Origin of the sequence: Microbacterium pumilum, from assembly GCF_039530225.1 — a bacterium.
Classification (GTDB): domain Bacteria; phylum Actinomycetota; class Actinomycetes; order Actinomycetales; family Microbacteriaceae; genus Microbacterium; species Microbacterium pumilum.
On record NZ_BAAAOH010000001.1, the window covers coordinates 3,833,136 to 3,887,449 of the forward strand.

The 54,314-nt window shown below is 68.7% G+C and carries 62 protein-coding genes (2 of these 62 cut by a window edge); 32 read left to right on the top strand and 30 right to left on the bottom strand.

What is annotated here, in order from left to right:
• Positions 1-641 carry the 3' portion of a hypothetical protein gene (locus ABD188_RS17265; protein WP_344065172.1) on the top strand. The gene continues 310 nt to the left of window position 1, outside the view, so only the last 641 of its 951 coding nucleotides appear in the window; its start codon lies off the left edge, out of view; the stop codon is at positions 639-641.
• A 119-nt stretch (positions 642-760) separates the two neighbouring features.
• Here ABD188_RS17265 and ABD188_RS17270 read toward each other — a convergent pair whose 3' ends face one another.
• Positions 761-1,186 carry a hypothetical protein gene (locus tag ABD188_RS17270; RefSeq protein ID WP_344065175.1) on the bottom strand — a complete coding sequence of 142 codons (426 nt, stop codon included), beginning with the start codon at positions 1,184-1,186 and terminating at the stop codon, positions 761-763.
• A 93-nt stretch (positions 1,187-1,279) separates the two neighbouring features.
• On the opposite strand from ABD188_RS17270, the gene ABD188_RS17275 reads away from it, so the two are divergent.
• Together ABD188_RS17275 and ABD188_RS17280 are read left to right on the top strand one after the other, a co-directional pair.
• Entirely contained in the window at positions 1,280-1,531 is a 252-nt protein-coding gene (locus ABD188_RS17275) for a hypothetical protein (protein WP_344065178.1), read from the top strand.
• Positions 1,528-2,004 (top strand): SRPBCC family protein, encoded by a 477-nt coding sequence (locus ABD188_RS17280; RefSeq protein WP_344065181.1) that lies wholly within the window; start codon positions 1,528-1,530, stop codon positions 2,002-2,004. The genes ABD188_RS17275 and ABD188_RS17280 overlap by 4 nt, the downstream gene beginning before the upstream one ends.
• 20 nt (positions 2,005-2,024) lie before the next feature.
• On the opposite strand, the gene ABD188_RS17285 is transcribed toward ABD188_RS17280, so the two are convergent.
• A complete protein-coding gene (locus tag ABD188_RS17285; RefSeq protein WP_344065184.1) occupies positions 2,025-2,270 on the bottom strand; it encodes a hypothetical protein in 246 nt (81 codons plus the stop codon).
• Positions 2,271-2,582: 312 nt separating this feature from the next.
• On the opposite strand from ABD188_RS17285, the gene ABD188_RS17290 reads away from it, so the two are divergent.
• Entirely contained in the window at positions 2,583-3,587 is a 1,005-nt protein-coding gene (locus ABD188_RS17290; protein WP_344065187.1) for an aggregation-promoting factor C-terminal-like domain-containing protein, read from the top strand.
• Between the two features lie 77 nt (positions 3,588-3,664).
• Here the strand turns inward: ABD188_RS17290 and ABD188_RS17295 are convergent, their stop codons facing one another.
• A complete protein-coding gene (locus tag ABD188_RS17295; RefSeq protein WP_344065190.1) occupies positions 3,665-4,393 on the bottom strand; it encodes an NUDIX hydrolase in 729 nt (242 codons plus the stop codon).
• A gap of 112 nt (positions 4,394-4,505) precedes the next feature.
• On the opposite strand from ABD188_RS17295, the gene ABD188_RS17300 reads away from it, so the two are divergent.
• On the top strand, positions 4,506-6,116 hold the full coding sequence (locus tag ABD188_RS17300; protein WP_344065193.1) for an IS1096 element passenger TnpR family protein: 1,611 nt from the start codon (positions 4,506-4,508) through the stop codon (positions 6,114-6,116).
• Between the two features lie 111 nt (positions 6,117-6,227).
• Here the strand turns inward: ABD188_RS17300 and ABD188_RS17305 are convergent, their stop codons facing one another.
• On the bottom strand, positions 6,228-6,827 hold the full coding sequence (locus ABD188_RS17305) for a M15 family metallopeptidase (RefSeq protein WP_344065196.1): 600 nt from the start codon (positions 6,825-6,827) through the stop codon (positions 6,228-6,230).
• Between the two features lie 87 nt (positions 6,828-6,914).
• Here ABD188_RS17305 and ABD188_RS17310 point away from each other — a divergent pair, with 87 nt between their 5' ends.
• Both ABD188_RS17310 and ABD188_RS17315 read left to right on the top strand, forming a co-directional pair.
• Positions 6,915-7,574, top strand: coding sequence for a response regulator transcription factor (locus ABD188_RS17310; RefSeq protein WP_344065199.1), 660 nt, complete (start codon positions 6,915-6,917; stop codon positions 7,572-7,574).
• Positions 7,571-8,668 (top strand): sensor histidine kinase, encoded by a 1,098-nt coding sequence (locus ABD188_RS17315; RefSeq protein ID WP_344065202.1) that lies wholly within the window; start codon positions 7,571-7,573, stop codon positions 8,666-8,668. Before ABD188_RS17310 ends, ABD188_RS17315 begins: the two co-directional genes overlap by 4 nt.
• On the opposite strand, the gene ABD188_RS17320 is transcribed toward ABD188_RS17315, so the two are convergent.
• Positions 8,641-9,105 (bottom strand): VanZ family protein, encoded by a 465-nt coding sequence (locus tag ABD188_RS17320; protein WP_344065205.1) that lies wholly within the window; start codon positions 9,103-9,105, stop codon positions 8,641-8,643. The two genes, ABD188_RS17315 and ABD188_RS17320, sit on opposite strands and share 28 nt — an antisense overlap.
• 95 nt (positions 9,106-9,200) lie before the next feature.
• Positions 9,201-9,941 (bottom strand): sulfurtransferase, encoded by a 741-nt coding sequence (locus tag ABD188_RS17325; protein ID WP_344065207.1) that lies wholly within the window; start codon positions 9,939-9,941, stop codon positions 9,201-9,203.
• 89 nt (positions 9,942-10,030) lie between these two features.
• On the opposite strand from ABD188_RS17325, the gene ABD188_RS17330 reads away from it, so the two are divergent.
• The 6 genes from ABD188_RS17330 (at position 10,031) to ABD188_RS17355 (ending at position 14,384) form a co-directional block, all read left to right on the top strand.
• Complete coding sequence (locus ABD188_RS17330) at positions 10,031-10,606, top strand: DUF2510 domain-containing protein (RefSeq protein ID WP_344065210.1); 576 nt, start codon at positions 10,031-10,033, stop codon at positions 10,604-10,606.
• Between the two features lie 113 nt (positions 10,607-10,719).
• Positions 10,720-11,196, top strand: coding sequence for a peptide-methionine (R)-S-oxide reductase MsrB (gene msrB / locus ABD188_RS17335; protein ID WP_344065213.1), 477 nt, complete (start codon positions 10,720-10,722; stop codon positions 11,194-11,196).
• Entirely contained in the window at positions 11,193-11,747 is a 555-nt protein-coding gene (gene msrA / locus ABD188_RS17340) for a peptide-methionine (S)-S-oxide reductase MsrA (protein ID WP_344065216.1), read from the top strand. Before msrB ends, msrA begins: the two co-directional genes overlap by 4 nt.
• A gap of 100 nt (positions 11,748-11,847) precedes the next feature.
• On the top strand, positions 11,848-12,702 hold the full coding sequence (locus ABD188_RS17345) for a helix-turn-helix transcriptional regulator (RefSeq protein ID WP_344065219.1): 855 nt from the start codon (positions 11,848-11,850) through the stop codon (positions 12,700-12,702).
• 10 nt (positions 12,703-12,712) lie between these two features.
• A complete protein-coding gene (locus ABD188_RS17350) occupies positions 12,713-13,507 on the top strand; it encodes an oxidoreductase (protein ID WP_344065221.1) in 795 nt (264 codons plus the stop codon).
• A gap of 37 nt (positions 13,508-13,544) precedes the next feature.
• Positions 13,545-14,384 (top strand): alpha/beta hydrolase, encoded by an 840-nt coding sequence (locus ABD188_RS17355; protein WP_344065223.1) that lies wholly within the window; start codon positions 13,545-13,547, stop codon positions 14,382-14,384.
• Positions 14,385-14,404: 20 nt separating this feature from the next.
• Here ABD188_RS17355 and ABD188_RS17360 read toward each other — a convergent pair whose 3' ends face one another.
• The 4 genes from ABD188_RS17360 to ABD188_RS17375 form a co-directional block, all read right to left on the bottom strand.
• Positions 14,405-16,117 (bottom strand): ABC1 kinase family protein, encoded by a 1,713-nt coding sequence (locus ABD188_RS17360; RefSeq protein ID WP_344065226.1) that lies wholly within the window; start codon positions 16,115-16,117, stop codon positions 14,405-14,407.
• Positions 16,118-16,155: 38 nt separating this feature from the next.
• Entirely contained in the window at positions 16,156-16,725 is a 570-nt protein-coding gene (locus tag ABD188_RS17365) for a PadR family transcriptional regulator (RefSeq protein WP_344065229.1), read from the bottom strand.
• A gap of 133 nt (positions 16,726-16,858) precedes the next feature.
• The gene (locus ABD188_RS17370; protein WP_344065232.1) at positions 16,859-17,077 is read right to left on the bottom strand and encodes a hypothetical protein; all 219 of its coding nucleotides are present in this window, start codon (positions 17,075-17,077) and stop codon (positions 16,859-16,861) included.
• Between the two features lie 344 nt (positions 17,078-17,421).
• On the bottom strand, positions 17,422-18,027 hold the full coding sequence (locus ABD188_RS17375; protein WP_344065235.1) for a GyrI-like domain-containing protein: 606 nt from the start codon (positions 18,025-18,027) through the stop codon (positions 17,422-17,424).
• A 136-nt stretch (positions 18,028-18,163) separates the two neighbouring features.
• Between ABD188_RS17375 and ABD188_RS17380 the strand changes: the two genes are divergently transcribed.
• The 4 genes from ABD188_RS17380 (at position 18,164) to ABD188_RS17395 (ending at position 21,378) form a co-directional block, all read left to right on the top strand.
• Entirely contained in the window at positions 18,164-18,832 is a 669-nt protein-coding gene (locus ABD188_RS17380) for a M23 family metallopeptidase (protein WP_344065237.1), read from the top strand.
• Between the two features lie 78 nt (positions 18,833-18,910).
• On the top strand, positions 18,911-20,485 hold the full coding sequence (locus ABD188_RS17385; protein WP_344065240.1) for a Na+/H+ antiporter: 1,575 nt from the start codon (positions 18,911-18,913) through the stop codon (positions 20,483-20,485).
• A gap of 108 nt (positions 20,486-20,593) precedes the next feature.
• Positions 20,594-21,067: an SRPBCC domain-containing protein gene (locus ABD188_RS17390; protein WP_344065242.1), complete on the top strand. Its 474-nt coding sequence runs from the start codon at positions 20,594-20,596 to the stop codon at positions 21,065-21,067.
• Positions 21,064-21,378 (top strand): ArsR/SmtB family transcription factor, encoded by a 315-nt coding sequence (locus ABD188_RS17395; protein WP_344065245.1) that lies wholly within the window; start codon positions 21,064-21,066, stop codon positions 21,376-21,378. The genes ABD188_RS17390 and ABD188_RS17395 overlap by 4 nt, the downstream gene beginning before the upstream one ends.
• A 2-nt stretch (positions 21,379-21,380) precedes the next feature.
• On the opposite strand, the gene ABD188_RS17400 is transcribed toward ABD188_RS17395, so the two are convergent.
• Together ABD188_RS17400 and ABD188_RS17405 are read right to left on the bottom strand one after the other, a co-directional pair.
• A complete protein-coding gene (locus ABD188_RS17400) occupies positions 21,381-22,145 on the bottom strand; it encodes a hypothetical protein (protein ID WP_344065248.1) in 765 nt (254 codons plus the stop codon).
• Positions 22,146-22,193: 48 nt separating this feature from the next.
• A complete protein-coding gene (locus ABD188_RS17405) occupies positions 22,194-22,844 on the bottom strand; it encodes a MerR family transcriptional regulator (RefSeq protein WP_344065251.1) in 651 nt (216 codons plus the stop codon).
• A 70-nt stretch (positions 22,845-22,914) separates the two neighbouring features.
• Between ABD188_RS17405 and ABD188_RS17410 the strand changes: the two genes are divergently transcribed.
• The gene (locus ABD188_RS17410) at positions 22,915-23,406 is read left to right on the top strand and encodes a DUF4188 domain-containing protein (protein ID WP_344065253.1); all 492 of its coding nucleotides are present in this window, start codon (positions 22,915-22,917) and stop codon (positions 23,404-23,406) included.
• A gap of 29 nt (positions 23,407-23,435) precedes the next feature.
• On the opposite strand, the gene ABD188_RS17415 is transcribed toward ABD188_RS17410, so the two are convergent.
• Positions 23,436-24,038, bottom strand: a complete 603-nt coding sequence (locus ABD188_RS17415; RefSeq protein ID WP_344065256.1) for an NYN domain-containing protein — start codon at positions 24,036-24,038, stop codon at positions 23,436-23,438.
• Positions 24,039-24,060: 22 nt separating this feature from the next.
• Positions 24,061-24,981 carry an aminoglycoside phosphotransferase family protein gene (locus ABD188_RS17420; RefSeq protein WP_344067202.1) on the bottom strand — a complete coding sequence of 307 codons (921 nt, stop codon included), beginning with the start codon at positions 24,979-24,981 and terminating at the stop codon, positions 24,061-24,063.
• 86 nt (positions 24,982-25,067) lie between these two features.
• Here ABD188_RS17420 and ABD188_RS17425 point away from each other — a divergent pair, with 86 nt between their 5' ends.
• Positions 25,068-25,433: a hypothetical protein gene (locus ABD188_RS17425; RefSeq protein WP_344065259.1), complete on the top strand. Its 366-nt coding sequence runs from the start codon at positions 25,068-25,070 to the stop codon at positions 25,431-25,433.
• 16 nt (positions 25,434-25,449) lie between these two features.
• On the opposite strand, the gene ABD188_RS17430 is transcribed toward ABD188_RS17425, so the two are convergent.
• The 3 genes from ABD188_RS17430 to moaA form a co-directional block, all read right to left on the bottom strand.
• Positions 25,450-26,292 carry a serine protein kinase RIO gene (locus ABD188_RS17430; protein ID WP_344065262.1) on the bottom strand — a complete coding sequence of 281 codons (843 nt, stop codon included), beginning with the start codon at positions 26,290-26,292 and terminating at the stop codon, positions 25,450-25,452.
• 244 nt (positions 26,293-26,536) lie between these two features.
• Positions 26,537-27,448: a formate dehydrogenase accessory sulfurtransferase FdhD gene (gene fdhD / locus ABD188_RS17435; protein ID WP_344065263.1), complete on the bottom strand. Its 912-nt coding sequence runs from the start codon at positions 27,446-27,448 to the stop codon at positions 26,537-26,539.
• A 2-nt stretch (positions 27,449-27,450) separates the two neighbouring features.
• Positions 27,451-28,587 carry a GTP 3',8-cyclase MoaA gene (gene moaA / locus ABD188_RS17440; RefSeq protein ID WP_344065266.1) on the bottom strand — a complete coding sequence of 379 codons (1,137 nt, stop codon included), beginning with the start codon at positions 28,585-28,587 and terminating at the stop codon, positions 27,451-27,453.
• Between the two features lie 230 nt (positions 28,588-28,817).
• Here moaA and ABD188_RS17445 point away from each other — a divergent pair, with 230 nt between their 5' ends.
• From ABD188_RS17445 to cydC, 4 genes are all read left to right on the top strand, one after another.
• Positions 28,818-30,263, top strand: coding sequence for a cytochrome ubiquinol oxidase subunit I (locus ABD188_RS17445; RefSeq protein ID WP_344065269.1), 1,446 nt, complete (start codon positions 28,818-28,820; stop codon positions 30,261-30,263).
• 12 nt (positions 30,264-30,275) lie between these two features.
• On the top strand, positions 30,276-31,310 hold the full coding sequence (gene cydB, locus ABD188_RS17450; protein ID WP_344065271.1) for a cytochrome d ubiquinol oxidase subunit II: 1,035 nt from the start codon (positions 30,276-30,278) through the stop codon (positions 31,308-31,310).
• A 107-nt stretch (positions 31,311-31,417) separates the two neighbouring features.
• Positions 31,418-33,109, top strand: a complete 1,692-nt coding sequence (gene cydD / locus ABD188_RS17455; RefSeq protein ID WP_344065274.1) for a thiol reductant ABC exporter subunit CydD — start codon at positions 31,418-31,420, stop codon at positions 33,107-33,109.
• Positions 33,106-34,806, top strand: a complete 1,701-nt coding sequence (gene cydC, locus ABD188_RS17460; RefSeq protein WP_344065277.1) for a thiol reductant ABC exporter subunit CydC — start codon at positions 33,106-33,108, stop codon at positions 34,804-34,806. Before cydD ends, cydC begins: the two co-directional genes overlap by 4 nt.
• 43 nt (positions 34,807-34,849) lie before the next feature.
• On the opposite strand, the gene ABD188_RS17465 is transcribed toward cydC, so the two are convergent.
• The 6 genes from ABD188_RS17465 to ABD188_RS17490 all read right to left on the bottom strand — a co-directional run bounded on the left by ABD188_RS17465 (position 34,850) and on the right by ABD188_RS17490 (position 40,205).
• A complete protein-coding gene (locus ABD188_RS17465; RefSeq protein WP_344065280.1) occupies positions 34,850-36,406 on the bottom strand; it encodes an SDR family oxidoreductase in 1,557 nt (518 codons plus the stop codon).
• Between the two features lie 80 nt (positions 36,407-36,486).
• Complete coding sequence (locus ABD188_RS17470) at positions 36,487-37,083, bottom strand: GNAT family N-acetyltransferase (RefSeq protein WP_344065283.1); 597 nt, start codon at positions 37,081-37,083, stop codon at positions 36,487-36,489.
• 38 nt (positions 37,084-37,121) lie between these two features.
• Positions 37,122-38,213 (bottom strand): sulfate/molybdate ABC transporter ATP-binding protein, encoded by a 1,092-nt coding sequence (locus ABD188_RS17475; RefSeq protein WP_344065286.1) that lies wholly within the window; start codon positions 38,211-38,213, stop codon positions 37,122-37,124.
• The gene (locus ABD188_RS17480; protein WP_344065289.1) at positions 38,210-39,019 is read right to left on the bottom strand and encodes an ABC transporter permease; all 810 of its coding nucleotides are present in this window, start codon (positions 39,017-39,019) and stop codon (positions 38,210-38,212) included. The genes ABD188_RS17475 and ABD188_RS17480 overlap by 4 nt, the downstream gene beginning before the upstream one ends.
• On the bottom strand, positions 39,016-39,813 hold the full coding sequence (modA, locus tag ABD188_RS17485) for a molybdate ABC transporter substrate-binding protein (protein ID WP_344065292.1): 798 nt from the start codon (positions 39,811-39,813) through the stop codon (positions 39,016-39,018). Before modA ends, ABD188_RS17480 begins: the two co-directional genes overlap by 4 nt.
• Complete coding sequence (locus ABD188_RS17490; RefSeq protein WP_344065294.1) at positions 39,813-40,205, bottom strand: TOBE domain-containing protein; 393 nt, start codon at positions 40,203-40,205, stop codon at positions 39,813-39,815. The genes modA and ABD188_RS17490 overlap by 1 nt, the downstream gene beginning before the upstream one ends.
• A 200-nt stretch (positions 40,206-40,405) precedes the next feature.
• Here ABD188_RS17490 and ABD188_RS17495 point away from each other — a divergent pair, with 200 nt between their 5' ends.
• The 7 genes from ABD188_RS17495 to ABD188_RS17525 all read left to right on the top strand — a co-directional run bounded on the left by ABD188_RS17495 (position 40,406) and on the right by ABD188_RS17525 (position 45,209).
• Positions 40,406-41,509 (top strand): ThiF family adenylyltransferase, encoded by a 1,104-nt coding sequence (locus tag ABD188_RS17495; protein WP_344065296.1) that lies wholly within the window; start codon positions 40,406-40,408, stop codon positions 41,507-41,509.
• Positions 41,506-42,762: a molybdopterin molybdotransferase MoeA gene (locus tag ABD188_RS17500; RefSeq protein ID WP_344065299.1), complete on the top strand. Its 1,257-nt coding sequence runs from the start codon at positions 41,506-41,508 to the stop codon at positions 42,760-42,762. The genes ABD188_RS17495 and ABD188_RS17500 overlap by 4 nt, the downstream gene beginning before the upstream one ends.
• A complete protein-coding gene (moaC, locus tag ABD188_RS17505) occupies positions 42,759-43,235 on the top strand; it encodes a cyclic pyranopterin monophosphate synthase MoaC (RefSeq protein ID WP_344065302.1) in 477 nt (158 codons plus the stop codon). Before ABD188_RS17500 ends, moaC begins: the two co-directional genes overlap by 4 nt.
• 5 nt (positions 43,236-43,240) lie before the next feature.
• Positions 43,241-43,861 carry a molybdenum cofactor guanylyltransferase gene (gene mobA, locus ABD188_RS17510; RefSeq protein WP_344065304.1) on the top strand — a complete coding sequence of 207 codons (621 nt, stop codon included), beginning with the start codon at positions 43,241-43,243 and terminating at the stop codon, positions 43,859-43,861.
• Between the two features lie 13 nt (positions 43,862-43,874).
• A complete protein-coding gene (locus ABD188_RS17515; RefSeq protein ID WP_344065308.1) occupies positions 43,875-44,144 on the top strand; it encodes a DUF6457 domain-containing protein in 270 nt (89 codons plus the stop codon).
• Positions 44,144-44,377: a MoaD/ThiS family protein gene (locus ABD188_RS17520; RefSeq protein ID WP_344065311.1), complete on the top strand. Its 234-nt coding sequence runs from the start codon at positions 44,144-44,146 to the stop codon at positions 44,375-44,377. The genes ABD188_RS17515 and ABD188_RS17520 overlap by 1 nt, the downstream gene beginning before the upstream one ends.
• A 433-nt stretch (positions 44,378-44,810) precedes the next feature.
• Positions 44,811-45,209, top strand: a complete 399-nt coding sequence (locus tag ABD188_RS17525) for a GIY-YIG nuclease family protein (protein WP_344067206.1) — start codon at positions 44,811-44,813, stop codon at positions 45,207-45,209.
• 60 nt (positions 45,210-45,269) lie between these two features.
• Here ABD188_RS17525 and ABD188_RS17530 read toward each other — a convergent pair whose 3' ends face one another.
• From ABD188_RS17530 to ABD188_RS17555, 6 genes are all read right to left on the bottom strand, one after another.
• The gene (locus ABD188_RS17530) at positions 45,270-45,698 is read right to left on the bottom strand and encodes a molybdenum cofactor biosynthesis protein MoaE (protein ID WP_344065314.1); all 429 of its coding nucleotides are present in this window, start codon (positions 45,696-45,698) and stop codon (positions 45,270-45,272) included.
• Positions 45,695-46,180 (bottom strand): MogA/MoaB family molybdenum cofactor biosynthesis protein, encoded by a 486-nt coding sequence (locus ABD188_RS17535; RefSeq protein ID WP_344065317.1) that lies wholly within the window; start codon positions 46,178-46,180, stop codon positions 45,695-45,697. The genes ABD188_RS17530 and ABD188_RS17535 overlap by 4 nt, the downstream gene beginning before the upstream one ends.
• 36 nt (positions 46,181-46,216) lie before the next feature.
• Positions 46,217-48,730 carry an FdhF/YdeP family oxidoreductase gene (locus tag ABD188_RS17540; protein ID WP_344065319.1) on the bottom strand — a complete coding sequence of 838 codons (2,514 nt, stop codon included), beginning with the start codon at positions 48,728-48,730 and terminating at the stop codon, positions 46,217-46,219.
• Positions 48,731-48,821: 91 nt separating this feature from the next.
• Complete coding sequence (locus ABD188_RS17545; protein ID WP_344065322.1) at positions 48,822-49,451, bottom strand: DUF305 domain-containing protein; 630 nt, start codon at positions 49,449-49,451, stop codon at positions 48,822-48,824.
• A gap of 50 nt (positions 49,452-49,501) precedes the next feature.
• Entirely contained in the window at positions 49,502-51,505 is a 2,004-nt protein-coding gene (locus tag ABD188_RS17550; protein WP_344065325.1) for a helicase HerA-like domain-containing protein, read from the bottom strand.
• Positions 51,506-51,509: 4 nt separating this feature from the next.
• Positions 51,510-52,178, bottom strand: a complete 669-nt coding sequence (locus ABD188_RS17555; RefSeq protein ID WP_344065328.1) for a phosphatase PAP2 family protein — start codon at positions 52,176-52,178, stop codon at positions 51,510-51,512.
• 66 nt (positions 52,179-52,244) lie between these two features.
• Here ABD188_RS17555 and ABD188_RS17560 point away from each other — a divergent pair, with 66 nt between their 5' ends.
• The gene (locus ABD188_RS17560; RefSeq protein WP_344065330.1) at positions 52,245-52,745 is read left to right on the top strand and encodes a nitroreductase family deazaflavin-dependent oxidoreductase; all 501 of its coding nucleotides are present in this window, start codon (positions 52,245-52,247) and stop codon (positions 52,743-52,745) included.
• A gap of 67 nt (positions 52,746-52,812) precedes the next feature.
• The gene (locus ABD188_RS17565) at positions 52,813-53,328 is read left to right on the top strand and encodes a nitroreductase family deazaflavin-dependent oxidoreductase (RefSeq protein WP_344065333.1); all 516 of its coding nucleotides are present in this window, start codon (positions 52,813-52,815) and stop codon (positions 53,326-53,328) included.
• Between the two features lie 103 nt (positions 53,329-53,431).
• Here the strand turns inward: ABD188_RS17565 and ABD188_RS17570 are convergent, their stop codons facing one another.
• Positions 53,432-54,314 carry the 3' portion of a multidrug effflux MFS transporter gene (locus ABD188_RS17570; RefSeq protein WP_344067209.1) on the bottom strand. The gene runs 347 nt beyond the window's last position, so 883 of the gene's 1,230 nt are visible here — the last part of the coding sequence; its start codon lies beyond the right edge, outside the window — the gene reads right to left on this strand; it ends in the stop codon at positions 53,432-53,434.

A 54,314-nucleotide genomic window follows, 5' to 3' on the forward strand; every position in this document is an offset into this window, starting at 1 on the left:
CGCTCCAGTTCGCGGGCGTGCTCGTGGTGCAGATCGCGGCGACGGTGCAGACAGCCGTGGTCGTGCGCTCCGGGCTGCAGGAACGACCCGAGTCCACGCTCTACCTCGCGGTGCTCGTCACGCTGTGCATCCTGTCGATCCTGGTCGGCGCGGGCGCGCTGGCCCTCATCGCTCGTGCTCCGCGGGCCGGAGCACTCATCGGCCTCACGATCGGTGCGATCGCCGTCAGCGAGTGGATCGGCGTCACGCTCCGGCCCCTGACGATGATGTCTGTCGAGTGGGCTTACAACGTGGTCGGGCTCTTCCAGTGGGTGACACCCGTGCTCGTGGGGATCGCCATCGCCTGGGCCGGCATCAACACGATCGGCAAGATCGTTGGGGCGCTCGCGAGTCTCGTTCTGATCTGGGTCGCGCCCGCTCTGATGACCGGGGTCGGAAGTGCCGCCGGCAGTTACGTGCTCGCACACGACCCGCCGGCCATGATCGAGTACGGGCTCCAGGTCTTCCAGATGGCCCTGTTCATACCCGAGCTCGCGCTTCGTCCGATCATCGCGGCGGTCGTGGTCGCGACGATCGGTTTTGTGGTGCGGTGGGTGCTGGGGCGACGCCAGCGGTCAGAGGAGCAGCACACGGGAGGCTGATGGAACACGCCTCCTCTTTGCCGCGCCCACTCAGCGCGACGCCGAGCGCCCTTCAAGCATCGGAGGCGACGTGATGACAGTCCCCGATTCGCTCGTCGACCTTGCCTCAGAAGGGTGCGTCACCGTCTGCGGTGGTTCGGAAGGTAGGGATGGATCGTTCGGGGTGGACGACGTAGCGTCTGCCGGTGGGTGAGCTCCAGCACGGCCGGGTACCGGTGCACCACCGCCTCCGCCAACCCCAACAGCTCCCCGGCAGCATGCTCGGTGACCCGCAACGCACACGCCAACTCCAACCGGATCGACCGGGCGACCACCTCCGTCAACCCCGAACCGTGACGTTCCGCATCCACCAACGCCTCCCGCCGCATCCGATCCACTCGCACCAGCCGCTCCGCCGCGAACGTCGCCATCACATCCGCGACCTCCACCACCAACCCCACCGCATCCGGCGGCGGCGACGCCGACGCATCCTCCCAGTCGAAGAAATCCGACTCGCAACGGGGCCCATCATCCGGTTCAGGGGGTGGTTCATCAGCGAACGCCATACCCAAACACTAGAACATACCTACGACACTCCGACGATCCGCGGCGGCACCAGCAAAGACTGGCGCCAGATCGCCACCTGTTACATTGTTACCATGGTAGCGATCGAGCGAACACAGACCGGGGTACGAATCGAGACGCGGATGCTCAAGGTCATGAAGGGTCTCGCCGAGTACCTCGACATGTCGCTCGGCGACCTGATCGAGGGGATCGTGCTCCACGCATTCGAAGGCCGGCTTCCGTTCGGCGATGAGACGTCCGAGAAGATCCGGCAGTTGAAATCGGTCTACGGTCTCGAACTCACCGCAGACGACTCCCACCGTCTCGACGAGAACGACGAGCCGTGACTACGACACTCCGCCGTGAGCGCGTCATCCTCACCGAATCGTTCGACCTCCCGCTTGCCCGACGCGCGGCATTCCGTCTGTTCACCGCGCGAGGGGAGCGCCTATGGGTGGCCGGATGGTCGCCGGAGTTCTTCGCGGATATCGCTGACGACCTCGCGATCGGCACCGTGTTCCGCACGTATGACGATTCCGGCCGCGCGACCACCTGGGTCGTCGTCGACTGCGAACTCGGCCATCGGCTCAGGTATGCCCGGGTGGTCGACGAGGTCAACGCGGGAACCGTCGAGGTGACGCTGGAGGACATCGAGAACGGATGCCGCATCGCGGTCACGTACGATCTCACGTCGACCGATCCCGATTCCGATGCAGCGCTGAGACTGTTCGCCGATGGGTACGGCCCCTTCATCCGGACGTGGGCTGAGATGATCCAGATCCACCTGGATGCCGGAGGCCCACTCCCCGACTCGATCTAGCGTGTGAGGCGGCCTCCGACTCACTGCAGGTTGTCAGCGATCTGGTCCTGCGTCTCGCCGTGACTCTTGATGGTGTTCGCCATGGCGTCCCGCGCTTTGCCCTCGCGGTCCATCGCATTCTGGAGACGCAGCGAGTCCACCTCGGACTGGTGGCGGAGCGCATCGCCCCGGCCATCCAGCGGATCGTGCCGGCCGTCGAGCGCGTCTCGCGCAGCGGCGATCTCGTCCGCGCCGCCGGGCTCTTCGGTTCCGTCGCGGTGGGTCATGCCGTGAACCTACTCCTCCCGCATCCGCTCGTCCCAGGAGTCCGCGACACACTGTCCGCAGAAATCCGAAACTCGGCCCGGGCATCCCCGATCACGAGAAGACAATGGTCCGTGAGGACCGGTGATTCAGCGCCGCAAAGGGCCAAAACCCTGCGCCGCACAGACGCCGATTCGCCGTCGAAACTGCAGCGCACCCAGGTAACGTTCAGATAACGCCCAGAAAAGACGGGCAGGATCTGGGTTTTGTGTCCGCTTATGCGGTCGCCATGCGTCGATCCGACGGCGCGGACTACCGATACGGAACCCGATTACATGCGCTCGAAGACATCCAGCCCCTCTGTCCGCCGCACCCGCCGAATGGTCGAACGCCGCGCTCGACGCCGTCCCGCCGTCATCGTCGCGGGTCTTGCCGTCGGACTCATCACCGCGGTGGGTTTCGCCGGCGTGGCGCCCGTGTCGTATGCCCAGGCAGACGGCGTATCGGCGAGCTTCGCCCTCGCTTCGTACACGACAACCGCTCAGCCTGACGCCGCGGTCGCCAAGACCGAGACCGACACCGCCTCTTCTAGCGCGCGCGAGGCGGTCGCCGACGCCGATGCCGCGGTCGCTGCAGCCCGAACCGTTGCCGCTGATATCAAAGCCTCAGGGTTGGACGTCGGCGTCGCCGACACGACCATCGATACCGTCGCCCTCGAAGAGACCGCGGATCGCCTCGAACTGGGCATCGACCACATGCCCGAGCCCCTGCTTCCCTGGGTCACCGACCAGGTGACGACCCTGGTCTCGTCCGTCAACAAGCGGGTCGCCGGACTCCGCGGCGGCCTCGACGCGGCGGTCGCCCTCAAGGCGCAGCAGGAAGCAGAAGCGAAGGCCCAACAGGAAGCCGAAGCCGCCGCAGCCGCCGAGCGTGAAGCAGCCGAGCGTGAAGCAGCCGAAGCACAGCCGGCGGCGCCCGTGGCAGCAGCCATGCCGACCGCGGCGATCCCTGCGGGTGGCGGCGGCGGCGACAATAGCCCGGCCGGTGCACAGGCCTCCGCGTATGCGATGTTCCCCGGCTACGGCTGGGGTGACGACCAGTTCGGATGCATCGTCGCGCTGTGGAACAGGGAGTCAGGCTGGAACTACCAGGCCTACAACAGCTCGAGCGGTGCCTTCGGCATCCCGCAGGCGCTTCCCGGCAGCAAGATGGCGAGCGCAGGCGCGGACTGGCAGTCGAACGCCGCCACCCAGGTCGCCTGGGGTCTCGGCTACGTCGCCGGCCGATACGGCTCCCCCTGCGGCGCATGGTCGCACTCCGAGTCGTACGGCTGGTACTGATCCCGGACCGCCTGTCGCGGGGCTCCCGCCGTCGGCGCTGCGGGCCACCTGACGCTCTTTAGGCAGTTCCGCTCGAGTCAGTCCGACTCGGGCAGGACGAGCGGCAGTTCGCGGGCGGCATCCCACGGCTCGGTCCAGCCGAGTCTGTCGAAGAGTCCGTCGAGCAGCAGCCCGGTGAAGCCCCACACGAGATGCTCACCGGTGGCGTGAGCGACGAGAAACCCGGGCCCACGCCACTCCTGCCCGTCGCGGCGGATCACCGTGGACCCGCGGTTCGCGGGGTTGAGCAAGTCGCCGACGGGCGCTCGGAACACGTCGGCGGACTCGGCTGTGTCGACGACGCGAACGGGTGACGGATGCCGCCACCACGCGAGCACTGGCGTGACGACATGCTGCGAATACGCCAGTGGGATGCTGTCGAGCGTGCCGAGGACCTCGACACCCTCGGGGTCGAGCCCGGTCTCCTCCTCGGCCTCCCTGAGCGCGGCCGCCACGGGACCGTCGTCCTCGGGGTCGACGCGTCCGCCTGGGAATGCGACCTGGCCGGGGTGCGACCGTAGCGTCGACGCTCGTGCCAGCAGCAGCACGTCGAGGTCCCGCGACACCGCGTTCGCGTCAGCATCGTGACCGCTCTGCAACGAGTCGAGCACTCCGAACAGGATGAGGACAGCCGCCGGTCGGCAGTCCGCTGCCTCCGGAAGGTCGACAAGTGATGCGATTCCCTGCGCACCGCCGCCAGTGGCCGCAACCTCTGCGAGCGCGATGAGCTCGGCCCGCGCATTCCGGGCGGGCTGATCGGCAGGCATCCGATCAGGGTAGCCGATTCGGCATTCCTCCCCAGCCCGGGCTCCCGCTCGAGGTTCCACAGAGGTGCCTGCCGCCGATCGCACGAGGGCTGGCCGCCCATACCTTCAACGCATGCGCTCATCGACCCTTCGCCACCTCATCCGTCTCCGTCTCACCCTGGTCGGCCCGCTGCCCGAGATCTGGCGCGAAGTCGTCGTCGATCGAGATCTGTCACTCGCCCACCTTCGTGACGTCATCCAGGCCGTCTTCGAAGGGCAGGACTGCCGCCATCACCTGTTCACCGACGACCTCGACTCGCCGGTGTGGTCACGGACCCGCCGCCGCTGGGGAGACCGTTTGACCATGATCGACCTTCGGGATCCGACGGTCATCGACGAAGCATCGGCACGAATCGGCTCGGTGCTGCGCGAGTCACGGCCGCTGTACTACGGACACACGTGCGAAGACGGCTGGCTCGTCGAGGTCGAAGCGCATGAAGACATCCTCGAGGCGGCATCCACTCCCCCCGTACGGGTGACCGCAGGCGAGCGTCGGTCTCCGCTCCCGTGCTGCCGCGGACCGTTCGAGCACTCGGTTCTCGTCGGGGTGCTCGAAGACCCTGCTCATCCCGAGCGAGAAGCCCTTCGTGCCCAGGTCGAGCGCACGATCGGCCCGTGGTCGCATTTCGATCCGGAGGAATTCGACATCGTCGAGGTGCAGCGGAGGCTCGACATGCTCGATCCCGACGCACCCCGTCTTGGAGTCGGAGTGCAGCCGATCCGCACAGGGCCACTCGAGTGGCTCGTCGCACGACTGCCTCGTCCGGCACGGGCGGGTCTCGAGCGACAGCTCGCGACGAGCGGGCTCGACCTGCCTGCGGTCATCACGAACGACGAGGCACGAGCAGCCACCCGCGAGTTCGGCTGGGTCGTCTCTCGCGCGGCGGACGGGGGCATCCCCCTGATCGACGGCATCGTCGACCCTGAGGTGGTGCGCATCGGCAGCGCCGCGCTCGGCTGCGACGAGGAGCAGATGCTGCGGCTCATCGCCCTCGCCAAACGCGGACACCTGCTCTACGCGCGCGGCGGCAGGCTTCGGGCGAACAAGCGCTCTGCCGCGGCAGTCATGCAACCCAGCGAGCTGTGGTCGCTGCTGGCCCGAGAACTCGGGCGCACGGTCGCACCCGGAATGTCAGGTGATCTCTTCCTGCTGGCGATCGCCGATGGCAGTCTCGCCGATCCCGAGATCGGCATCAGGCGCTGCGCCGAGGCAGTCGCGCTGCTGCGTCAGGGACAGCGGCGCGAAAGCTGGGGGTATCACGGCTCGCGATCCGACGACTGCGAGCAAACGTGCGACTGTCCCAACGACGGAGCGGAGAACTGGCACGACGTCATCGCTCGGGTGATCCGCGACGCCGCGACCGACGGAGCAGGCGAAGAAGCCGTTCCGCTCGCGGCGCAGTTCGCGGGCCACGAGGCTCGCGACCTCGGTTTCGATCCCGATTGGTTCGAGCGCTCGGCTGCGCGACCCTACGCCCTCGCGATCCGGTCGGGGGGCGAACCACAGGTCGCTGAGAGCGAGATGCTCGCCGAACTCGATGACCTCATCCGACTGCTCTCGATGTTCGGCCTGGAACGAGGGGATGCCGGCACGTGGATCGTGCCGCCGACTCTGCAGGAGTTCGCACGCGAGAGTCTGCGCCGGCCGGGCGCCCATCGAGTGCCGGCCCACATCGACTTCTGACCCGGTCCGGTGCTACGCGACGGGGGCGCAGTTCGCACTGGGTGCCGGGCTGCTCACGAAGTAGCAGCCCGGGCGAAGGCGAACCGCGCCGAGGCCGCCGCTGACTGACCGTCAGGCCGCGGCATCCGTCCTCATCTCGGGGCACACGCCCCCGGGCGCTGTCGCACGCTCGAAGTGCCAGCGCTCGTTGGCGTAGGTCTGACAGATGCCGAAGCTCGCGCCGTTCTGGATCAGCCACAACTGGGCATCGACCGGCGCGATGTCGACGGCGTGGCCCGTGACGTGGCTCGAGCGCTCGGGGGTCGCGACGAATTGACGCGCGACCTGTTCGCTCTCGTACAGCTCGATCGCATCATCCAGAAGCCACTGCTGGTACTGGCTGCTGCGCCATCCGCTCGTCACCTGGAACGCAACGCCATCGACCGCGGCCGCCGCCTCTGCCTGCCGCATCGCGTCGCGCAGCGCGGCGTCGAGCCTGGCGACGGCGGGAACGTCGTCGTCGGCGAGCGTCACGACCGCACCCTCGGCGATGAGGCCGTCGTCGGCGGTGGGCGCGAACGGAGCGATCGCCGAGGCGAACGTCGCGTTGACCACCACGATGACGAATGCCGCCGACAGCGCGGCGACGCACACCGCGAGGGCGAGGACCGTCAGGCGCCGCGCGCGAGAGAGGGGTCGGACAAGAGTGCGGGAGGGAGCAGGATGCTGCATGCTCTCATCTCACGCGGGTGCGTGTTGTCGGGACGTAAGCGAAATCGCATACACCCGCGATATGCGGCCCGACCTAGGCTGGGACGCATGCGCGTGCTGATCGTCGAGGACGAGCTCTACCTCGCCGAGGCGATCCGTGACGGCTTCCGACTCGAGGCGATCGCGGCCGACATCGCACCGGACGGCGACTCCGCGCTCGAGCAGCTCGCCGTCAATCTCTACGATGTGGTCGTGCTCGACCGTGACATCCCCGGTCCGAACGGCGACGAGATCGCCCGGCATCTCGCTGGTGCGGCGGAAAGTCCCCGCGTGCTGATGCTCACGGCCGCCGACCGGCTCGATGACAAGGCGACGGGTTTCGAGAGCGGGGCCGACGACTACCTCACCAAGCCCTTCGCGCTGCGCGAGCTGGTTCTCCGCGTGCGGGCGCTGGGCCGGCGACCGGCGGCGGGGACGCCCCCGATCGTCGAGGTCTCCGGCATCCGCCTCGACCGCTTTCGTCGTGAAGTCTTCCGCGACGGACGCTATGTCGCTCTCACGCGCAAGCAGTTCGCGGTGCTCGATGTGCTCATGACGGCGGGCGGCGGAGTCGTCAGCGCCGAGGACCTGCTCGAGCGCGCGTGGGATGAGAACGCCGATCCGTTCACCAACGCCGTCCGCATCACGATCTCGACGCTGCGCAAACGCCTCGGCGAGCCGTGGGTCATCGAGACGGTTCCCGGCGTCGGGTACCGGATGAGCTCGTGAGCGCCGAGCCCGGGGGACGACCGCGCGGCCTGTCCGTCCGATGGAAGCTCACGCTGAGTTACGCGGGCTTCCTCGTCGTGGCCGGGATCGCGCTGTTCGTGGTCGGATTCCTGCTGCTGCGATTCGTGCCCGAAGGCAATCTGAGCGTGGATGGCGGCGGCTTCGCGCCGAACCGGACGAACCTGCTCGAGGTCTTCGTCCGGTACGCCTGGTGGGCGATGGGACTGCTCGTGCTGTTCGGCCTCGTCGGCGGGTGGCTGCTCGCCGGAGTCGTCCTGCGTCCGTTGGATCGGATCACGGATGCCGCGCGCCGCGCCCGCGACGGCCAGCTCGACCATCGCGTCGCCCTGCCCGGCCTCGGCGATGAGCTGACCGATCTCGCCGACACCTTCGACGCCATGCTCGACCGGGTGGTGCGCACGATCGACGAGGAACGCCGCTTCGCCGCCAACGCGTCCCACGAGCTGCGCACACCACACGCCATCATCCGCACGATGGTTGAGGTCGCTCAGGCCGACCCTGACGGGCGGGATGTCGACATCCTGCTCCAGCGGATCGGCACCACCAACGACCGGGCGATCGCCATGACCGAGGCCCTCCTGACGCTGGCTCGGGTCGGCCGCGGCGAGGCGCTCGAGGCGTCGCAGCTCGATCTGGCGGCGCTGGTCGGTGTCGCGGTCGACGAGCTCCGGCCGGATGCGGCGGCCCCCGGCATCCGTATGGACACGTCTCTCGAGCCGGCGTTGGTGAACGGGAACAGCATTCTGCTTGGCCGGCTCGCGACGAACCTCGTCAGCAACGGCATCGTGCACAACGTCCCCGGAGGATGGGTGCGTGTCACCGTGCGCTCCATCGCCGGCGCGACGGAACTCGTGGTCGAGAACAGCGGCGCGGTGATCGACCAGGCCGTCGCGGTCACGCTGACCGAGGCGTTCGTACGGGGATCAGGACGCGTGCGCAGCGCGGATGCGGACCACGGCGCTGGACTGGGACTCGCGATCGTCGCGTCGATCGTCCGAGCCCATGACGGCACGCTCCAGGTTGTCGCCCGTCACGACGGAGGGCTTCAGGTGCGGGTCACTCTGCCACGCTGATCGCCGCGTCGGCCCGCGGCGGCGACCAGTCGCGGGATGGCCACGACGATCACACCGATCGCACCGCCGAGGCTGTTCCACAGCACGTCCTCGAGGTCGGGCACCCGTCCGGGGATGGAGCCCTGCGCGTATTCCACCGCGACCGACAGCCCGACCCCGGCGAGAATCGCCACCGGCCAGGCTCTACGACTGAGCAGCAGAGCGATCGTCCCACCGAGCGGTACGAACAGGAGCGTGTTGAGAAGGCGTTCGGCATCGTCGTACGGAATCCAGACCAGCAGGGGCGCCGTGACAGCATCCATGATTCGCATGACCGCGCCGCGGGCAGGTGCGACCAGCGAGCGTGGCGCGAGCGTGAGGATCGTCACAGCGGCGGCCGCGATCGTCATCGCGAACACCCGGATGCCGCGGCGAGGCGCAGCGGTGATGCCGGTCATAGCGGTCCCTCCGCCGGCGTTCGGATCGACCGGCACAAGCCATTCCAGCGAGCCCGATGTTGCGGGAGCGTATCCGAACGCTGGACGCGGCCGGATTACCGGCCGCGCTCGAGAGGCGTGAGGTCGGGCGAGAGCGCCTCGCGGTCATCGAACACGAAACACTGGCCGATGAAGTGGTCGCCGCCCACCCGCTCGAAATAGCCGAGGATGCCGCCGTCGAGCTGGAACGCCTCCACACCGAGATCGCCGAGGTAGAGCGCTGCCTTCTCACAGCGGATGCCGCCCGTGCAGAAGCTCACCACCGTCTTGTCGTCCAGCTGCGCGCGGCGGTCGGCCGCGGCATCCGGAAACTGGGTGAACCGCTCGATGCGCCAGTCGAGCGCCCCGTCGAAGGTGCCGTAGTCGACCTCCAACGCGTTGCGGGTGTCGATCAGCACGACCTCGCGCCCCGTGTCGTCGTGCCCCTGGTCGAGCCAGCGTCGCAGGGTCTCGGGCGCGACCGCAGGCGCTCGGACGGCATCCGGTCGGATCGTCGGGTGATCCATGCGGATGATCTCGCGCTTGACCTGGACGAGCATCTTGCGGAAAGGCTGTTCGTGCGACCAGCTCTCCTTCGTCGTGAGCCCGGCGAATCGAGGGTCGTCGCGCAGCTGCGCGACGAACTCGCGCACACCATCCGCATCGCCCGCGATGAACAGGTTGACGCCCTCCTCGGCGAGCAGGATCGTGCCCTTGAGGCCCGCAGCATCCGCCCGCGCCCGCAGGATCGTGCGCTGCTGGGCGCAATCGTCGATCGCCGTGAAGAGATAGGCGGAGACGTTGGGGACCCGAGGCACCGCTCCAGCGTACGGAGACATCCTGGGCGTTTCGTCTCGGGTCACACGAAGTCGGGCACTCGGTCGCCCGCGAGGCTTACTCTCGATGCATGGCGACGACGGCGGAGGCGGGCTGGTACGACGACGGCACCGGCAAGCAGCGCTGGTGGGACGGCTCGCGGTGGACGGAGCACTACGTCGACCTGGGTGAGCGTGACGTCGAACTGCACGTCGATCCCACTCCCCCGGTCAGCGTTCCGATCAGCCCCGGCTGGTACGACGACAGGCGCGGCCGGCAGCGCTGGTGGGACGGCAACGTGTGGACGAGCGCCTCCAAGTTCAGCGGCGAGGAGCAGACGTTCGCCGGGATCGTCGTCGACGGCCGGTGGATCCATTTCGGCGCGATGAGCGAGCCCATCGCGAACGCCCGGGCGTCGTTCGAGAGCGGAGCGGCGCTCATCAAACGCGGACGGCTCAGCAGTCCCGCCGTGGCACGCACCCTGTTCGGCCCGAGTCCCATCACCCCGCGTCTGCTGAAGCAGGCGCTTGACGCTCAGTCGACGTACCTTCTCGTCGAGGTGTCGGGCCAGGTCTGGCTGGCCATGGTCGCTTCGGGACGGGATGCCGAGGCTCAGCAGTTCGCGACCTGGATCAACAACGTCGCGGAGCACTACCGTTATCGCTGAGCCTGGAACTCACGGCTCGTTCCCAGCTTGCCGGGACCAAATCATGCCGGTCATCCGTTCTTCTCAATGACGCCGCAGCCAGCGCCGTCATACCCAGGAGGGAACACCACATCGTGACCACCGACTACCGCAAGACCCCCGAGGCGCTCCACGGCCTCACCGACACCCAGTACGCCGTCACGCAGAACGACAGCACCGAGCCGCCGTTCCGCAACGAGTACTGGAACAACCACGAGCCGGGCATCTACGTCGACGTGGTTTCAGGGCAGCCGCTGTTCTCGTCGACCGACAAGTACGACAGCGGAACTGGCTGGCCGAGCTTCACCAAGCCCATCGACGCCGACGCCGTCACCACCAAGACCGACTGGAAGCTCCTCATGCCACGCACCGAGGCGCGCTCGTCGGGGGCTGACAGCCATCTGGGCCACGTCTTCAAGGACGGCCCGCGCCACGCCGGAGGCCTGAGATACTGCATGAACTCGGCCGCTCTGCGGTTCGTCCCCGTCGCCGAGCTCGACGAGCAGGGCTACGGCGAGTACCGCCGCCTGTTCGCCACCACTGACACCACCACCGAGGAGCACGCATCATGACCAGCGGACCTGCCGACACCGGCACCATCACCCAGACACCCGGCGCCGAGACCGCCGTTCTCGCAGGCGGCTGTTTCTGGGGCATGGAGGACCTCATCCGTCGCCAGCCCGGTGTGCTGGCCACCCGAGTCGGCTACACCGGCGGCAAGAACGATCACGCGACCTACCGTCGTCACCCCGGGCATGCCGAGGCCGTGGAGATCGTCTTCGATCCCGCGAAGACGTCGTACCGCGACATCCTGGCGTTCTTCTTCCAGATCCACGATCCCTCGACCCGGGATCGCCAGGGCAATGACATCGGCTCGAGCTACCGTTCAGCGATCTTCCCGCTCACGCCGGAGCAGGAGCGGGTCGCCCGCGACACGATCGCCGACGTGGATGCCTCTGGACTCTGGCCCGGCGAGGCCGTCACCACGATCGAGCCCAGCGGCCCGTTCTGGGAGGCCGAGCCCGAGCACCAGGACTACCTCATCAAGTATCCGAACGGGTACACGTGCCACTTCCCGCGCGCGGGTTGGGTGCTGCCCAAGCGGAGCGACGCCACGGTCTGACGCTCGCTCCACGCGAGAGCAGACAGCGGATGCCGCGGCCCGGTCGGGGTCGCGGCATCCATCACTCCTCAGGACACGTGATCGCTCGCTACACTGCGGTGTGACCGCTCCCAGCCGGCTGGCCGAGTACCTCAAAGCGCGCCGCGAGCGCCTGCGTCCCGAAGATGTCGGGCTGACCGCCGGAGAGGGAACGAGACGTGTCGCCGGGCTCCGCCGTGAGGAGGTTGCCATCCTCGCCGGCGTGAGCACCGACTATTACCTGCGCATCGAGCAGGGTCGTGACACGAACCCCTCAGACCAGGTGCTCGATGCGCTGGCGCGCGCGCTGAAGCTCGACCCCATCGCCACCGACTATCTGCACTCGCTCGCGAGACCCTCCAGCGGGACGGACACGATCGACAAAGACGATGTGGTGCACGAGAGCGTCCGTTGGCTGATCGATTCCTGGCCTCTTACGGCGGCTGTCATCCACAACCGGTACATCGACGTGCTCGCGTCGAATGCGCTCGCCCGAGCGTTGAATCCCAATTATCGAGACGGCGTGAACAGCGTGGTCTCACTGTTCGTCGATGCGTCGGAGCGCGATTTCCACACCGATTGGGAGGGCTTGGCGGCGCGGTCCGTCGCTCTGCTGCGCAAGATGGCCGACACACGCACGGGAGACGACCGGCTGAACACCCTCGTCGCGGAAGGCTCGGCCGGCAGTCCCCTGTTCCGCCAATTCTGGGATCGCCAGGATGTCCTGCAGGTCGGAGACGGCGTGCATCTGCTGCGGCATCCGCTCGTGGGCGACCTCACTCTCTCATTCGTGCGTCTTCCCCTCATCGGCACCGGCGGGCAGTCGATGTTCCTCTACTCCGCTGAGCCGGGCACGCCCAGCGCGGCGGCGCTGCAGCGGCTGACCGAGCCAGGGTGGGACCAGCGGGACCAGGCAGGAGCGTCGAACGAGGTCTAGCGTCACGACTATGGACCTCCATCTGGCCGGGAAAGTGGCGGTCGTCACCGGCGCGAGCAAGGGAATCGGCCTCGCGATCACGCGCGCGCTCGTCGCTGAGGGCGCCAAAGTCATCGCCGGTGCTCGGTCGATCACCGACGAACTCGTCGCCTTCTCGGACACCGGCCAGGTTCTCGCCGTGGCGATAGACCTCTCCGACCCGGATGCGCCTGCGGAGCTCGTGTCTCGGGCCTCGCACTTCGGAGGGCTGGACATCGTCGTCAACAACGTCGGCGCGGTCACCCCTCGCACCGCAGGGTTCCTCGAGGTCAGCGACGACGACTGGCACGCCACCTTCAACCTGACCCTGATGGCCGCGGTGCGCACCACGCGGGCTGCCATTCCGCTGCTCATCGGACGAGGCGGCGGCAACGTCGTGACGATCTGCTCGGTCAACGCCTACCTCCCCGACCCGGGGGTCGTCGACTACGCGGCGACGAAAGCGGCCGTCTGGAACCTCTCGAAATCGCTGTCGAAGGAGTTCGGCGCGCAGGGTCTCCGGTTCAACACGATCAGTCCAGGACCGGTGTCGACGCCTCTCTGGCTCGGCGAGAACGGCGTCGCCGCCACGGTGGCCAAGAGCATGGGCGTCTCGTTCGACGAGGCCCGGCGCCGCATCATCGAAGGCGGCGGCGGCTTCTCGACCGGGCGCTTCACCGAACCCGAAGAGGTCGCCGATCTGGTGCTGCTGCTCGCCAGCGATCGGGCAGGCAACGTGACCGGCGCCGACTTCCTGATCGACGGCGGCCTCACCAAAGAGCTGTGACCCGCAGCTCCCCCACCCCACGAGAAAGAGCCGCACCATGCCGAAAACCCCCGTCGTCTTCATCCACGGTCTCTGGATCCACTCGTCCGCCTGGGCGCCCTGGGTCGAGCTGTTCGCCGAGAACGGCTACGAGCCGAGCGCGCCCGGGTGGCCCGGCGACGCCGACACCGTCGCCGCGACCCGGCTCGCGGCCGCCGACCTCGACAACGTCGGGATCGAGCAGATCTGCCACCACTACGCCGATTACATCGAGACGCTCGATACCAAGCCGATCGTCGTCGGCCACTCGTTCGGCGGCCTCATCGCGCAGGAACTGCTCGCCCACAACCTGGTGACCGCGGCCGTCGCCATCGATCCCGCACCGATCAAGGGCGTGAAGACTCTGCCGTTCTCGCAGCTGCGCTCGGGCTTTCCCGTCCTCGGCAACCCTGCGAACAAGAAGCGCACCGTCTCGCTGACGGCGAAGCAGTTCCGTTACAGCTTCGGCAACACCCTCAGCGAAGAGGAATCGGATGCGCTCTTCGAGGCGTGGACGATCCCCGGTCCGGGCAGGCCTCTGTTCGAGGATGCAACGGCGAACTTCTCGCGCAACTCGGCCGCCAAGGTCGACACCCATCAAGCCGTGCGAGGACCCCTGCTGCTCACCTCGGGCAGCGAGGATCACACCGTGCCCAAGGCCGTCACGCTCGAAGTCTTCAAGATGTACGAAGACAGCCCCGGCTCGATCACCGAATACCACGAGTTCGAGGGACGCGGACACTCGCTGACGATCGACGCGGGCTGGCGGGATGTTGCGGATGTCGCACTCGCCTGGCTCGCGGCGAAGAACCTCGATGCGCCGGCGCCTGCGGCGGCGCCGGCGGATCAGCCGGGGTAGCGCCCCGCCGAATCGGCCGGTCAGACCCGCGGCCTCCGCGGCCCACCTGGGCCGAACGCGCCGGCGAACAGAGCATGCAGGAGCGCCGGAACCGACGCGACCTTGAGGGCCGTTCCGAGATTGCGAGCCTCAGGGCGGGCCGCCATTCCGCCGATGAGGAGGCCGGCGAACAGAACCGCCGACACCAGACGCCTGCCCGTTCGCTCCAGCCGTCGCATCCGCTCGTCGACTCCCGGGACCTCGACCGCGAGCTTTCCCGTCTCGAGGCGCGTGGTCAGCTCGTCGAGCCGTCCTGGCAGTCGTGCGTAGACGCCGGCGACCGACACCGCCTGCTTCGCGAGGGCCTGGACGGCGTTGCCGCCCTGCTCGCGCAGCAGCTGGCCGGCGTAGGGCTCGACGGCGCTCCACATGTTGAAGTTCGGGTCGAGCGCGCTGCACATGCCCGAGGTGAGCGACATCGCGCGGATGATCAGCAGGAAGTTCTCGGGCAGCTGGAACGGCAGCGCACGCACGACGTCGCCGAACTCCGTCGCGAAGGCGCGCAGTTCGCGAGGGTCCACCTGCTGCAGCTCCGAGAGGCCCATTCCGCCGAACCGGGCGAACAGCTGCGTCATCGCGCGCTCGAGCTCAGCCGTGTCAGCCGAGGGCAGCAGGACGCCGACGTCGTGGATGCTGTCGACGAGGCCTTTGCCGTCGCGGGACGCGACCGCGATCAGGAGTCGTTGCAGGCCGCCGCGCAGACTGTCCGTGACCTCGCCCATCATGCCGAAGTCGATGAAGGTCAGGGTCCAGGCGCGGCCGGCATCCACAGCCCGCTGTCCATCGACCGGTGTGACGAAGATGTTGCCGGGGTGCGGATCGGCGTGGAAGTAGCCGTGCGAGAACAGCTGATCGAACATCACGGCGGCGAACTCGGACGCGACTGCCGACGGGTCGATGCCGGCTGCTCGCAGGCCGTCGATGTCGTTGATCTTGATCGCCGTGACGTCGGCCAGGGTGAGCACCCGCCGAGTGGTTCTCTCCCACACCACCTTGGGGGCATCGACCCGGAGATCGCCTGCGAAGTTCTCGGCGAACCGCTCGGCGTTCGCGGCCTCGTGGATGTAGTCGATCTCCTCGAGACTGACGTGCGCGAACTCCTCGACGAGCGATGGCAGATCGACATGGTCGGACACGATTCGGACTCGGCTCAGCCACCCGGCGACCCGCCGCAGGGCCGCGAGATCGACGTTGACGATGGCGTCGATGCCCGGTCGCTGGATCTTCACGACACCGTCGTCGAGCCCGGTGTCGGCGGCATCCACGGCCGACAGGCGAACCCTGTGCGCCTGTCCGAGGGATGCCGCCGCCAAAGGATTGGGATCGATCGACGCGAACGCCCGCTCGAGCGGCATCCCGAGCTCTGCCTCCGCGGCGCGGCGAATGGACTCGAACGGAACCGCAGGCACCTCGTCCTGCAGCCCCTCGAGCTCACGGGTGATCTCTGGCGGTAGGACGTCCAGGCGCGAAGACATGAACTGGCCGACCTTGATCATGAGACCGCCGAGGTCGACCGCGAGCACGTGGAATCGCTTCGCGATGTGCTCGAGCCGGGCCGCACGCCCCCGTGCCGAGATGCGCGCGAGTCCGATTCGAGGCAGGAACAGCTCGAACCACCACGCTTGAGCGATATACCGGGCTGCGAAGCGCAGAATCCGTCGGTAACGGGCGCGTGTGTCTGCGACGTCGGGCATCGAGTCTCCTGGACGCCGACGTTCCGACGGCACCCGGGTCAGTCCTGAGCGAGGATCGAGTAGAGCTTACGACGTGCCTCATCCAGCACGGCGACAGCCTGCTTGACCTGCTCCGACGTCCCTGAGCGACCCACCTGCGCGGCCGCCTGAGCGAGGTCGATGCCAGCCTTCGGAAGTGCGGTCAGTCCGGCCGAGTCTCGGGTGCTGGATGCCTCCCACGGTGCGGGACCCGCGCCATCCGCTTCCTGCTGACCCGCTTCGGTCAAAGAGTAGGTCTTGCGACCGTTCGACTCCTCGGCGCTGACGAGCCCCTCGTCGACGAGCAGCTGCAGGGTCGGGTACACCGAGCCCGGGCTGGGCTTCCAGGTGCCGCCGCTGCGCTCCTCGATCTCGCGGATGATCTGGTAGCCATGCATCGGCTGCTCCGCTAGCAGCGCGAGAACGGCTGCTCGCACGTCGCCGCGACCCATCCGCGGGCCCCCGACGCGCTGCTCGAACATCGAGCGCAATCCGTCCATCGCCTCGAAGAGTCCGCCGGTCGGCCAACCCGCGCCGCCCTGACCGTGAGTGCGACCTCCGAAACGGTCGCTGTCGTACGTGCTGCCCATGATGACCTCCTCGACATGTGGGGCCGGTTCGGCCTCAACGATATATAACGATATATCGCTGAGACGTGTCAACGGCCGGTTCCCAGGGACTTCGGAGGCGGGTCTGCGAGCGCGGGTTCAGCACCCGGTGCAGTCACTCTTCGGGCGAAGTGGGCGACTCCGGGTCGGCCGGCGCGTAGAGCCAGTCGATGCGCAGACCGATCGCCTCGGTGAGCGACTCGACGGCATCAGCCAGTTCATTGAGTTCTCGCTCGTCCAGCTGCGGCAGGGACTCGGCGATCCGGGCGACGAGTGCGATCGGCTGCACGTCTTCCGGCTGCGAGCGAGCGAGATCCGGATCCGAGGGCGTCACGGAACCATTGTCCGACGCGGGCCTCGCTGACGCCAGGGAGTTCGTCGCGACAACGATCCCGGTGCGCTCCGTCGAGGTGACGGAACTCCGCCCACAGGTCGCTCCACGGCTCGATCGGGTCGGTGCAGACGACGATCGGCAACGCGTTGACGCCGAGCAGCGCGCCGATCGTCACGCGACGACGGGTGCAGCATCCGGAAGTAGAGCTCATCACGGTGGTACCCGTACACCGGCGACAGCACTGCGAGTACCACGACGAGGCCGATGGTCGCCCCGATCACGTGACCGACCGCGAACGCATGCCGCACCACGGGTCACCGGGTCTCGTGGGCGATCATGTCGGGTCAGCCCGCCGCGTCGGCGACCGGCTGCCGCAGGATCGTTCGCAGCTTGGACGGATCGGTGCGGCGGATGTCGCTCAGGTAGATCTCGTGGTGCTTGCCCGTCATCCGCAGCCCCTGCCCCGGGATGTAGACGTGGTGCATCTCGTCGAGGACCGGACCCTCGTCGTCGAAGCGGCCCAGATGCAGCGTCTGAGCACACCGCCCCTCGTCATATGTATCAAGACGCAGACTGTCGGGCATGCGCGCACCGGCGTCGGACCGTACGCGCTCGAACTGCTCGTTCGTGATCCACTCCGGGACGAGGTTCAGGGCGGTCCAGTGCCAGTGCGACTTGTCGCGGGCGGTCGTGAAACTGGCCATGTCACCCGACCACCAGAGTGCTTCGAGCGGCATGACCACGTAGTCGCGGTCAAGCTCGCGCTTGCTCAGGAACTTGAGACGATACGCCACCGTGAAGATCGTCGAGACGGCGTCACCGTACAGCTGCTCGTTGGGATCACCGTGCCCGTCGATCATCAGAAACCGCAGCGGCGGAATGTCGATCACCTCGAAGACCCCGGCGCGTGCGCGATATCCGGGGGTCTCCTTCTTGAAGTCGGCCTTCATCCACTCGGCTCCTACTCGATCCTCGCGAGGGCCGCGGTGCTGCTCCGGATGCCGCCACTCATGCGTTCACCGTAGTCACTCCCGCCGACGCCGCAGTCGCACCCCACGATCGAGCGATTCGGGGTAGCGTGCGGGCATGCCGGAACCGGTGGGCGAGCAGCGCACGACGGATGCCGTCATCCTGCGCTTTCCGTTCCACGGCCGGTGGCTGGCGCGCAACAGTCCGGCCGATCGAGTGCCGAGCCACGGGACAGCCCTGTTCGGCACGACGTACGCGATCGACTTCGTGGCTGTCGACGAGCGCGGCCGGACGGCGCCTCGCGGTTGGCGCAGCGCCGTCGCCACGGAGCCGCCAGAGCGTTTCTTCGCCTTCGGGAGCCCGCTGCTCGCTCCCACGGCCGGCGAAGTCGTGCTCGCCCACGACGGCGAGACCGACCACGCAGCGCGGCGGTCGGTGCTCGCGCTCGTCCCCTACCTGCTGGGTCAGGCGAGCCGCGTCCGGGAGGGAGCTGCAGGCGTCGCCGGCAACCATGTCGTCCTCTCGCTCGGCGCCGGCGGGCCCTTCGTGCTGCTCGCGCACCTGCGGCGTGGATCGCTCGTCGTGCGAGTCGGAGACCGTGTGGCGCTCGGGGATCAGGTCGGCGAGTGCGGCAACTCGGGCAACAGCACGCAGCCGCACGTCCACGTCCAGGCGACCGACTCGACGGACTGGCCTACCGCGCGAGGTCTGCCCATCGCTTTCGTGGACGACGAGACCCGCGACCCGTGGGTGCCGCGGAACGGCCGCCCGTTCTACGCGACCTGAGCCGCCCCCACCGCACGGACGCACGGCACGGGCAGCTCTCGCTCGCGCGCGGCGGCATCCGCCACTACCTTCGTTGCCATGGCCGGCCTCGAGATCGCTGTCATCCTCGGGTTCGCCGTGCTCGCGGGCGGACTCGCCTGTCGATATCTGCGGGTGCCCGCACCTTGGGCATGGCTCGCCATCGGCACGGGCCTCAGCTTCCTGCCCGGACTGCACGAGGTGAGCCTGCCGCCCGACGTGGTGCTCTTCCTGTTCCTTCCGGCGCTGCTGTATTGGGAGGCACTGAACACGTCGCTGCAGCTGTTCCGCTACGACCTGCGCGTCATCCTGCTGCTCAGCGTGGGCCTCGTCTTCGCCACCGCCGCCGCGATCACGGGAATCGGGAGCCTTCTCGGGCTGGCGGTGCCGGTCGCACTCGTCCTCGGCGCCGTCCTGTCGCCGACGGACGCGACCGCGGTCTCCGCGATGGCGCCCCGCCTCCCCCGTCGCATCGACACGATGCTCCGCGGCGAGAGCCTCGTCAACGACGGCAGCGCGCTCGCGCTGTACTCCGTCGCCGTCGCGGCTGTCGTCGCCGGCCGCGATCCGTCGATCGGCGAGATCTCACTCCGTTTCCTCTGGTCGGTGGTCGGAGGCATTCTCGCCGGACTCGTCGCCGGCTACCTCCTCTACCTGCTGCGGCGCATCGCACAGCAGCCTTCTCTTGCCGGCACGATCTCGGTGCTGAGCCCCTTCGCGCTGTATCTTCCAGCCGAGATGATCCACGGCTCGGGCGTCGTCGCCGTGGTGACGGGAGGGCTGCTGCTCGGCCGCCTCATGCCGCGAACGGTTTCGGCACAGTCGCGCACGCTGGGCTTCGACTTCTGGCGCGTCGCGACCTACGTCATCAACGGCACGCTCTTCGTGCTGATCGGCCTTCAAGCGCGGTCCGTGGTGGAGCTGTTCTCGGAGGATGGCTGGCTCAGTGTGCTCCTCATCGGCATCATCTGCGCCGTCACGATCTTTGCGGTACGACTGGGCTGGGTCGCGCTGATGGCTCCCGTCATCCGCCTCATCGATCGTCGGCCGTCGCAGCGCGAGCGGCGCGTCGCGTTCCGCACCCGACTGGTGCTGGTGTGGGGCGGATTCCGCGGTGCGATCTCACTCGCCGCCGCGCTCGCCGTGCCCCTGGCCACGGCGACCGGCGAGCCGTTCCCGGGGCGCGAGACGCTCATCGCCGCGACGTTCATCGTCATCGTCATCCTGCTGGTCGGCCAGGGTGCGACCATGAACCTCGTGATCCGCGCTGCGCGCATCCCCCCGGAACACGACGACCTCGACGAGCGCCGGTTCGCCACGGTCGAGGCCATCCAGACGGCGCTCGAGCACCTCGACGAGGATGCGACCGAGGAGGACGCTCCGGATGACGCGAGATCCGAAGTGCGAGGCCGACTCGAACAGGATCTCTCGCACGCGCGCGAAGCCATCGAGCACGACGTCAGCGGACCAGAGGATGACGTCATCCGGCGTCTGCTGCTGCGGACCGTCGCCCGCAAGCGCGAAGCGGTCGACCGTCTTCGACGAGACCAGCGGATCGACGACGGTGTGTTCCTCGACGTGCAGCGCGAGATCGACCACGAGGAGCTGCGGCTGCGCGACAACCCCGATGAGTAGCCACCGAGCTCGCGTAAGTGCAACTTTTGGGTTGCACACCAATCCACGTTATGCAACTATGGAGTTGCAGTTCACACAATGTCGATGAGGAGAAGCATCATCATGAGCATGACAACCAACGAAGCATCCGTGGTCGATGAGGGCCGGTTCAGCGTGCGGCGAACGATTCGCATCGCCGCGCCCGTCGAGAAGGTCTGGTCCGCGGTGACCGAACCCGAGCACATCTCGCTCTGGTTCGGAACGGCGGTCTTCGACGGCGCCGGCGTCGGCGCGAGCGGAACCCTTACATTCCCTGATTACGGGGCCGTGCCGCTGCGCATCGAGGCGATCGAGGCGCCGCGGATGGTGTCGTACCGCTGGGGCAATGATGACGCGCTGGGCGAACTCGCCACTGAGGTCGACCCCGAGCACTCGACGGTCTTCACCTTCACGCTCGAATCCGTCCCCGACGGCACGCAGCTGACGGTCGTCGAGACGGGGTTCGAGACCACCTCGGATCCGGCGGCGAATCTGGAGAGCCACCGCGAGGGGTGGGATTCCGAGCTCGACAAGCTCGTCGCCCTGCTCGAGAGCGACTCGTGACGGACACCCTGGTCCCGGTGTTCGCGGCGCTCGGCGACGAGACCCGGTGGAGCATCCTTGCGGCACTCGGCGAGGGCGACGCTTCGGCGTCCGCCCTCGCCGGGCGCCTGCCCGTGAGCCGCCAGGCCATCGCGAAGCATCTCGCGGTGCTGCAGGAGGTCGGCCTCGTCGAGCCCGTCCGCGTCGGGCGCGAAGTGCAGTACCGCGTGCTCGGATCGCAGCTCACCGCGACCGCGCATCGTCTCGACGCCCTCGGCACCGAATGGGACCGCCGCCTCGCCGCCATCAAGCGGATCGCGGAGGGGCTCTAGCCTCAGAACATCCACTCCTCGAAGCCCGCGCCGCCGCCCGTCGGCGGATCGGCGATCACGGGCGGAGGGTTCTGCCGGCGACGCACCGGACCCAGCGCGCCGGCGATGGCCCGTCCCGATATCCCCGTCACTCCGCCGCGGAGCCGGGTGAACTCAGCGGCCTTCGGCCCTGTCGGGACGTCGTGCGGGAGAGCGCCCGCGGCCATGATCCAGCTGGGCAGTCCGAGCAGCCGCAGCACGGTTCGGAGGCGGTCGGACTCGTACACGCTGTCAGGGTCGAGCACTTCCTCGAGCAGCTCTGTCAGCTGATCCTCGGCATCCGCTCGGTCGAACATCTCGGCCAGCGACTCCGCGAGCTCGGCGCCGAACGGCTGGTCGAGAACGTCCTTGTCCGCGCCCGGCTCGCGCGACGGATCGCTGCAGTAGCGCCCGACTTCGTCGCCCGCCCGCCAGGCGACGATTCCGAGCTGCCGGTCGCTGCGCACTCGTACGGCGAGCACCGGACGTTCGCGGTGCTCCGCAAGCAGTCCCGCAACCTCGATCACGCCGCGACGGCCGTCGGCGACGACACCGTCACCGGGATCGCCGAGCACGACGACCCAGCCGTCTCGCGGAGGCCCGATCCATCCAGAGAAGCGGATGCCGCGCAGCACCTCGAGCAGCTCCACCTCTTTCACATCCGCCTCTGCGAGGATCACCGCCCCGTACGAGTGTCCTTCGACCGCGTCCCCGTCGGACGAGGAGCCGGTCGGCAGCGCCATGTACATGGCTCGATCATCCCGCAGGCGGGGCCGTCATGGGACGGGATGACGGGATCACTCAGCGACGCCGGCCGCCGCGGCCGAGCCGGGAGACATCCCGGCGACCCCGAACCGCTCGGCGGATGCGACCTGCTCTGCGACCCGTCGAAGCGCGAGGATGAGCGGCTCGACGAGCACCGAGCCGAGGACGACGTACCGCACCGCAGCATCCGCCGACTCGGTCGGAATGCCCTCGATCTCGGCCCGGGCGATCCGGGCGACAGCGTGGAGATACGCCGTCATCACGTCATCGGGCACGCTGAAGTCGGCGCGCTCGAGACTCTGCAGCGCGCGGGCGACGCCGGCGACCACATCCGGATCGCACAGGCCCGGCTGCCAGCCGAGCCGTGTGACGAGCAGCTCAGCAGCGGCGATGTCGAGGTCCTCCGCGAAGTGCGGCGTCACAGCCGCGTGCGCAGCGCCGAGCAGATCGTGCGGGCTCTGCGGCGGATCGTCCAGCGAGCGGATGACCTTTCGCGTCTCGGCGATGCTGACCCCCGAGTCGATCAGCGCACGGATGACGCGGAGTCGGTGAACGTGATCGTCGCCGTACTCCGCCTGCGTGGGCGACGTTCGCACGCCCTCGAAGAGCAGCCCCTCACGCAGGTAGTACTTGATGGTCGGCACCGAGACCCCCGTCACCGCTGACAGCCCTGAGATCCGCATCCCGCCTCCTCTTGACATGGATAGTACCGCTATCCATAATAGATAGCAGAGCTATCCAGAAGGAGTCGCGATGAGCAAGGTGAACGTCGGACGCAGAACCCATCGATATGAAGGTGAGCTGGTCGTGTTCCACATCGGGATGCAGATCAATCGCATCTGGCGACCCGACCTCTGGCTGCCGGTCTTCATGGCCATGCCGCGGATGCTGCGCGAACTGAGCGTGGACCCGGACTCGGGGCTGCTCGGCTACTCCCTGCTGTTCGGACGCGGTGGCCCTTACGTCGTGCAGTACTGGTCATCGGCCGCGAAGCTCTACGCTTATGCCGCGGAGCCCTCGCAGGAGCATCGGCCGGCCTGGACGACCTTCAACAGGATGGCGCGCAAGGCGCCGGGAGCGGTCGGAATCTGGCACGAGACCTTCATCGTCGAGCGGGCCGAGAGCATATACGGATCGACCGTTCCGATGGGTCTCGCAGGAGCGACCGAGGTCGTGCCGATCGAAAGCCGGCACGATCGCGCGCAGACCCGCATGGCCGACGGCCGCACGGGTGTGGCGGCGTAAAGTGCTGCCGGTCCCGGGCGGCGACGCTGTCAGTCGAGGAAGCTCGCCGGGTCGAACTCCTCGATCGGGATGACCCGGATACGCGGAAGCGGTGCATCGAAGACGCGCGCGTCGTACTCGAGGTCGAACTTCTCGACTCCCGCCAGGGTCGAGAATCCGATGTTCCGGAACTCGGTGAATCCGGCGACCCCGACGCGGCGGTCTGCTGCGACGAGGGATGCGACATCCTCGAGGAAATCACCGTCGTGACTGACGAGCATGACGTCGGCATCGCGCTCGACGAGCGCTCGGAGGGTGCGCTGGATGGCGATGTCGACGATCTTCTGGTCGGGTGATCCTGCCAGCGGCACGACGACGAAGTCCATCGCCTTGAGCGCTTGGACGAAGGCCGTGGGGATGCCCGTGGAGGCGTTCAGGAAGAACACCCCGCGCGCATATTGACCCCACGCGCGCTGCGTGAACGCGATGAGGCGATCCCAGCGAGGCCGCTCATCGGGTTGCGGACGCCTGCCCAGGATCTGGGAACCGAGCGTCGCGTCGATGTTCTCGCCATCGACGAGCACCCATGTCATGCGTTCGTCGTTGTCGTCCACGAGCTGACCTGCTTCCATGGTGCCGCGTCGCGCGGTCATGCCGATCCTATGGCGCGGGCAGTCAGCAGCCGCGCGCGGATGCGAGGATCTCGGCATCCGTCGTGAGCCGCGTCACCGTGCTGAGGCCGAGCCTGCTCGCCACTGGATTGGATTCGCGGTAGTACCAGCCGAGCCCCATCGCCTGCGCGAACGCCCACGCCGCGCCGCGCGCCCACTCCAGGTCGTCGACGCCGAGCTGGGTGCGAAGGACGTGCCGCGCGGCGGCGTCGAGCAGATGCCACGCGCACACGAGTTCGAGGGCGGGGTCGGCCGGACCGAAGCCGCCGCCGTCGAGCACACCGCTCAGGCGTCCCTCACGCACGAGGACGTTAGCGGGTATCAGGTCGCCGTGACACATGACGTCCGCTCCGTCGCGAGGCAGCTCGCGAAGGCCCGCCCACAGCGCGGTCAGGGCCTCGGGGTCGAAGAGGTCCGCGCTCTCGCGGATACAGGTCGCCATCCACTCATCCTGACTGCGAAGGTCGCCGCCACGGCCCGCTCCGCCTCGCTCGAAGGTGCGGCCGCGCGTATCCGCCGCGCGGAGAGACCGGATCAGCATGGCGAGATCACCCGCGAACGAGGTGGAGGCAGCCACACCATCGGACGTCGCGATATCGCCATCCACCCACGTCTGCACCGTCCACGGCAGCGGATACCCCTCGCCCGGCCGTCCGAACGCCACATGACGAGGAGCGGCGAAGGGGATGCAGTCGGCGAACTCGTCGAGGGCGGATGCCTCCTGCCGCAGCCATGCTGCCGCGTGTAGCGGATCACGCGCATTGATGGGGAAACGGGCGGTCAGCGCCGAGCCGATCCGGAAGATCGCGTTCACAGTCCCGCTGCCGTGGAGACGGATGATCGACTCGGCGCTCCACTCGGGAAACTGCTCGACGACCAGGCGGCGAGCGGTCGCGTCGTCCAGGTCGACTTGGTCGTCGTGCATTCTCACGTGACGACTCTAAGCGCCGTGTGAAACGCTGCAGGTCTCGCGCATCCGCACGGGTCGACGCTCCCACTAGAGTCATGCGCATGGCACCTCAACGGCAGACGGAAGAATTGCGCGGCGGCGTCTTGAGCGGTGGCGGCAGCCCTGGACTCTGGGGCGCCCTGATCGGACTGATCGTGTTCGTATTCATCGCCGTGCCGCTGTCGGCAGCCGTGAGCTATGCGACGCACCCGAACTCGCAGCAGCTGTTCGGCGGACGCCTGTCGGAGGCGACCACCGGCGGCTACGTCGCCTTCTGGTGGATTGTCGCGATCATGCTGTTCGCTCTCCCGTTCCTCGTCGGATTCGCGGTCGCGAAGATGTCGGTCAAAACGATCGTCATCATCGCAGCCGTCGTCATCCTCTTCGTCATCGCAGTCGTCATCCTGGGGCAGCTCTTCGTCTTCTGAGCGACGGCACCGCGCCTCACCAGAGTTGGGCGACGAGCTCGGCGAAGAGGTCTTCCGGTGCGGTTTCGAGCCCGCGACGCGAAAACCACGTGCAGACGTTCGCCACGTCTCGATGCAGGAAGTCCAGACCTGCCGGGTTCGCCGCGAGGTCGACGATCTGCGGCAGGTCGATCACGACCACACGTCCCTGATGCACGAGCAGGTTGTACGCGGAGAGATCTCCGTGCGCGAATCCAGCCCGTGCGAACCCCGTCAGGATCGACACCACCTGTGCGAAGAGCTCGGTGAGCTCCGCTCCGCGAACACGCGTCTGCGCCAGGCGAGGTGCGGCCGTGCGACCTTTCCCGATGAACTGCATGAGCAGCTCGGTGCCGCTGATCTGCACCGGGTACGGAACGGGGATGCCGGCATCCCACGCCCTGCAGAGCGCCCCGAACTCGTTGAGCGCCCAATGCCCGGCGGCGACCGCGCGGCCGTGCGAGGACTTGCGCTCGATCGCTCGCGCATCGCGGGAGTTGCGCAGCCGGCGCCCCTCCTCGTACTGCCCGGACCGATGGAAGTCCGAGTGCGCTGTGTCCCGGTAGCGCTTGGCGGCGAGGATGCACCCGGCCGATCCGGGGATCGCGCGTTCGATGAGGAAGACGTCCGCTTCCTTGCCGGTCTTGACGATGCCGAGCTCGGTGTCGAAGGCAGCCGCCGCGGTCACGAGCCAGTCGGGATGCGGACGCGGCCCGCGCTCTGACGGCGTGGTTGCCGGCCAGGTGGACCAGCGCTGATCGGCTTCCGGCTCGTCGAGGTCAGCGACCTCGAACGCGGAACCGGCGGTGAAATAGGGGTGATCGGAACGATCGAAAGCCATGCGGGTGAACTCCAGGATAGGAGGCCACCAGGCAGTCAGCCGGTAGAGGTGACCTCGAAGGAAAGGATGCGGACAGGGCGCGCGACAAAGACGGCCATCATGCTCCTCCCCTCGTCTCGGATTCGTTCGGTGAGTGACCTCACTCTACGGCGCGGCGGTCCGCCACGGAACCCGCGGTGACGGGTCCGGCGAACTCACGCAGACGATCAGCGATCTCGAGCGCGAGATAACCGGATGACGTCGATCAGCCGACACGTGCGGTGGTGAGCAGTCGATCAGCACGCGAGTAGACGTTCATGGACGACCCGCGGAGGAACCCCACGAGCGTGAGGCCGGATGCCTCGGCAAGCTCGACCGCGAGCGACGACGGCGCCGACACGGCGGCGAGCATCGGGATGCCCGCCATCACCGCCTTCTGCACGAGCTCGAAGCTTGCCCGCCCTGACACCTGCAGCACGGTGCCGCGAAGCGGAAGCCGGTCGTTGAGCGCCGCCCAGCCGACGACCTTGTCGACCGCGTTGTGGCGGCCGACATCCTCGCGGATGACCAGCAGCTCCCCGGTCTCGGCATCGAAGAGTGCCGCGGCATGCAATCCGCCGGTCTTGTCGAACACCGCCTGTTGAGCCCGAAGCAGGTCGGGGAACCCGATAAGCGTCGTCGCCTCGAGCGTCATGCTGTCGGACGCGACCTCGTAGGTAGACACCGTCTCGACGGCCTCGATCGAGGCCTTGCCGCAGAGCCCGCATGAGCTCGTGGTGTAGAAGTTGCGCGTGAGATCGGGATCGGGCGGTGCGACCCCGGGCGCGAGGCTCACGTCCAGCACGTTGTAGGTGTTGCCGCTGCCGGCATCGAGCAGTCCGACCCCGTCAGGGACACGGCCGAGCGCCCCGGAACCTGCCGGCGGTCCGCCGGTGCCGGGACCGCCGCAGTGGATCGCGGACCGGAACTGCTCGCCCCGGGAGATGACGCCCTCGGAGACCAGGAACCCTGCCGCCAGTTCGACGTCGTTGCCCGGCGTGCGCATCGTGACCGCGAGCGGATTGCCTCCGACGCGGATCTCGAGTGGCTCCTCGACCGCGAGCGTGTCACTGCGATGATGCTCGCCGCCGCCGACGGTGATCTTGACCACCGGGCGGCGCGTCGTGATCCGTCCCATGATCAGCCGCCGATCGCATTCATGCCGCGCGCGGGCTGCAGGAACGACGGGTCGTTGATCGCGTGACCGGGGAGTTTGCCCCGGACGCAGGCGCGCAGCATCCGATCGATCGAAAGGTCCGCTTCGACAAGCTCGGCGACCGGGGGGACAAGCTCAGCGACGTTGGTGCCTCGGAGTGCCGGCAGCAGGTCGTATTCCGCCGTCGAGAAGAGGCAATTGCGCAGCTGCCCATCGGCGGTGAGGCGCAGTCGGTCGCAGTCGCCGCAGAACGGAGCTGTGACGGATGCGATGACCCCGACCGTCTTCGGACCGCCGTCGAGCATCCACCGCTCGGCGGGCGCGCCCCCGCGACCCGGGACCGGGGTGAGCCTCCAGCGGGCCGACAGCGCGCCGAGGATCTCATCGCGCGTCACCATGCGCGACCGATCCCACGTGTGACCCGCGTCGAGCGGCATCTGCTCGATGAACCGCAGTTCCGCATCGTGATCCAGTGCGAACGCGACGAGATCGACGAGCTCATCGTCGTTGACGTCGCGCATCGCGACCGCGTTGAGCTTCAGTGGACGAAGATCGGATGCCGCGGCCGCCGCGATCCCGGCGAGCACATCGTCGAGCCGGTCACGTCGGGTCAGTTCGTGGAAGCGGTCGCGCCGCAGCGTGTCGATGGAGATGTTCAGCCGGCCGAGACCCGCGGCGATGAGGCCGGGGAGCAGCTCAGGCAGGCGGATGCCGTTCGTCGTCATCGCGAGTTCGACGGGGGCGCCATCCGGCCCCACGACGGCGGAGAGTCGACGGACGACCTCGACGATGTCGGCGCGCAGCAGCGGCTCACCGCCGGTGAGCCGGAACGTCGTGACGCCGTCGGCCGCGGCGACGCGGGCGATCCGCTCGATCTCGTCCAGGGTCAGGATGCTCGACCGCGCGAGCCACTCGTTCCCCTGCTCGGGCATGCAGTAGGTGCAGCGGAGGGAGCACCGATCCGTCAGCGAGATCCGCAGATCGCGGTGGACACGGCCGTGCGTGTCGACGAGCGGCCCGCCGAGCCCGACGGGCGACTGGTCAACCGAGAGCGCGCGGGCATCCGCCGTCGCGATGTGCCCTGGCATACGCACCCCGATCGCGACAGGAACAGCACTCATGCGCGCCTGTCCCCCGCTGCCGTCGCGTCCATGGGACGAGCTTAACCGCGGACGAGATGCTCTCGGCGGGCATCGGGCATACCGACATCGGCGCGGACGCATGCCAAACCGGCGGAATCCTGGGAATGTGGGTACTGGAAGTCAGTCGCTCCACTGTGGTCGTGTGTGGTCAGACCACGTGGTATCGTGTGGTCAGACCACAAGTCGCATGCAACGATCGGAGACGAATCGTGGAACTGCTGGATCCTCTGCTGCTCGCTCGCTGGCAGTTCGGTCTCACGACGCTCTACCACTTCCTGTTCGTGCCGCTCACGCTCGGCATGGCGCTCACCGTCGCGATCTTCCAGAGCGTGTGGTATCGCACGGGCGATCTGAAGTGGCTGCACCTCACCCGGTTCTTCGGCAAGATCTTCCTGATCAACTTCGCCATGGGCGTCGTCACCGGCATCGTGCAGGAGTTCCAGTTCGGCATGAACTGGTCGTCGTACTCGCGCTTCGTCGGCGATGTCTTCGGCGCTCCGCTCGCCTTCGAGGGGCTGATGGCGTTCTTCTTCGAGGCCACCTTCATCGGGCTCTGGATCTTCGGTTGGGACCGCCTGCCGAGGGCGCTGCACCTTGCGAGCATCTGGATCGCGACGATCGGCGCCTGGTTCTCGGCGTACTTCATCCTCGCGGCGAACGCCTTCATGCAGAACCCGGTCGGCTACCAGATGGCCCAGGACGGCTCTCGCGCCGAGATGAACGACTTCCTCGCGGTGCTCACGAACCCCGTCGCCCTCGCGGCGCTCCCGCATACGCTGTTCGCCGCCTTCATGATGACGGCGGGCGTCATCATCTCGATCTCCGCGTGGCACCTCGCACGCCGCCAGAACCTCGACATGATGCGCCCCGCGCTGCGCTACGGCCTCTGGGGCATGATCATCGCGTTCGCCGGCGTGTTCCTCTCGGGCGATCAGCTGAGCCTCGTGATGGTGCAGACGCAGCCGATGAAGATGGCCGCGGCCGAGGCACTGTTCAACACAGCCTGCGGGGCTGACGCATCCTTCTCGATCTTCACGCTCGGCACACCCGACGGCTCGAGCGAGCTCTTCTCGATACGCGTGCCGTACCTTCTCGCCCTGCTGTCGACGCACTCGTTCGACGGCTGCGTCGAGGGCATCAACGACCTGAACGCCCTGTATACGACCGAGATGTTCCCGCAGTTCGCCGACCAGGTCGACGGCAGCTTCGCACCGGTGCTCTGGATCACGTACTGGGCATTCCGCTGGATGATCGGCCTCGGCGGCGTCGCCGCTCTGACCGCCGTCGTCGGACTGTGGCTCACCCGCAAGAAGGCGAGGAACGAGCCGCCGCTGTGGGCATGGCGCCTCGCGATCTGGGCCTGGCCCGCATCCCTCCTCGCAATCCTCGTCGGCTGGATCTTCACCGAGATGGGCCGTCAGCCCTGGATCGTCTTCAGTCTGATGCTCACGCAGGACGGTGTGTCGCCGAGCGTGCCGGGCTGGACGGTGCTCATCTCGCTGGTCTCATTCACGCTCATCTATGCGGTGCTCGCCGTCGTCGAGGTGGGCCTGATCATGAAGACCGCGCACAAGGGACCGGATCCACTGCCCGGTCCGGACGACCCCGATCCGCGCACCCAAGCGGTCGAAGACACTCCGACGACGGTCTACTAGGGAGGAATCGCCATGGATCTCGCCTACCTCTGGTTCTGGATCGTCGGATTCCTGTTCGTCGGCTACTTCGTCCTCGACGGCTTCGACTTCGGCGTCGGGATGTCGCTCCCCTTCCTCGGCAAGGACGACATCAGCCGCCGCCAGATCATCAACACCATCGGCCCGGTGTGGGACCTCAACGAGACGTGGGTCATCGTCGCCGGCGCGTGCCTCTTCGCGGCATTCCCTGAGTGGTATGCGACGCTGTTCAGCGGCTTCTACCTTGCGCTGCTGCTGATCCTTCTCACCCTGATCCTGCGCGGCGTCTCGTTCGAGTACCGTCACCAGCGCGACAGTCTGCGATGGAAGCGCGGCTTCGACACGATGATCGTGATCGGCTCCGCGGTCCCGGCGCTGCTGTGGGGTGTCGCATTCGCGAACATCGTGCAGGGCGTGCCGATCGACGCCGATCACGAGTTCACGGGATCGCTGCTCACTCTGCTGAACCCGTATGGACTGCTCGGCGGGCTCACCACCCTGCTGCTGTTCTTCACCCACGGGGTCTATTTCGTCGCGCTCAAGACGGACGGACCCGTGCATGAGGATGCCCGCCGGCTGGCGCGACGCGCAGGTCTGGTCACCGTCGTCGTGGCCGCCGCCTTCCTGATCTGGACGATCTTCATCGCCGCCGGCCATGGCGCGCCGCTCATGGCGCTGGTGGTCGGGGGCGCTGCCCTGGCGGCGGTGTGCCTGGTCATGTCGCTGGTCTTCAACCTGCGCGATCGCGAGGGATGGGCCTTCGGATTCGGGGCGGCCACGATCGTGACGGCCGTCCTCACGCTGTGGTTCGCGCTGTACCCGAACGTGATGCCCTCGTCGACCGACCCCGCGTACAGCCTCACGATCGAGAACGCGTCGAGCACGGACTACACGCTCACGATCATGACGTGGGCGGCGGTCATCTTCCTTCCGCTCGTGCTGGCGTACCAGGCGTGGACGTACTGGATCTTCCGCAAGCGGGTTTCGCGGTCGCGCATCGAGAAGGCGGCGGCCTCGGTCGCCCACTGAGCCCGCCGGCAGCCGTGCCTCCACCGTTTACGGACGCGACACGCCGCGCGAGGTGAGCGCAAGACGGCGTGTCGCGACCGTAAACGGTGGGGTGGAAGGATCGACACGTGAGTGACAGCGACGTGCAACCGGAACCGGCGCCTCCGAGGTCCAGACCCGTCGACCCTCGGCTGCTGCGGTACGCGAGTGCCTCGCGCGGGTTCTTCGTCGCGCTTGCGGCGATCAGCCTCGCCCAGACCGCCGTCATCGTCGCCTTCGCCTGGCTGCTGACGCGAGCGATCGTCGGCGCGATCGACGGGATGCCGCCCGCGGACCTCGCAACGACGCTCACTGCGCTCGCAGCCGTTGTGACCGCCCGCGCGGTGCTGCTGTGGCTCCGCGAGCGGGTCGCGGCACGTGCGGCCGCCCGTGTCCAGACGCAGCTGCGAACGAGCCTCGTCACCGCGGTCGGCGACCTCGGCCCCGACTGGCTGGCGAGCCGCAACTCCGCCGCCCTCGCCGTCACGGCAGGACGCGGGCTCGAGGCGCTCGAGGCGTACTTCGGCCGTTACCTGCCCCAGCTCGTGCAGACGGTGATCGCGATGCCACTCATCATCGCGGTGATGTGGTGGCAGGACTGGATCTCGGGTCTCACGGTGATCCTCACGCTCCCCCTCATCCCGATCTTCATGGTGCTGATCGGCATGGCGACCCGTGCCGTGCAGCAGAGGCAGTGGCGCACCCTGCAGCGCCTGGCCGCGCGCTTCGCCGACACCGTCCAGGGCCTGTCGACGCTCAAGGTCTTCGGACGACAGCACCGGGCGGCGGCATCCATCGAGCAGGTCACCGGCGAGTATCGGCACGAGACCATGAAGGTGCTGCGCGTGTCGTTCCTCTCGGGGTTCGCGCTCGAGTTCCTCGCGAGCATCTCCGTGGCGATCATCGCGGTGTCCATCGGCTTCCGGCTGCTCGACGGGCTGCTCACCCTTACGGTCGGTCTGTTCGTGCTGCTCCTGGCCCCCGAGGCATACCTGCCACTGCGGCAGGTCGGCGTGCAGTTCCATGCCGCGTCCGAGGGCGTCGCCGCGACCGATGACGTCTTCGACGTGCTGGATGCCGCAGGAGCGCGTGCACGGACGGTCCAGCCGCCGGAGCCGGCCAGCCGACCGGCAGCGCCCGGGTCCGCTCCCGTGCTGGTTGTCGAGGGACTCCGCGTCCGTCGCGGCGACCGCCTCCTCGCGCCCGCGACACTGACCGCACGGCCCGGCACCGTGACCCTCCTCGAAGGACCGAGCGGGGTCGGAAAGTCCAGCGTCTTCGCTGCGCTTCGCGGCGCCGCCGAGTTCGACGGGCAGGCGAGCTTCGGCGACCACGAGGTCCGCGACCTCGCGCCGTCGACGTGGCTCGCGTGGGCGGGTCAGCAGCCCGGCCTCATCTCCGGCCGGGTGCGCGACAACGTCGCACTGGGTGACCCCGCGCCGGATGCGACGCATGTCGCTCGCGCGCTCGCACTCGCCTGCGCCGACGACATCGATCCGGATGCCGAGCTCGGCGTGCAGGGCGCGGGTCTGTCGGGCGGACAGGCGCAGCGCGTCGCCGTCGCACGAGCGCTCTATCGGCACCTGCGCGGCTTCGGGTCGGTCGTCGCTCTCGACGAGCCGAGCTCCGCGCTCGACCCCGAGACCGAGCGCCGGTTGTGGCGTGCGGTGAGGGAGCTGGCGGATGAGGGAGCTGTCGTGGTGCTGATCTCGCATCGAGTGAGCGCCCGCGCGATCGCCGATGACGTCATCCGCCTCGAGCTGAGCGAGGTGATCGCGTGACGACCGACGCGGCGACGGAATCCGCGTTGCCGGCGACGACGGCGTCGGTGCTGCGCGGCGCACTGCCCCGCGTGCGACGGTTCTGGCCGTCCCTCGCGGCGGGATTCGCGGCCGAGGCATCCGCCGTTGCGCTCCTCGCCGTGAGCGCGTGGCTCATCGTGCGCGCGAGCGAGCAGCCGGACCTGCTCTATCTCTCCGTCGCCGTGGTCGGTGTGCGATTCTTCGCTCTCTCGCGCGCGGTCTTCCGCTACCTGGAGCGTCTCGCCGGCCATGACGCCGCACTGCGACAGCTCGCGGCGACCCGCGCATCGCTGGTGCGGCGGCTGGTGCCGCTTGCCCCCGACGGCCTCTCGCGGACACGGCGCGGATCCGTTCTCGGCGCACTCGTCGACGACGTCGATGAGCTCCAGAACCTGCCACTGCGTGTGGTTCAGCCCCTCGTCTCGTCGGCGACGGTCGCGATCGCCGCCGTCGTCTTCATCGCGATCGTGTGGTGGCCGGCCGCCCTCACGATGCTCGTGTGCCTCGTCGTCGCGGGTGTCGTCGCGTGGCTGTGGGGGTGGGTCGCCGGCGCCAGGGCCGAGCGCGACATCGCACCCCTCCGAGCGGTGCTCGCCGACGCCGTCCATGACCACTTCGGCAGCCTGGACGTGCTGATCGCCTACGGCGCCGAGGAGCAGAGTCGCCGCGTCATCGACTCGGCCGATGCGAGGCTCCGCGATGCGATCACCCGCCGCGCCGGTGCTCAGGCCGGGACCGCCGCGATCGTCTCGCTCGCCGCGGGGGTGGCATCCATCGCCGCAGTGCTCGCAAGCGCACCGGCGGCGGCATCCGGAACCCTCACCGGACCGCTCGTGGCCGTGGTGGTGCTGGTGCCGATGGCCGTCTTCGAAGTGTTCGCGTCGGTGCCGATGGCGGCGTCGGCGTGGCGCCAGGTGCACTCGTCGGCCGCGCGCATCGCGGGATCGGTGCCGACCGTGCCGCCCGACGGCCTCGCACCCGAGAGCGTTCCAGCCGTCGGTGAAGCGCCACCGCTCGGGGTGGGCCTCACTCTGCGCGGCGCGTCGGTGAGCTGGCCGGGGGCGACGCTGCCCGCGCTGCGTGACGTGGATCTCGACATCCGCCCAGGCGAACGCCTACTCGTGATCGGCTCGAGCGGCGCCGGAAAATCCACCCTCGCGCACGCTCTCGTGCGCTTCCTCGAGACCGACGGGACCTATGACATCGGCAAGCGATCGGTGCACGACCTGGCGAACGATGACGTGCGCCTGACCGTGGGGCTGTGCGAGCAACGGCCGATGATGTTCGACGAGGACATCCGCCAGAATCTGCTGTTCGCGGACGACTCCGCATCCGACGCGCAGCTCGAGGCCGCGCTCGAGCGAGTCGGATTGGGGTCGTGGCTGGAAGCGCGCGGCGGACTCTCCGCGCGCGTGGGAGAGCGCGGTGCGCTCGTCTCGGGCGGTCAGGCGCAGCGCATCTCGCTCGCGCGTGCTCTGCTGCGCGGCTTTCCGGTGCTGGTGCTCGACGAGCCGACTGCGGGCGTCGACCCCGAGGCATCCGATGTCCTGCTCACCGACCTGCTGTCAGCCGTCGGCGCCGACCAGGCCGTCGTGCTCATCTCGCACGTGACGGTGCCGGCCGGTCTCGTCGACAGAACCGTGCGGATCCATGAGGGCAGGCTCGTCCAGGCCTGACCAGCCGGCCGTCTCGAAGACTGCTGCGGTCAGACTGCCGCGGTCAGGCCGCTGCGGCCACGGCCGACTCGGTGACCTCTGCCTCCGCCGCGGCGGCGATGCGATTCGCCATGCCGCGGAAGATGAAGCCGTGGAACGGCAGCACGGCGAGCCAGTACAGCCGACCGGCGAGCCCCTGCGGGAAGAACACCGCTCGCTGGTCATAGCGCGACCCGTCGCCCTCACGCGATGCGCGCAGCTCGAGCCACGCCAGTCCGGGCACCTTCATCTCGGCACGCAGTCGCAGGAACGAGCCGCGCTCGATGGTCTCGACTCTCCAGAAATCCAATGCGTCCCCGACTTCGAGCCTCGCGCGGCTGCGCCGGCCGCGGGCGAGACCGATGCCGCCGACGAGGCGATCCATCCAGCCGCGGATCGCCCACAGCAGGGGGGTCGAGTACCACCCGTTCTCGCCGCCGATCCCTTCGATGACCCGCCACAGCTGGGAGGGAGCGGCCGTCGTGAAAGAGGTCCGCGCATCGACGAAGACGGTCTTCCCGGCCCAGTCCGGGTCGCTCGGCAGCCCGTCGCTCGGCACACCCAGCACCTCGGCATCCAGCCAGCTCGTCTCCACCTGGTCGCCGCGGACGCGGCCGAGCGCCAGCGCGACGGCCTGTCGATAGGGGGTCAGCCCGTCCACCGGTGGCGGGATGAGGGCATCGATGTCATGGTTCTTCATGACGCACTCGTTCTGCAGCGATTCCACGAGCGGCCGCGCGATCGCGCGCGGGATCGGCGTCACGAGATTGACCCAGTGCGAGGCGAGACTCGGCGTGAGCACCGGGAGCGCGGCGATCGCCCGTTGCCGCAGCCCTGCTTCGACGGCGTATCCGTTCATCATCTGGCCGTACCGAAGCACGTCCGGTCCGCCGATGTCGACGGCGCGATTCACGTCGGGCGCGACGCGCGCGGCACCGAGTAGATAGTGCAGGACGTCCCGCACCGCGATCGGCTGGATGCGGTTGCGCACCCACCGCGGCGCGGGCATGTAGGGCAGCACGTCGGTGAGGTGCCTGACCATCTCGAACGACGCCGAGCCCGAGCCGATCACCACCCCGGCCTGCAGCACGAGCGTGGGCACGCCCGAAGCGAGGAAGACCTCGCCGACCTCGACGCGGGAACGAAGGTGCGGCGACAGCTTCGCGTCATCCGGATGCAGTCCGCCGAGGTACACGATCCGGCTGACGGCGGCCGCTGCCGCTGCCCGAGACACGGTCTCGACAGCCTTGCGGTCGGTGTCTTCGAATCCCTTGCCGGCCGACATCGAGTGGACGAGGTAGTACAGCACATCCGCGCCATCGACGGCCGGTGCGACGGCATCCGGATCCGCGGCATCGCCCGCGAACGCCTCGACCTCGCTGCCCCACGAGAAAGCCCGGATGCGCGACACATCGCGTGCGACCACTCGCACGCGATAGCCCGCGGCGATCAGGCGGGGCACGAGGCGCCCGCCGATGTATCCGGTGCCACCGAAGACGACGGCGATCGGCGCGCTGCCGTCCGGGCGCGGGAGAGCGGTCAGTTCGGGCTCACGCCCGGTCGGCGCGGAAAGGTCGTCCATGCCCGAAGGCTACGCGTGTCGCTGATCCGACTTCGGGGCTTGACGAATCGCTCGCTGTGAGATCCGTGCGGTCAGATCCGCTACAGGGTCTTCGCGAACGCCTGCACGCCGGGGTGCGACGGAATCGGCGTGAACCCGACGCGGGGGTAGAACGCGACTGCCCCGACGTTGTCGGACGCGGCGACGAGATGCAGCCCCGACACGCCTCGCTCCCGCAGCGCGGCGACCAGCGTGTCGATGAGGCGACGCCCCCAGCTCTGGCCCTGCGCCTCGGGAAGCAGGTCGATGTGCAGGTGCGCGGGGTACTCGGCACTGTACGGCTCCGCACCCGCACGCCGCGAATACGCGTAGATGAGGATGCCGTCCTGGCGCGACACCTCAGCCTCGGGCCGTGGCCACGGCTCCCCGCGCTCCGGCCACCACTCGTCGTGGAACCAGTCCTCGAACGCGGCGGTGTCGGGCGTCCCGACGATGTACCCGACGACCCGACCATCGTCCGTCTCGACGACGAAGGCGAGCTCGGGGTGACGTTCCACGTACGGCAGCACGAAGACCTGAGCCCAGAGCTCGTCATCATCGAGGATGCCGGTCGCGTCGGCGCCGGCATCCGCCGTCAGCAGGCAGATCTCGGCAAGCGCGGGCTCGTCCCCAGGCTGGAAGGGGCGGATGCGAGTCATCCGCCGAGTGTACAAGTCACCGGTGACTCGCCGGCGAATCATTCCGCCGCGTGAACCCGCACGTCGGCGCCGGCCACGACGAGCCGCACCGGAGTCCCCGGTCGCAGCGAGAGGGCGGCGACCGCGTCGGGCGTCAAGTCGGCCGCGACGCTCGGGGCGCGGGTGTGGACGCGCACCCCGGAGGGGGTCTGCTCGAGGCGTTCGACATGCGTGGTCCACTCCCCCGGCTGTGCCGAACCCCGCGTCGGTGCCCACGGCTCGTCAGCACGGGTCAGGCGCACGGCCGACGGTGCGAAGACCGCGGCGACGGGCGCGCCCTCGTGAGAGAGCGCGAAACGGGATGCCGCATCCCCCGCCGCGATGTGCACCACGGGGTCGCCCCCCGCCCACACGCCCGCGCGTGCGGTGCCGACCACCCGGTTGACGCCTGCGACGGTCGCCGCGAACGGCGACGCCGGAGCGCGGAACACTTCGCGGACCGCCGCATCCTGGGCGATCCGGCCGTCCTCGATGATCAGCAGGCGGCTCGCCAGCGCGGCGGCGTCGACGACGTCGTGGGTCACGATGATCGTGGTGGTGTCGGCCGCGGCGAGCTGTTCGCCGAGGACCACACGGATGCCGTCCGCCGTGCCCGGGTCGAGCGATGTCAGCGGTTCGTCGAGCAGCAGCGCAGCGGGCTCGGTCGCAAGCGCACGGGCGAGCGCCACGCGCTGCTGCTGTCCACCGGACAGCACTGCAGGGCGCAGCTGGCCGACTCCCCCCAGGCCGACCCGCAGCAGCCACTCGTCCGCCCGTTCCCGCGCCGCCGCACGATCCACCCCACGCGCACGCAGTCCGAACGCGACGTTGGTGCGGGCGTCCATGTGGGGGAAGAGCCGCGGCTCCTGCCCGAGCAGCACCACACCGCGCTTCGCGGGGGTGACCTGCACCTGCCCCGAGACCTCGACCTCTCGCACCCGCACGTGCCCCGAGTCGGGGCGGACAAGCCCCGCGATGGCCGCGAGCAGGGTCGACTTTCCGGCGCCGCTCGGACCCATCACGGCGATGACTTCGCGTCGCGAGGTGGCAAGTGCGACATCGAGCCGGAATCCACCGCGCTCGATGACGACCTCGACATCGAGCCCCGTCACCGCACACCGCCCGGGCGCCACGCACGCACCAGCAGCAGGACGGTCACCGCGGTCACGAGCAGCAGCAGCGACAGCGCGACAGCGCTCCCCTGCGTCACTCCGGCACCGTTGAACGCGGTGTAGATCGCCAGCGGCATGGTCTGCGTGACGCCCGGCGCGTTGCCGGCGAACAGCGCCGTCGCGCCGAATTCGCCGACCGCCCGGGCGAAGCACAGAATCACGCCCGCGACGAGGCCGGGCGCTGCAAGCGGCAGCGTGACCCGCCAGAGGATCGTCCACCGCGGTGCGCCGAGCGCCGCCGCCGTCTGCTCGTAGCCCACGCCCGTGGTCCGCAGTGAGGCCTCCAGGGCGAGCACGAGGAAGGGCAGCGCGACGAATGCCTGCGCGAGGACCACCGCCGTCGTCGTGAACGGCACGCGGATGCCGACATCCGCCAGAACGCCGCCGAGCCAGCTGCTGCGACCGAAGAGGAAGAGCAGCGCCACGCCGCCCACCATGGGCGGGAGGACCAGCGGGACCGTGACGAAGGCCCGCACCACCGCCGCAGGCCTATGCGGCATCCGCGCGATGGCCAGTGCGAGCGGCACGCCGAGGATGACGCAGAGCCCTGTCGCGATCAGCCCGGTCTGCAGCGAAAGCCCGAGCGCGGCGATCGCCGCGGGTGCCGTGATGTCGTGCCAGAGCGTCGACCACTCGACACGGAACACCAGCGCGGCGAGCGGGAGGACGAGCAGCGCGAGCCCCAGCACCGCGGGGATCGCGAGCACCTGGGGAACGAAGCCGCCGATCTCACGGCGGCGGGTCACGGGCCTCCGAACCCGAGGCCTGCCAGCACCTCCTTGCCCTCGGGGCTGAGGACGTAATCGACGAAGGCTGCGGCGATCGCGGGGTCTGCGGCATCCGTCAACGACACGATCGGATAGTGGTTGACGACACCCGCGGCGCCGGTCGGCACGATCGACTCCACAACGGGGTTGTCGAGAACGTCCGTCGCATACACGAGTCCGGCGTCGGCCTCATCCGCGGCGACCTTCGTGAGGACGGCCGTCACGTTCTGCTCGAGGCTCGCGGGTGTCACCTGGACGCCCTCGTCGGCGAGCAGGGTTTCGGATGCCGCGCCGCAGGGCACTTCGGGAGCACACAGGACCACCGTGAGAGCGGGATCGGCGAGGTCCTCGAGGTCGTGGACGTCGCCGGGGTTGCCCTTCGGCGTCGCGATCACGAGGGTGTTCGAGGCGAAGAGCGCGGGGCCCTCGGCGAGTCCCTCGTCGACGACCTTCTGCATGTTCTTCTCGTCCGCCGATGCGAAGACGTCTGCGGGTGCGCCCTCGATGAGCTGGGTCGCGAGCGTACTCGAGCCGTCGTAGACGATGGGCATCACGTCGACGCTCGGATGCTGCGCCTCGAAGTTCGCGGCGAGCACATCGAACGCGGTCCCCAGCGAGGCTGCGGCGTAGATCGTGAGATCACCGGACAGCTCCGTGGCGGCGGGTGCGGAATCGGAGGTGGATCCGGCCTCCGAGTCCCGGGCTGTCGCGCATCCGGCGAGCGCCAAGGCGACTGCGAGCAGGGTGACGGGGAGGAGCATGCGACGCGGCATCAGTCCTTCTTCGTCTCGACGATGACGGAGGTGGCCTTGACGACGGCGACCGCGAGCGCGCCCACCTCGAGCCCCAGCTCACGCACCGCCTCGGCCGACATCAGCGACACCACACGATGCGGACCGGCTTGGATGTCGACCTGGGCCATGACGCCATCCACCTGCACCTTGGTGACGATGCCCACGAAGCGATTCCGCGCACTCGAGAGCACGTCGCCGGGATCGTGCGGTCCGGACGCGAGTTCCACGGCACGTGCGGCGAGCGCCTCGCCCGGAATTTCGATCGGCGACGAGCCCGTCGTCGGGAGAGTGCCCCCGTCGACCCATCGCCGCACGGTGTCGTCGCTCACACCGAGCAGACGGGCAGCCTCGGCGATCTTGAAGGTGGACATCCTCGCACGATATCACCGCATCTGCGGGTGAAAGGTGGGAATACTGCCGCAAGTGCGGGCATATTCCGCCCGCTCGGTCACTCGCCGACGGTCCCTGAGCTTGTCGAAGGACCGCCGGCCGCTTCGACGGGCCCGTGACCTGCGTGACCGGCCCGCTCATGCCCGGCGCCGCCCCGCCCGCGCGGTCGTAGCCTGGGTGCATGCCATTTCCCCCGCTGGTGGAGCCGGTCGCGGCGCTCGAAGACGACGAACGCACCCGCACGGCGCGGCACACCCGTCTCGCCGGTTTCGGCGAACTCGGCCAACGACGCCTTGCAGCCGCGCACGTCGCGGTCGTCGGGGCCGGTGGACTCGGATCCCCGGTCGTGCTGGCGCTCGCCGCGGCCGGCGTCGGCACACTGACGGTCATCGACGACGACGCGGTCGAGGCATCGAATCTCCAGCGACAGATCATGCATCGAGTGCAGGATGTCGGCGAGCCCAAGGTCGGCTCCGCCGTCAGGACCGCCGCGGACCTGTCGCCGCGGACCGTCGTCGACCCCGTCAGGGCGTGGCTCACCGCAGACAACGCCAGGGAGCTCCTCGCCGGGGCGGACGTGGTCGTCGACGGCACCGACACCTTCGATACGCGCGAGGCGGTGGCGTCGGCGTGTGAGGACCTCGGTGTCCCCCTGGTGTGGGGCGTCGTGCAGGAGTTCCACGCGCAGGTGACGGTGTTCTGGTCGACCCCGCCCGCCGGAGCCCCCGCCGTCCGGCTGGCCGATCTGTACCCGCCCGAGAGCGTCGGCGACGTCCCGACATGCGAGCAGGTCGGAGTGCTCGGGTCGCTCTGCATGCAGGTCGGGGCGATTCTCGCGACCGAGACCATCAAGCTGGTGACCGGCGTCGGCGAGCCCCTCCTCGGCCGGGTGCTCGTGATCGACGCCCTGCGCGGTCGCACCGACGAGGTGCCGCTGCGCTCGAGCGTCGGTCCCGCCGAGCCGCGCACGCGTCTCGCTCCCATCCCTCACGTCGACCTCACCGCTGCACTTGCCGCACAGGCCGATGGCGCGACCATCCTCGATGTCCGCGAGCCGTACGAGACCGCCGAGGGCGTGATCCCCGGCGCCATCACGATCCCCCTCGACGAGGTGCTCTCAGATCCTGCCGTCGTCGGCTCAGGACCCCTTGTGGTGGTGTGCAAGGTCGGTGCACGAGCCCTCCGCGCCGCACGAGCCCTGCAGCAGGCGGGGATTCCGGCATCCGTTCTCACCGGCGGAATGGACGCGTGGGACGCGTCCTCACTGCCGCGGGTCACCGCGTGAGCGTCGGCTCCCGGCCCGGTGCCGACGGCCTCATCTCGATCGACGACCACCTCGCTGCGATCCTCGACGCGGTCACCCTGCTCGAAGCGTCGACCGTTCCGATCTCGGCCGCACGTGGACGCACGCTCCGCGAGCCCGTGACAGCTCGAGTCGACATCCCGGTGTTCGACAACTCTGCGATGGACGGGTTCGCCGTGCTTTTCGAAGACGTCGAGCACGCGTCGCCCGATTCGCCCGTGAGCCTGACCGTCGTCGCAGACCTGCCTGCCGGCACGGAGCTGGATCCCCCACTGGCGCCGGGCGAAGCGGCTCGCATCATGACCGGCTCCCCCGCGCCGACCGCCGCGACCGCTGTCGTGCCGTTCGAGGACACCGCCGGCGGCCTCGCGGATTCGCTCGGACGGATCAGCGTCGTGCACGCGCCGAACTCCCTCGGCGCCCACATCCGCCGCGCCGGTGCCGACGCCGTCGTCGGCGACCGGCTGCTCGACGCCGGGACGGTCTTCGGAGCCCTGCAAGTCGCGGCCGCGGCCGCCGCCGGCGTCGCCGAGGTCGTCGTCTCACGCCTGCCGCGCGTTGCGGTGGTCTCGACCGGATCCGAACTCGTTCCGCCCGGCGCTCCCCTGCGCCGTGGGCAGATACCGGAGTCCAACAGCGAGCTGCTCGCCGGACTTGCCGCCGAGTCCGGCGCCGAAGTCGTGTTCCGTGCGACGGTGCCCGACGACGGTGACGGCCCGCGCATCGCGATCGCCGAGGCCGAAGCCCTCGGCGCCGACGTCGTGGTCTTCTCCGGAGGGGTGAGCGCGGGCGCGTACGAGGTCGTGAAGAACACGCTCGCAGACACCATGGCGTTCTCCAAGGTGCGGATGCAGCCGGGCAAGCCGCAGGGGTTCGGTGCCACGGAGGCTGGAACCCTGCTGTTCGGACTGCCCGGAAACCCGGTGAGCGCCGCCGTCTCGTTCGAGGTCTTCGTGCGCCCCGCGCTGCTTCGGATGCAGGGTCGCAACGACGTGGGCCGCCCGACGATCCGCATCCGCGCCGCGACGGGCTGGCGCACGCCGCGCGGACGCGCCCAGTACCTGCCTGTCGCGATCGACCGCACCGACCCCGGGGACTGGCGCGCCATCCCCGTCACCGCAGGCGGCTCGCACCTCGCGGGCGGTCTCGGCCGCGCCGAGGCATACGCCGTCGTTCCCGCCGAGATCGATACCGTCGGCACCGGCGACGAGGTCGATGTCATGCTGATCTCATGAGTTTCACGCACCTCGATGACGCCGGTCACGCTCGCATGGTGGATGTCACGCAGAAGACGCCGACCGTGCGCGCGGCCACCTCGCGTGGGTTCGTGCGGTGCAGCACCGACGTGGTCGCGGCGCTGCGCGACGGCACCGTGCCGAAGGGCGATGTGCTCGCCGTCGCACGGATCGCCGGCATACAGGCCGCCAAGCGCACGCCCGACCTGCTTCCGCTCGCCCACGTGATCGGGGTGCACGGCGCCGCCATCGACCTGACCATCGAAGATGCCGGCGTCGTCATCGAAGCGACCGTCCGGACCGCCGACCGCACAGGTGTCGAGATGGAAGCGCTGACCGCCGTCGCAGTGGCCGCCCTGGCAATCGTCGATATGGTCAAAGCGCTCGACAAGGGCACCGCGATCGAGAACGTACGCCTGGTGGCCAAGACGGGCGGAAAGAGCGGCGATTGGGTGCGGCCGGGCGAGGAGTGACTCTCGTGGCACTTCCTGACGCGGCATCCGACCTGGGTGCCATCCTGCTCGCCGGCGGCCGCGCTTCGCGCGTCGGCGGCGCGTCCAAGCCCCTCTTCGAGGTCGGGGGGCGAACTCTTCTCGCCGCGACGGTGACTGCGGTTCAGGATGCCGGTGCCCGCCCGATCACCATCGCCGCGGCGGTGCTCGACGAGGACCTGGACGTCGAGTGGGTTCGTGAGGATCCGCCCTTCGGAGGGCCGGTCGCCGGTGCGGTCGCGGTGCTCGAAGCATGGGATCGGGCCGTCAGGTTGCCCGAATGGACGTTCCTGCTCGCGTGCGACCTCGCCCGCCCCACCCGCGCCGTCGCACGACTGACCGCCGACCTCGCGTTTGTGCCGCGTGACGCGGACGGCATCTGTCTGGCCGACGCGTCGAGCCGTCCGCAATGGCTGACGGGCATCTACCGCACCGAGGCGCTGCACCGAGCAGGGGCTGCCCTGCCCGACCACGGTCGCAACGCAGCGGTGCGGAATCTGGTCGAAGACCTCGCCATCACCGTCGTGACGGTTGCCGGCGATCTGACCGACGACATCGACACGTGGCAGGATCTGGAGAGGGCGCGCACGCGCGCCGCGAACCCATGACGGAGGAAGTTCCATGAGCGACGAGTCCCGCACCTTGCCTCCGGAAGCGCTCGACGACTGGGCAGCGGCGCTGCGCGAGCGCTTCGATCTGGGCCCCGATGACGTGCCCGTCGCCGCGGTCCTCGACCTCACGCGCGTGGTCGCGAACGGCGTCGCACGCCCTGCCGCACCGCTCGGCGCGTTCGTGGCCGGCCTCGTCGCGGGCCGGAAAGGGGCCGATGCCGATGCCGTGCGTGAAGCCCTCGCCGCCGTCGGCGCTCTCGCCGAGATGTGGGAGGCGTAGTGGCGCTCGTCAGATACTTCGCGGCCGCGCAGGAGGCGACCGGCGTCGACCAGGAGCGGCGGGGCGAGCCCACACTCGGTGCGCTGCGACGCGCCGTCGCCGTGGAGCATCCCGCGATCGGCGGCATCCTGCCCCGTTGCGCAGTCTTGGTCGGCGGCGCACGGGTGGACGACGACGCTCCGCTCGGGTCTGATGACCTCGTCGACGTGTTGCCGCCCTTCGCCGGCGGCTGACCCGCTCCGTCAGGCCGCCCGCAGTACGCGATCCCTAGGCCTGTCGACGGGCCGCCGACGCAGGCGGTCCCGGAACCCGTCAGAACCGCGAGGGGACAGGCGGTCCCGGAGCCCGTCGAAGGGCCGCCGGACGCTGGCGGTCCCCGAGCCCGCCACAACCGCGAGAGACAGGCGGTCCCTGAGCCCGTCGAAGGGCCGCCGGACGCTTCGACAAGCTCAGCGACCGGCTCCTCCCCAACGCGCGGGTCGACCCCGAGCCCGCCACAACCGCGAGAGACGGGCGGTCCCTGAGCCCGTCGAAGGGCCGCCGGACGCTTCGACAAGCTCAGCGACCGGCTCCTCCCCAACGCGCGGGTCGCGGTGTACCGTCCACATCCTGGTCGTCGACCAATTCCTCAGGGGACTGCTTCGCGACGATGAGCTCGTGGCATGGATGTACATACTGCGGTGCCGAGATGGGCACTATTACACGGGAAGCACCGAGAAGGATGTCGATGCGCGCGTCTGGGAGCACAACAACGATGATGAACTCAGCGCGAATTACACCCGGAAGCGGCGTCCGGTCCTCATCGTGTATGCAGAATTCCACGACCGCATCGACACCGCATTCGATCGCGAGAAGCAGGTACAGGGGTGGTCTCGAGCCAAGAAGGAGGCGCTCATCGATGGCCGGTGGGACGATCTTCCCCCTTTAGCGGCGGGCACCCGGATCGATACAAAGATGGTCCGTGAGCCTGTCGACGGGCCGCCGGACGCTTCGACAAGCTCAGCGACCGGCTCGGGGTCAGACGGAGACGCCCACCGACAGGAACCACACGCAAGCGATCTCTAGGCCTGTCGACGAGCCGCCGGACGCTCGAGAAGCTCAGCGATCGGTTGGGGGCCGCATCGATCAGCCGCCCAGCCCGAGCCAGGTCGTGGTGCCGTCGGCCTCGATCTGGCGCTTCCAGACGGGCAGGTCGGTCTTGATGGCCTCGATGATCGCGCGGCACACGTCGAACGCCTCGGCGCGATGGGGTGAGGCGACGGCGATGACGACCGCGGCGTCACCGACCGTGAGCCGGCCGACCCGGTGACTCACCGCGACGATGGCGGCGGAGCGGGCGATCGCTGTCTCAGCGATCCGCCGCAGCACAGCCTCGGCATCGGGATGGGCGGAGTACTCCAGTGCGACCACGGCGGTGGCGGCATCCGGATCGTGATCGCGCACGCGCCCCACAAAGGTGGTCACCGCACCCGCCGCGGCATCGTCGATCGCGGTCAGATGTGCGTCGAGATCCAAAGGCTCCGCGCTGATGGCGGCGTGGCGAACCCCCGTCACGTGTGATCCCCCCCGCTCAGCTGATCGAGGATATGGCCCGCGACGGACAGGATGACCGGCATGCCCGAGGCGACACCCGATGGCGATCCGGGGAGATTGACGATCAGCACCCCGGCGCCATCGACGACGCCTGCGATCCCGCGGGTGAGCATTCCCGCGGGCTTCTCGGCCGCACCGCGTCGGCGGAGTTCCTCGGCGATGCCGGGCACGAAGCGCGTCACGACCCGCTCGGTTCCCTCGGGGGTGGCGTCTCGTGGCCCGATCCCGGTGCCCCCCGTCGTGACGATGAGACGCGCACCGATCTTGATCGTGGCGCGGAGCGCGATCTCGACGCTGTCTGCACCGTCGGGCACGATCGTCGCGTCGTCGCAGGCGAAACCTGCCTCGCTCAGGGCAGCCACGGCAACCGGCCCACTCGCGTCAGCTCGCTCGCCCGACGCGGAGCGGTCCGATACGGTGATGACCGCGGCGCGATAGGGCATGACTTCAGCCTAGATTCTCGGGCGGATGCTGAGACGTCAAGCCTCGCGACGCTCGAGCCGCACGACCACGGACTTCGAGGTCGGCGTGCCACTGACATCCGCGACCGAGTCGAGGGGAACGAGCACGTTCGTCTCCGGATAGTACGCGGCCGCGTTGCCCCGCGGGGTCGAGTAGCCGACGATCCGGAACGCCTCCGCGCGACGCTCCTGCACCACGCCATCGGCGCCCGTCCACTCCGACACGATGTCGACGATCTGCCCATCCGCGAAGCCGAGGACCTGAATGTCCTTCGGGTTCACCATGATCACGCGCCGACCGCCGTGGATGCCGCGGTAGCGGTCATCCTTGCCGTAGATCGTGGTGTTGTACTGGTCGTGCGAGCGCAGCGTCTGCAACAGCAGTCGGCCGCGCGGGATCACGGGGTACTCCAGCGGGTTCACGGTGAATCGCGCCCTGCCGTCGGCGGTCGCGAACCGCCGCTCATCACGCGGGCCGTTCGGCAGGAACAGGGTGCGGCCCTTGTCGATGGAGTCCTCGAAGTCCTCGAATCCCGGCACCACCGCCGCGATGTGCTGACGGATCAGCGCGTAGTCATGCTCGAGCGCCGCCCAGTCTGCCTGCGGGGCGTTGTGCGGATGCCGCACCCCGGCACCTCTCGACGCGGGCCCCTTCGAGTCATCGACCGCAGGTGCGTCGAACGGAATCTCGGTGTGCTCGGGCTGACCGTGGTCGACCTCGACCGCGGCGTCGACGTCGATCTCAGAGCTCGGCCGGGCTCCGACCGCCGGGCCGAAAAGCAGCTCGCAGAGTCGCGCGACGATGGCGACCTCGCTGAGCAGATCCTCGGACGGAGGCGAGAGCCGACCGCGCGAGGCGTGAACGGCCCCCATGGAGTCCTCGACGGTGACACGCTGCTCGCCGCCGCCGCGCCGGTCGCGGTCGGTGCGGCCGAGGGTCGGCAGGATGATGGCCCTGCGACCGGTGACGACATGCGACCGGTTCAGCTTCGTCGATACCTGCACTGAGAGATCGGTGCGCCGCAGTGCTGCTTCGGTGACGAGGGTGTCGGGCGTCGCGCTGACGAAGTTGCCCCCCATCCCCATGAACACACGCGCGGTGCCGTCACGCATCGCTCGGATCGCGGCCACTGTGTCGTGGCCATGCTCGCGCGGCGGACGGAAGTCGAACTCGCGATCGAGGGCGTCGAGGAACGCGTCGGACGGCTTCTCGTAGATGCCCATCGTGCGGTCGCCCTGCACGTTGGAATGGCCCCGCACCGGACACAGCCCCGCGCCGGTGCGGCCGATGTTGCCCTGCAGGAGCAGCACGTTCACGATGTCGCGAAGAGTCGCCACGGAATGCTTGTGCTGCGTCAGCCCCATGGCCCAGCACACGATCGTGGCCTTCGAGAGTCTCACGGCCTCGCCGACGCGGCGCAGGGTCTTCTCGGGCAGCCCGGTGCCGGAGACGAGTTCTCGCCAAGGGACCTCGGAAATCGCCTGACGGTAGGCGTCGAATCCGCTCGTGTGGGCCGTGATGAACTCATGGTCGAGCACGCCGGACACGGTCGCAGAGCCTGTCGACACTTCGACTCGCTGGCGCTCGCTCAGTGCAAGCCCGTCCTCGCACTCGAGGAGGTGCTTGCCGATCGCCTGGAAGAGAGCTTGGTCGCCTCCCAACCGGATCTGCACGAACTGGTCAGCGAGCTTCGTGCCGCCCAGCATGACCCCCTTGACCGTCTGCGGATTCTCGAACCTCACGAGCCCCGCCTCGGGCAGTGGATTCACCGCGATGATCGTCGCGCCCCGATTCTTCGCCTTTTCAAGTGCCGAAAGCATCCGCGGGTGATTCGTGCCGGGGTTCTGCCCAGCGACGATCAGCAGATCGGCTTCATGGATGTCGCCGATCGAGACCGTGCCCTTGCCGATCCCTATCGTCTCGGTGAGCGCCGAGCCCGAGGACTCATGGCACATGTTGGAGCAGTCCGGCAGGTTGTTGGTGCCGAACCCGCGTACCAGCAGCTGGTATAGGAACGCGGCCTCGTTCGACGTGCGTCCCGAGGTGTAGAAGATCGCCTCGTTCGGATCCTCGAGCCCGCGCAGCGTGTCAGCGATCTCGCGCAGCGCGTCATCCCATGCGATCGGACGATAATGGGTCCCGCCGTCATCGAGGATCATCGGCTGCGTCAGTCGTCCCTGCTGGCCGAGCCACCAGTCGTCGTGCGACTCCAGCTCCGCGACCGAGTGCTCGGCGAAGAACTCCGGCCCGACGCGACGAATCGTCGCCTCTTCGGCCACGGCCTTGGCGCCGTTCTCGCAGAACTCCGCGATGTGCCGCTTGTCCTCTTCGGGCCACGCGCAGCCCGGGCAGTCGAATCCGTCTTTCTGATTCACACGCAGCAGGCTCCGGATGCTGCGCTCGACGCCCATCTGATCGTTCGAGATCTGGAGGGCATGCAGCACCGCGGGCACACCGACGGCGACCTTCTTGGGTCGAGTGACGCGGACGTTCGCCTCGTCGATGTCGGTGCGCGGGGGCTTCGTCGCCATATGGCTAGGGTAGGCCGGTCTCACGGCACCGGCGTCGTTCGAACCTGCTTCACAGATCGCACGAATCGGGGCGAGGCACCGCAACGGCGCGTCAAGGCAGCTCTGCGAGAAGATCCTCGAGTGCTGCGATATCGTCGGTGCCCCGCACCACGACCTGCTCGGCCGACTCGCGCACGCGCGAGTGCGGGTCCTCGGCCAGCACCTGAGAGGCGAAGTCCCCCATCGCGGTGTCCTGCACGATCAGCAGCTCGAGGAAGATCCGCTCGGCATCGACTCCCTCCGCCGCGATGAGTGCAGCCCACTGTGAGGGTGTCGGCATCCCGGGCATCTGGGTGTGGCTGCCGTGCCCCGCGCATGGACCGACCTTGGGCCGCTCGAGGGGTCTCGACCCGGTCCATGCCACGTACCAGGGTCGCAGTTGCTCGAGTTCAGCGGCCTGGCCTGACGCGAGCGTGCCCGCGAACGCGCCGGTCTCGGCGCTGATGTCCGGCTTGTCGAGCAGCGCCCTCGCGAGATCGGCCGCCTCGACCCGGTAGAAGATCATCGCCTCGACGTAGCAGAAGTCGGTGGCGGTCACCGGTTCGGGAGCGGCGTGATCCGAGGTCGACGGTGTGGGTGAACCCGTCGACGCCCCCACCGCACCCGCGATCGCGAGGCTGATCCCTGCGACGGCGGCGGCCGCGGCGACGATCACGCCGATGACGGCGACTCGACTGCGCACGCGAAAACCCTTCGACCCGAGGCGAACCCACGCCGGACCGACCGCGGGCGTCAGCGTCGTCCGGTGCCGAAAATCCCCCGAATGACGCCGTTCAGGATAGTCTGCGTCGTCCTCGATCCCAGAACCTGCTCGATCCCGGACTTCTGAGTCGACCTCGTTGTTCGGGTCGTGCGGGACGTCCCGGATGTCTTCTTGAGAAGCCGGTCGTACTCCTGCTGAGCCTTCTTGTCGGCGGCCGCCTGCGCCTTGTCGATCGCGGCCTGCTGCTTGGCGAATTCGGCATCGGCCTTGGCCTTGGCGAGCGCCGCCTGCTCGGCGGCCTCGGCCTCGTCGGCTGCGTTCATCTTCGCGGTGAGGATCTCGCGAGCCGACTCGCGGTCGATGGCCGTGCCGTACTTCGCGAGCAACAGCGATGCCTTGATCGCCGCCTCGATCTTCGGGTCGGGTGTCGGCGACATGAGCCCCTGCGGAGCGCGCAGCCGAGTCCACGCGACAGGCGTCGGAGCACCCTTCTCGCTCATGACCGTCACGATCGCCTCGCCGGTGCCGAGCTCCTGCAGCACGCGCTCGAGGTCATAGCCGGACTTCGGATAGGTGCCGACCGTCGCGCGGAGCGCCTTCGCATCGTCGGGCGTGAAGGCGCGGAGTGCATGCTGGACGCGTGATCCGAGCTGGGCCAGCACGTCTGACGGCACATCCTTGGGAGTCTGGGTCACGAAGAACACCCCGACACCCTTCGAACGGATGAGGCGCACGGTCTGCGTGATGGCGGCGAGGAAGTCCTTCGATGCGTCCCTGAAGAGCAGGTGCGCCTCGTCGAAGAAGAACACGAGCTTCGGCTGGTCGAGATCGCCGACCTCGGGCAGGATCTCGAACAGCTCCGCGAGGAGGTACATGAGGAACGTCGAGAACAGCGCCGGCTTGTCGACGACGCCGGGCACCTCGAGCAGGCTGATGACACCGCGCCCGTCGGCCGCGGTGCGGAGGAAGTCGCGCACGTCGAACTCGGGCTCACCGAAGAAGACGTCCGCGCCCTGATCGGCGAACGTGATGAGTTCCCGCAGGATGACGCCTGCCGTCGCCGCCGACAGTCCCCCGAGGTTCTTGAGCTCGGCCTTGCCCTCGTCGCCGGTGAGCCAGCTCAGCACGGCGCGAAGGTCCGACAGGTCGACGAGGGCCAGGCCGTTGGCATCGGCGTAGTGGAAGACGAGACCCAGGCTCGATTCCTGAGTCTCGTTCAACCCCAGGACTTTGCTCAGCAGCAGCGGCCCGAATCCCGAGACGGTCGCGCGCACCGGGATGCCCTTGCCGATGCCGCCGAGCGCGAAATACTCGGTGACGGATGCAGCGGGCTGCCATCCCTGCCCGATCGCCTGTGTGCGCGCCAGCAGCTTCTCGCTCGACTCCCCGGGTGTCGCGACACCGGACAGGTCGCCCTTGATGTCGGCTGCGAACACCGGGACGCCCTTCGCAGCGAGCTGCTCGGCAAGTCCCTGAAGGGTGCGGGTCTTGCCGGTGCCCGTCGCGCCCGCCACGAGCCCGTGACGATTCATCATCGCGAGCGGAATGCGGATCTGCGCCTCCGCGACCGGGTCGCCGTTGACGAGCGCTCCAAGGTCGAGCGTCGTGCTTTCGAACGTGTAGCCCTTGACGACCGCAGCGACCTGATCTGCGGTGAGCGGGCCATCCTCGCCGGGTGCGGTGGGCGCCTGCGGCGGCGCCGCTGCCGTCGTGGCCGAGCTCGCAGCGGTCCCTGAGCTCGCAGCGGTCCCTGAGCTCGCAGCGGTCCCTGAGCTCGCAGCGGTCCCTGAGCTTGTCGAAGGGTCCGCTGCGCCGCTGGACGCTTCGACAGGCTCAGCGACCGGTTCAGACTCAGCGACCGGGTGGGGAGCCCCGAGCTTCGCCTGTGCAGCGGCTGCCTCCGCTGCCGCGAGCGCGGCCCTGGCCTGCGCCGCCTTCAGCTGCGCCTCGGCGGCCTCGGCCTCGGCGCGCAGGCGCGCGAGTTCGGCCTCGGCTGCGGCGACGGTGGGATCGGTCGACTCTGACGCGCTCATCCGGTCAGCCTAGCGACGGCGGCGCGGGCGCGGCATCCACTCGTTCTCGGGCGATGACCGTTGCGAAGAACCCCGCGACGACGAGCGCGGTGCCGGCACCGACGAGCATGCCTCCCAGAGTGTCGCTCAGCCAATGAGCGTGCAGGTAGGTGCGGCTGAGTGCCATCAGCAGCACCCACGTCGCACCCACCACCGCGACCCAGAGTCGCGGAAACAGGGTCACCGCCGCCACCGCGATCGTCGTCGCGTTGGCAACGTGCCCTGACGGATACGACCCGTAGTCCGACACCACGATGATGTCTTCGGGTCTGGCTCTGCCGAAGGCGTGCTTCAGGAGCTGGACGCACCCCGCAGTGGCTGTCTCCGCTGTGAGGAAGTATGCCGCCGACCAGGGACGCTTGACCAGGATGAGGGCGACCGCGCCGCCGAGTGGCACCGCGAGTGTGCCGAACCATCCCCCGCCCAGGAAGTTCATCACCTGCGAGAAGCCGAGCATGAAGGGCGAGACCCATGCGGCGAGCACGTCGTTCCACCACGTGTCGATCGCGAACGGCTCCACACCGCGGATGAAGATCCAGGCGCCGAGCAGGCACGACGCCGCGATCAGCAGTCCCCCGACGACGAAGACCGCCGCCCGAGACGACATGCGGAGAGACGTGCGCGCGGGTTCCATCGGACCATTGTGTCCCTCAGGCGCGGCATCCGGGGGTGCCTTGTGCTGACGGAGCATGATGTGCACATGCCTCAAGTGGTCGACGTCGTCCGCGCACTCATCGCCCCGGTGACACGCACGCGCCTTTTCCGTCGATGGGGACCCATCGCGCTTCCGCCCATCGAAGCCGCTCTCGCGCGCCTCACCAACGGGCGTGTGCAGCTGAGCGGACTGCTCGTGCCCTCGCTCGTGCTGCACACCCTCGGCGCCAAGTCCGGCGAACCCCGCGACGCGCCACTCATGTACACGCCTGACGGGCGCGGGCGCGCCATCGTCGCCGGCAGCAACTTCGCCGACGGACGGCACCCGGCATGGACGGCGAACCTCATCGCGCATCCGGATGCCGCCATCACGGTACGCGGCCGACGCATGCCCGTCCGGGCATCCCTCATTCCCGATGAAGACCGGGACGCGACGTGGGCGCGCATCGAGCGCCAGTGGCCCGGCTATCGCGGCTACGAGCGGGAGTCCGGTCGCGTGGTGCGCCTCTTCGTGCTGCAGCCGGTGCGCGAAGCGCCGCCCGGCTGATCCAGCATCGACCCCGCTGCCGCGACAGCGATCGGTCTCGAGGCCGTATCCGAGGCATGATAGGCGCATGACCAGTGCCGTCGACGTGGTCCGCACCGTGATCGCGCCTCTCACCCGCACGGCGTGGTGGCGCAAGCTGGCGCCGATCGTGCTGCCTCCGATCGAGCGGTTGCTCTCTCGCGTCTCGCGTGGGCGCTTCCAGCTCAGCGGCATCATCGTGCCCTCCCTCATGCTCCACACGATCGGCGCGAAGTCGGGCGAGCCACGCGACGCTCCGCTGATGTACACGGCCGACGGCAGAGGACGTGCGATCGTCGCGGGCACCAACTGGGCGGGAGCGAAGCACCCGGCGTGGACGGCGAATCTGCTCGCGCATCCGGATGCCGATATCACCGTCCGCGGACGCCGCATGGCCGTGCACGCCACCCTCATCCCGGATGAGGAGCGAGACGCCACCTGGGCGCTCATGGAGGCCCAGTGGCCCGATTATCGCGACTATGAGCGGGACTCCGGCCGGACGGCGAGGATCTTCATCCTGCAGCCTGTCCACAGGCCATCCGGCGCCGCGGAGAGCGCACCGTAGACCCGGCCCGTGATCGTCGCCGTCGTCGACGACCGCGTGAGTGGCATCACCGCGACGCTGGACCTGCCGCCCATCGGCTACTGCAGCTGACTCGCGCTCCTGCTCAGGGGGTGAGCAGCCCGATGGTGCGCGGGCGCACGATCGCCCAGAGCGAGACGATGCCGATGATCGCGCAGCCGGTCATGACAAGCGCCATCGTCGTCGGCGTGATGCCGGCATCCCGCGCGATCCATCCCACGATCGGGGCGATGAGACCCGCGACCCCGAAGTTCGTCGCACCGATGAGCGACGCCGCTGTGCCCGCGGCCTTGCCATGTCGATCCAGAGCCAGCACCTGTACGCAGGGGAACGTGAAACCGCACGCCGTCATGAAGAAGAAGAGCGGGATCATGACGCCCCAGATGCCTGCACCGAGCTGATCGAGCACGATGATCGAGGCGGATGCGACGACCAGCACCGCGGTCGAGAATGCCATGACCCACTGCGGACCGAACCGTGCGGCGAGCCGCGATGCCGCCTGCACGCCCAGTACGACGCCGAGCGAGTTGACCGCGAAGAGCAGTCCATACTGCTGAGCGTCGAAGTCGAACGTGCTCTGGAACAGGAACGACGAGCTCGAGAGGTACGAGAACAGACCGCTGAAGGTCATGGCGCCGATGATCAGAACTCCGATGAACACGCGGTCCGACAGGACGCTCTTGTACCGCTGCAGGACGGTCGTGCTGCCGCGATCACTGCGCCGCGCCTTGGGGAGCGTCTCGGGCACCAGGAAGATCGCGCACACCAGCATGACCGCGCCGTAGATCGCGAGCACCACGAAGATGCCGCGCCACGGCATCACCGCCAGCAGTGCCGACCCGATGAGCGGTGCGGCGACGGGCGCGACTCCGGAGACGAGGGCCAGTCGCGACAGCATGACAACGAGGCGGCGTCCGCCGAACAGGTCGCGGACGATCGCCATCGCGACGACGCCGCCGGCGGCCGCG

Coding starts and splice junctions, on each gene's coding strand:
- ABD188_RS17355 (WP_344065223.1), top strand. CDS start 13,545: ATGCCGAAAACCCCCGTCGTCTTCATCCACGGTCTCTGGATCCACTCG.
- ABD188_RS17365 (WP_344065229.1), bottom strand. CDS start 16,725: ATGGGCAGCACGTACGACAGCGACCGTTTCGGAGGTCGCACTCACGGT.
- ABD188_RS17560 (WP_344065330.1), top strand. CDS start 52,245: ATGCCTCAAGTGGTCGACGTCGTCCGCGCACTCATCGCCCCGGTGACA.
- ABD188_RS17465 (WP_344065280.1), bottom strand. CDS start 36,406: ATGGACGACCTTTCCGCGCCGACCGGGCGTGAGCCCGAACTGACCGCT.
- cydB (WP_344065271.1), top strand. CDS start 30,276: ATGGATCTCGCCTACCTCTGGTTCTGGATCGTCGGATTCCTGTTCGTC.
- ABD188_RS17470 (WP_344065283.1), bottom strand. CDS start 37,083: ATGACTCGCATCCGCCCCTTCCAGCCTGGGGACGAGCCCGCGCTTGCC.
- ABD188_RS17415 (WP_344065256.1), bottom strand. CDS start 24,038: ATGACCGCGCGACGCGGCACCATGGAAGCAGGTCAGCTCGTGGACGAC.
- ABD188_RS17330 (WP_344065210.1), top strand. CDS start 10,031: ATGGCGACGACGGCGGAGGCGGGCTGGTACGACGACGGCACCGGCAAG.
- ABD188_RS17550 (WP_344065325.1), bottom strand. CDS start 51,505: ATGAGCGCGTCAGAGTCGACCGATCCCACCGTCGCCGCAGCCGAGGCC.
- ABD188_RS17555 (WP_344065328.1), bottom strand. CDS start 52,178: ATGGAACCCGCGCGCACGTCTCTCCGCATGTCGTCTCGGGCGGCGGTC.
- ABD188_RS17295 (WP_344065190.1), bottom strand. CDS start 4,393: ATGCCTGCCGATCAGCCCGCCCGGAATGCGCGGGCCGAGCTCATCGCG.
- moaA (WP_344065266.1), bottom strand. CDS start 28,587: ATGAGTGCTGTTCCTGTCGCGATCGGGGTGCGTATGCCAGGGCACATC.
- ABD188_RS17515 (WP_344065308.1), top strand. CDS start 43,875: ATGAGCGACGAGTCCCGCACCTTGCCTCCGGAAGCGCTCGACGACTGG.
- ABD188_RS17405 (WP_344065251.1), bottom strand. CDS start 22,844: ATGCGGATCTCAGGGCTGTCAGCGGTGACGGGGGTCTCGGTGCCGACC.
- ABD188_RS17305 (WP_344065196.1), bottom strand. CDS start 6,827: ATGCAGCATCCTGCTCCCTCCCGCACTCTTGTCCGACCCCTCTCTCGC.
- ABD188_RS17360 (WP_344065226.1), bottom strand. CDS start 16,117: ATGCCCGACGTCGCAGACACACGCGCCCGTTACCGACGGATTCTGCGC.
- moaC (WP_344065302.1), top strand. CDS start 42,759: ATGAGTTTCACGCACCTCGATGACGCCGGTCACGCTCGCATGGTGGAT.
- ABD188_RS17425 (WP_344065259.1), top strand. CDS start 25,068: ATGGCACCTCAACGGCAGACGGAAGAATTGCGCGGCGGCGTCTTGAGC.
- ABD188_RS17385 (WP_344065240.1), top strand. CDS start 18,911: ATGGCCGGCCTCGAGATCGCTGTCATCCTCGGGTTCGCCGTGCTCGCG.
- ABD188_RS17420 (WP_344067202.1), bottom strand. CDS start 24,981: ATGCACGACGACCAAGTCGACCTGGACGACGCGACCGCTCGCCGCCTG.
- ABD188_RS17270 (WP_344065175.1), bottom strand. CDS start 1,186: ATGGCGTTCGCTGATGAACCACCCCCTGAACCGGATGATGGGCCCCGT.
- ABD188_RS17275 (WP_344065178.1), top strand. CDS start 1,280: ATGGTAGCGATCGAGCGAACACAGACCGGGGTACGAATCGAGACGCGG.
- ABD188_RS17495 (WP_344065296.1), top strand. CDS start 40,406: ATGCCATTTCCCCCGCTGGTGGAGCCGGTCGCGGCGCTCGAAGACGAC.
- ABD188_RS17410 (WP_344065253.1), top strand. CDS start 22,915: ATGAGCAAGGTGAACGTCGGACGCAGAACCCATCGATATGAAGGTGAG.
- ABD188_RS17285 (WP_344065184.1), bottom strand. CDS start 2,270: ATGACCCACCGCGACGGAACCGAAGAGCCCGGCGGCGCGGACGAGATC.
- ABD188_RS17430 (WP_344065262.1), bottom strand. CDS start 26,292: ATGGCTTTCGATCGTTCCGATCACCCCTATTTCACCGCCGGTTCCGCG.
- ABD188_RS17375 (WP_344065235.1), bottom strand. CDS start 18,027: ATGAAGGCCGACTTCAAGAAGGAGACCCCCGGATATCGCGCACGCGCC.
- ABD188_RS17535 (WP_344065317.1), bottom strand. CDS start 46,180: ATGCCCTATCGCGCCGCGGTCATCACCGTATCGGACCGCTCCGCGTCG.
- ABD188_RS17310 (WP_344065199.1), top strand. CDS start 6,915: ATGCGCGTGCTGATCGTCGAGGACGAGCTCTACCTCGCCGAGGCGATC.
- fdhD (WP_344065263.1), bottom strand. CDS start 27,448: ATGGGACGGATCACGACGCGCCGCCCGGTGGTCAAGATCACCGTCGGC.
- ABD188_RS17300 (WP_344065193.1), top strand. CDS start 4,506: ATGCGCTCATCGACCCTTCGCCACCTCATCCGTCTCCGTCTCACCCTG.
- msrA (WP_344065216.1), top strand. CDS start 11,193: ATGACCAGCGGACCTGCCGACACCGGCACCATCACCCAGACACCCGGC.
- ABD188_RS17380 (WP_344065237.1), top strand. CDS start 18,164: ATGCCGGAACCGGTGGGCGAGCAGCGCACGACGGATGCCGTCATCCTG.
- ABD188_RS17565 (WP_344065333.1), top strand. CDS start 52,813: ATGACCAGTGCCGTCGACGTGGTCCGCACCGTGATCGCGCCTCTCACC.
- ABD188_RS17320 (WP_344065205.1), bottom strand. CDS start 9,105: ATGACCGGCATCACCGCTGCGCCTCGCCGCGGCATCCGGGTGTTCGCG.
- ABD188_RS17490 (WP_344065294.1), bottom strand. CDS start 40,205: ATGTCCACCTTCAAGATCGCCGAGGCTGCCCGTCTGCTCGGTGTGAGC.
- ABD188_RS17400 (WP_344065248.1), bottom strand. CDS start 22,145: ATGTACATGGCGCTGCCGACCGGCTCCTCGTCCGACGGGGACGCGGTC.
- ABD188_RS17390 (WP_344065242.1), top strand. CDS start 20,594: ATGACAACCAACGAAGCATCCGTGGTCGATGAGGGCCGGTTCAGCGTG.
- ABD188_RS17350 (WP_344065221.1), top strand. CDS start 12,713: ATGGACCTCCATCTGGCCGGGAAAGTGGCGGTCGTCACCGGCGCGAGC.
- modA (WP_344065292.1), bottom strand. CDS start 39,813: ATGCCGCGTCGCATGCTCCTCCCCGTCACCCTGCTCGCAGTCGCCTTG.
- ABD188_RS17525 (WP_344067206.1), top strand. CDS start 44,811: ATGTACATACTGCGGTGCCGAGATGGGCACTATTACACGGGAAGCACC.
- ABD188_RS17290 (WP_344065187.1), top strand. CDS start 2,583: ATGCGCTCGAAGACATCCAGCCCCTCTGTCCGCCGCACCCGCCGAATG.
- ABD188_RS17540 (WP_344065319.1), bottom strand. CDS start 48,730: ATGGCGACGAAGCCCCCGCGCACCGACATCGACGAGGCGAACGTCCGC.